General features: G+C 52.0%; 52 protein-coding genes and 1 riboswitch (1 of these 53 only partly in view). Of the genes, 19 read left to right on the top strand and 33 right to left on the bottom strand.

The genetic code is table 11. The features are described 5' to 3' along the window. Positions 1-699 carry the 5' portion of a tRNA uracil 4-sulfurtransferase ThiI gene (gene thiI, locus NDK47_RS08085; RefSeq protein ID WP_251874338.1) on the bottom strand. 501 nt of this gene lie to the left of the window's left edge, so only the first 699 of its 1,200 coding nucleotides appear in the window; it begins with the start codon at positions 697-699; the stop codon falls past the left edge of the window. A 19-nt stretch (positions 700-718) separates the two neighbouring features. Continuing rightward, a complete protein-coding gene (locus NDK47_RS08080; protein WP_251874337.1) occupies positions 719-1,867 on the bottom strand; it encodes a cysteine desulfurase family protein in 1,149 nt (382 codons plus the stop codon). Positions 1,868-2,142: 275 nt separating this feature from the next. Between NDK47_RS08080 and NDK47_RS08075 the strand changes: the two genes are divergently transcribed. Both NDK47_RS08075 and NDK47_RS08070 read left to right on the top strand, forming a co-directional pair. Then, positions 2,143-2,283: a hypothetical protein gene (locus NDK47_RS08075; RefSeq protein WP_251874336.1), complete on the top strand. Its 141-nt coding sequence runs from the start codon at positions 2,143-2,145 to the stop codon at positions 2,281-2,283. Between the two features lie 198 nt (positions 2,284-2,481). Beyond that, on the top strand, positions 2,482-3,357 hold the full coding sequence (locus NDK47_RS08070; protein WP_251874335.1) for a muramidase family protein: 876 nt from the start codon (positions 2,482-2,484) through the stop codon (positions 3,355-3,357). Between the two features lie 68 nt (positions 3,358-3,425). Here NDK47_RS08070 and dapF read toward each other — a convergent pair whose 3' ends face one another. Further along, positions 3,426-4,295: a diaminopimelate epimerase gene (gene dapF / locus NDK47_RS08065; RefSeq protein WP_251874334.1), complete on the bottom strand. Its 870-nt coding sequence runs from the start codon at positions 4,293-4,295 to the stop codon at positions 3,426-3,428. A gap of 112 nt (positions 4,296-4,407) precedes the next feature. On the opposite strand from dapF, the gene NDK47_RS08060 reads away from it, so the two are divergent. Continuing rightward, positions 4,408-4,947 carry a DUF84 family protein gene (locus NDK47_RS08060; protein WP_251874333.1) on the top strand — a complete coding sequence of 180 codons (540 nt, stop codon included), beginning with the start codon at positions 4,408-4,410 and terminating at the stop codon, positions 4,945-4,947. A gap of 40 nt (positions 4,948-4,987) precedes the next feature. Here NDK47_RS08060 and NDK47_RS08055 read toward each other — a convergent pair whose 3' ends face one another. Beyond that, positions 4,988-5,560: a DUF5353 domain-containing protein gene (locus tag NDK47_RS08055; protein ID WP_251874332.1), complete on the bottom strand. Its 573-nt coding sequence runs from the start codon at positions 5,558-5,560 to the stop codon at positions 4,988-4,990. Between the two features lie 91 nt (positions 5,561-5,651). On the opposite strand from NDK47_RS08055, the gene NDK47_RS08050 reads away from it, so the two are divergent. Next, positions 5,652-6,242, top strand: coding sequence for a 5' nucleotidase, NT5C type (locus tag NDK47_RS08050; protein ID WP_251874331.1), 591 nt, complete (start codon positions 5,652-5,654; stop codon positions 6,240-6,242). A gap of 69 nt (positions 6,243-6,311) precedes the next feature. On the opposite strand, the gene NDK47_RS08045 is transcribed toward NDK47_RS08050, so the two are convergent. Next, complete coding sequence (locus tag NDK47_RS08045) at positions 6,312-6,527, bottom strand: DUF1540 domain-containing protein (RefSeq protein ID WP_251874330.1); 216 nt, start codon at positions 6,525-6,527, stop codon at positions 6,312-6,314. Positions 6,528-6,633: 106 nt separating this feature from the next. Between NDK47_RS08045 and NDK47_RS08040 the strand changes: the two genes are divergently transcribed. Further along, the gene (locus NDK47_RS08040) at positions 6,634-7,413 is read left to right on the top strand and encodes an SDR family NAD(P)-dependent oxidoreductase (protein WP_251874329.1); all 780 of its coding nucleotides are present in this window, start codon (positions 6,634-6,636) and stop codon (positions 7,411-7,413) included. Here NDK47_RS08040 and NDK47_RS08035 read toward each other — a convergent pair. Both NDK47_RS08035 and NDK47_RS08030 read right to left on the bottom strand, forming a co-directional pair. Continuing rightward, positions 7,333-8,643 carry an MFS transporter gene (locus tag NDK47_RS08035; protein ID WP_251874328.1) on the bottom strand — a complete coding sequence of 437 codons (1,311 nt, stop codon included), beginning with the start codon at positions 8,641-8,643 and terminating at the stop codon, positions 7,333-7,335. The two genes, NDK47_RS08040 and NDK47_RS08035, sit on opposite strands and share 81 nt — an antisense overlap. Before the next feature lie 138 nt (positions 8,644-8,781). After that, on the bottom strand, positions 8,782-10,014 hold the full coding sequence (locus NDK47_RS08030; protein ID WP_251874327.1) for an MFS transporter: 1,233 nt from the start codon (positions 10,012-10,014) through the stop codon (positions 8,782-8,784). Positions 10,015-10,172: 158 nt separating this feature from the next. Between NDK47_RS08030 and NDK47_RS08025 the strand changes: the two genes are divergently transcribed. Together NDK47_RS08025 and NDK47_RS08020 are read left to right on the top strand one after the other, a co-directional pair. Beyond that, positions 10,173-10,895 carry an ArsR/SmtB family transcription factor gene (locus NDK47_RS08025; protein ID WP_251874326.1) on the top strand — a complete coding sequence of 241 codons (723 nt, stop codon included), beginning with the start codon at positions 10,173-10,175 and terminating at the stop codon, positions 10,893-10,895. Then, entirely contained in the window at positions 10,864-12,213 is a 1,350-nt protein-coding gene (locus tag NDK47_RS08020; RefSeq protein WP_251874325.1) for an MFS transporter, read from the top strand. Before NDK47_RS08025 ends, NDK47_RS08020 begins: the two co-directional genes overlap by 32 nt. Before the next feature lie 38 nt (positions 12,214-12,251). On the opposite strand, the gene codY is transcribed toward NDK47_RS08020, so the two are convergent. From codY to NDK47_RS07975, 9 genes are all read right to left on the bottom strand, one after another. Further along, complete coding sequence (codY, locus tag NDK47_RS08015) at positions 12,252-13,034, bottom strand: GTP-sensing pleiotropic transcriptional regulator CodY (RefSeq protein ID WP_251874324.1); 783 nt, start codon at positions 13,032-13,034, stop codon at positions 12,252-12,254. Between the two features lie 155 nt (positions 13,035-13,189). Then, positions 13,190-13,579 (bottom strand): glycine cleavage system protein GcvH, encoded by a 390-nt coding sequence (gene gcvH, locus NDK47_RS08010; protein ID WP_251874323.1) that lies wholly within the window; start codon positions 13,577-13,579, stop codon positions 13,190-13,192. 15 nt (positions 13,580-13,594) lie between these two features. Next, on the bottom strand, positions 13,595-14,467 hold the full coding sequence (sdaAA, locus tag NDK47_RS08005; protein ID WP_251874322.1) for an L-serine ammonia-lyase, iron-sulfur-dependent, subunit alpha: 873 nt from the start codon (positions 14,465-14,467) through the stop codon (positions 13,595-13,597). Continuing rightward, entirely contained in the window at positions 14,449-14,982 is a 534-nt protein-coding gene (locus tag NDK47_RS08000; RefSeq protein WP_251874321.1) for a serine dehydratase beta chain, read from the bottom strand. The genes sdaAA and NDK47_RS08000 overlap by 19 nt, the downstream gene beginning before the upstream one ends. Before the next feature lie 13 nt (positions 14,983-14,995). After that, complete coding sequence (gene glyA, locus NDK47_RS07995) at positions 14,996-16,237, bottom strand: serine hydroxymethyltransferase (protein WP_251874320.1); 1,242 nt, start codon at positions 16,235-16,237, stop codon at positions 14,996-14,998. Positions 16,238-16,496: 259 nt separating this feature from the next. After that, a riboswitch (glycine riboswitch) is annotated at positions 16,497-16,602 on the bottom strand. 204 nt (positions 16,603-16,806) lie between these two features. Continuing rightward, a complete protein-coding gene (locus NDK47_RS07990) occupies positions 16,807-17,589 on the bottom strand; it encodes a sporulation protein (protein ID WP_251874319.1) in 783 nt (260 codons plus the stop codon). Positions 17,590-17,678: 89 nt separating this feature from the next. Beyond that, positions 17,679-18,158 carry a sporulation membrane protein YtrI gene (locus NDK47_RS07985; protein ID WP_251874318.1) on the bottom strand — a complete coding sequence of 160 codons (480 nt, stop codon included), beginning with the start codon at positions 18,156-18,158 and terminating at the stop codon, positions 17,679-17,681. Continuing rightward, positions 18,155-18,466, bottom strand: coding sequence for a YtrH family sporulation protein (locus NDK47_RS07980; RefSeq protein WP_251874317.1), 312 nt, complete (start codon positions 18,464-18,466; stop codon positions 18,155-18,157). Before NDK47_RS07980 ends, NDK47_RS07985 begins: the two co-directional genes overlap by 4 nt. A gap of 128 nt (positions 18,467-18,594) precedes the next feature. Beyond that, positions 18,595-18,819 carry a hypothetical protein gene (locus tag NDK47_RS07975; RefSeq protein ID WP_251874316.1) on the bottom strand — a complete coding sequence of 75 codons (225 nt, stop codon included), beginning with the start codon at positions 18,817-18,819 and terminating at the stop codon, positions 18,595-18,597. A 311-nt stretch (positions 18,820-19,130) separates the two neighbouring features. Here NDK47_RS07975 and NDK47_RS07970 point away from each other — a divergent pair, with 311 nt between their 5' ends. Then, positions 19,131-20,390: an MFS transporter gene (locus tag NDK47_RS07970; RefSeq protein ID WP_251874315.1), complete on the top strand. Its 1,260-nt coding sequence runs from the start codon at positions 19,131-19,133 to the stop codon at positions 20,388-20,390. Between the two features lie 272 nt (positions 20,391-20,662). Further along, positions 20,663-22,078, top strand: coding sequence for an HD domain-containing phosphohydrolase (locus NDK47_RS07965; RefSeq protein ID WP_251874314.1), 1,416 nt, complete (start codon positions 20,663-20,665; stop codon positions 22,076-22,078). A 55-nt stretch (positions 22,079-22,133) separates the two neighbouring features. Here the strand turns inward: NDK47_RS07965 and NDK47_RS07960 are convergent, their stop codons facing one another. Together NDK47_RS07960 and NDK47_RS07955 are read right to left on the bottom strand one after the other, a co-directional pair. After that, on the bottom strand, positions 22,134-22,643 hold the full coding sequence (locus NDK47_RS07960; RefSeq protein WP_251874313.1) for a hypothetical protein: 510 nt from the start codon (positions 22,641-22,643) through the stop codon (positions 22,134-22,136). A 15-nt stretch (positions 22,644-22,658) separates the two neighbouring features. Beyond that, positions 22,659-23,738: a M42 family metallopeptidase gene (locus tag NDK47_RS07955; RefSeq protein WP_251876053.1), complete on the bottom strand. Its 1,080-nt coding sequence runs from the start codon at positions 23,736-23,738 to the stop codon at positions 22,659-22,661. A gap of 142 nt (positions 23,739-23,880) precedes the next feature. Here NDK47_RS07955 and NDK47_RS07950 point away from each other — a divergent pair, with 142 nt between their 5' ends. Together NDK47_RS07950 and NDK47_RS07945 are read left to right on the top strand one after the other, a co-directional pair. After that, complete coding sequence (locus tag NDK47_RS07950) at positions 23,881-24,735, top strand: GNAT family N-acetyltransferase (protein WP_251874312.1); 855 nt, start codon at positions 23,881-23,883, stop codon at positions 24,733-24,735. A gap of 77 nt (positions 24,736-24,812) precedes the next feature. Then, positions 24,813-26,096, top strand: a complete 1,284-nt coding sequence (locus tag NDK47_RS07945; RefSeq protein ID WP_251874311.1) for a BaiN/RdsA family NAD(P)/FAD-dependent oxidoreductase — start codon at positions 24,813-24,815, stop codon at positions 26,094-26,096. A 158-nt stretch (positions 26,097-26,254) separates the two neighbouring features. On the opposite strand, the gene NDK47_RS07940 is transcribed toward NDK47_RS07945, so the two are convergent. Genes NDK47_RS07940 through refZ form a run of 3 tightly spaced genes read right to left on the bottom strand, consistent with a single transcriptional unit; the run spans position 26,255 to position 29,673 of the window. Next, on the bottom strand, positions 26,255-26,413 hold the full coding sequence (locus tag NDK47_RS07940; protein ID WP_322112085.1) for a hypothetical protein: 159 nt from the start codon (positions 26,411-26,413) through the stop codon (positions 26,255-26,257). Positions 26,414-26,462: 49 nt separating this feature from the next. Continuing rightward, on the bottom strand, positions 26,463-29,009 hold the full coding sequence (locus tag NDK47_RS07935) for a septation ring formation regulator EzrA (RefSeq protein WP_251874309.1): 2,547 nt from the start codon (positions 29,007-29,009) through the stop codon (positions 26,463-26,465). A gap of 49 nt (positions 29,010-29,058) precedes the next feature. After that, positions 29,059-29,673, bottom strand: a complete 615-nt coding sequence (gene refZ, locus NDK47_RS07930; RefSeq protein WP_251874308.1) for a forespore capture DNA-binding protein RefZ — start codon at positions 29,671-29,673, stop codon at positions 29,059-29,061. A gap of 181 nt (positions 29,674-29,854) precedes the next feature. Here refZ and NDK47_RS07925 point away from each other — a divergent pair, with 181 nt between their 5' ends. Further along, entirely contained in the window at positions 29,855-30,775 is a 921-nt protein-coding gene (locus NDK47_RS07925; protein ID WP_251874307.1) for an endonuclease/exonuclease/phosphatase family protein, read from the top strand. Between the two features lie 49 nt (positions 30,776-30,824). On the opposite strand, the gene NDK47_RS07920 is transcribed toward NDK47_RS07925, so the two are convergent. From NDK47_RS07920 to NDK47_RS07905, 4 genes are all read right to left on the bottom strand, one after another. Then, positions 30,825-31,712, bottom strand: coding sequence for a hypothetical protein (locus NDK47_RS07920; RefSeq protein WP_251874306.1), 888 nt, complete (start codon positions 31,710-31,712; stop codon positions 30,825-30,827). A 99-nt stretch (positions 31,713-31,811) separates the two neighbouring features. Then, entirely contained in the window at positions 31,812-32,807 is a 996-nt protein-coding gene (locus tag NDK47_RS07915) for an MBL fold metallo-hydrolase (protein WP_251874305.1), read from the bottom strand. A gap of 45 nt (positions 32,808-32,852) precedes the next feature. Next, the gene (locus NDK47_RS07910; protein WP_251874304.1) at positions 32,853-35,129 is read right to left on the bottom strand and encodes a sensor domain-containing diguanylate cyclase; all 2,277 of its coding nucleotides are present in this window, start codon (positions 35,127-35,129) and stop codon (positions 32,853-32,855) included. 145 nt (positions 35,130-35,274) lie between these two features. Next, positions 35,275-35,859, bottom strand: a complete 585-nt coding sequence (locus NDK47_RS07905) for a histidine phosphatase family protein (RefSeq protein WP_251874303.1) — start codon at positions 35,857-35,859, stop codon at positions 35,275-35,277. A 215-nt stretch (positions 35,860-36,074) separates the two neighbouring features. Here NDK47_RS07905 and NDK47_RS07900 point away from each other — a divergent pair, with 215 nt between their 5' ends. Then, positions 36,075-38,402 (top strand): YcdB/YcdC domain-containing protein, encoded by a 2,328-nt coding sequence (locus NDK47_RS07900; RefSeq protein ID WP_251874302.1) that lies wholly within the window; start codon positions 36,075-36,077, stop codon positions 38,400-38,402. Positions 38,403-38,718: 316 nt separating this feature from the next. Next, complete coding sequence (rpsD, locus tag NDK47_RS07895; protein ID WP_251874301.1) at positions 38,719-39,315, top strand: 30S ribosomal protein S4; 597 nt, start codon at positions 38,719-38,721, stop codon at positions 39,313-39,315. 374 nt (positions 39,316-39,689) lie between these two features. On the opposite strand, the gene NDK47_RS07890 is transcribed toward rpsD, so the two are convergent. Both NDK47_RS07890 and tyrS read right to left on the bottom strand, forming a co-directional pair. Beyond that, positions 39,690-40,232 (bottom strand): hypothetical protein, encoded by a 543-nt coding sequence (locus NDK47_RS07890; RefSeq protein WP_251874300.1) that lies wholly within the window; start codon positions 40,230-40,232, stop codon positions 39,690-39,692. A 153-nt stretch (positions 40,233-40,385) separates the two neighbouring features. Beyond that, positions 40,386-41,657, bottom strand: coding sequence for a tyrosine--tRNA ligase (tyrS, locus tag NDK47_RS07885; protein WP_251874299.1), 1,272 nt, complete (start codon positions 41,655-41,657; stop codon positions 40,386-40,388). Positions 41,658-42,158: 501 nt separating this feature from the next. Between tyrS and NDK47_RS07880 the strand changes: the two genes are divergently transcribed. From NDK47_RS07880 to NDK47_RS07865, 4 genes are all read left to right on the top strand, one after another. Then, positions 42,159-45,284, top strand: coding sequence for a penicillin-binding protein 1A (locus NDK47_RS07880; RefSeq protein WP_251874298.1), 3,126 nt, complete (start codon positions 42,159-42,161; stop codon positions 45,282-45,284). 83 nt (positions 45,285-45,367) lie between these two features. After that, complete coding sequence (locus tag NDK47_RS07875) at positions 45,368-46,000, top strand: N-acetyltransferase (protein WP_251874297.1); 633 nt, start codon at positions 45,368-45,370, stop codon at positions 45,998-46,000. Positions 46,001-46,084: 84 nt separating this feature from the next. Beyond that, positions 46,085-46,732: a CBS and ACT domain-containing protein gene (locus tag NDK47_RS07870; protein ID WP_251874296.1), complete on the top strand. Its 648-nt coding sequence runs from the start codon at positions 46,085-46,087 to the stop codon at positions 46,730-46,732. Then, complete coding sequence (locus tag NDK47_RS07865) at positions 46,729-47,886, top strand: acetoin utilization protein AcuC (RefSeq protein WP_251874295.1); 1,158 nt, start codon at positions 46,729-46,731, stop codon at positions 47,884-47,886. The genes NDK47_RS07870 and NDK47_RS07865 overlap by 4 nt, the downstream gene beginning before the upstream one ends. 156 nt (positions 47,887-48,042) lie before the next feature. Here the strand turns inward: NDK47_RS07865 and NDK47_RS07860 are convergent, their stop codons facing one another. From NDK47_RS07860 to NDK47_RS07845, 4 genes are all read right to left on the bottom strand, one after another. Further along, the gene (locus NDK47_RS07860; RefSeq protein WP_251874294.1) at positions 48,043-48,978 is read right to left on the bottom strand and encodes a 5'-methylthioadenosine/adenosylhomocysteine nucleosidase; all 936 of its coding nucleotides are present in this window, start codon (positions 48,976-48,978) and stop codon (positions 48,043-48,045) included. A 39-nt stretch (positions 48,979-49,017) separates the two neighbouring features. Beyond that, complete coding sequence (ccpA, locus tag NDK47_RS07855; RefSeq protein ID WP_251874293.1) at positions 49,018-50,037, bottom strand: catabolite control protein A; 1,020 nt, start codon at positions 50,035-50,037, stop codon at positions 49,018-49,020. A gap of 114 nt (positions 50,038-50,151) precedes the next feature. Next, a complete protein-coding gene (locus NDK47_RS07850; RefSeq protein ID WP_251874292.1) occupies positions 50,152-50,460 on the bottom strand; it encodes a metal-sensitive transcriptional regulator in 309 nt (102 codons plus the stop codon). Positions 50,461-50,651: 191 nt separating this feature from the next. Next, positions 50,652-51,749: a bifunctional 3-deoxy-7-phosphoheptulonate synthase/chorismate mutase gene (locus tag NDK47_RS07845; protein WP_251874291.1), complete on the bottom strand. Its 1,098-nt coding sequence runs from the start codon at positions 51,747-51,749 to the stop codon at positions 50,652-50,654. A gap of 261 nt (positions 51,750-52,010) precedes the next feature. Here NDK47_RS07845 and NDK47_RS07840 point away from each other — a divergent pair, with 261 nt between their 5' ends. Further along, positions 52,011-54,191 carry a cell division protein FtsA gene (locus tag NDK47_RS07840; protein ID WP_251874290.1) on the top strand — a complete coding sequence of 727 codons (2,181 nt, stop codon included), beginning with the start codon at positions 52,011-52,013 and terminating at the stop codon, positions 54,189-54,191. 56 nt (positions 54,192-54,247) lie between these two features. Here NDK47_RS07840 and ytxJ read toward each other — a convergent pair whose 3' ends face one another. Together ytxJ and NDK47_RS07830 are read right to left on the bottom strand one after the other, a co-directional pair. Further along, complete coding sequence (ytxJ, locus tag NDK47_RS07835) at positions 54,248-54,574, bottom strand: bacillithiol system redox-active protein YtxJ (protein ID WP_251874289.1); 327 nt, start codon at positions 54,572-54,574, stop codon at positions 54,248-54,250. Positions 54,575-54,670: 96 nt separating this feature from the next. After that, the gene (locus NDK47_RS07830; RefSeq protein ID WP_251874288.1) at positions 54,671-55,069 is read right to left on the bottom strand and encodes a hypothetical protein; all 399 of its coding nucleotides are present in this window, start codon (positions 55,067-55,069) and stop codon (positions 54,671-54,673) included. Positions 55,070-55,206 lie beyond the last annotated feature (137 nt).

The raw sequence follows: 55,206 nt of genomic DNA, 5'->3' as shown, positions 1-55,206 counted from the left end.
CCACTTGGTTAACTTATGTGCCAGATCACGGACTTTTTCCAATGAACGCTCACTGGTAAACGGAGGACTGTGGAAGTGAATTGCCTCCAGCGTAACCCCGCGCTTCATCATCATCCAACCAGCCACAGGGCTGTCAATCCCGCCCGAGAGCAGAAGCATGACTTTGCCGCCGGAGCCTACCGGCAAACCGCCCGGTCCCGGAATCGTCTGACAACTGATATACGTACCCTCTGCACGAATTTCGATATGGACAACCGCCTCCGGCTGGTGAACGTCCACTTTGATCGCCGGCAAATTGCGCAGGATATGTGTTCCTACCAATCGGTTCATTTCCATGGAGGGAGTTGGAAAACGCTTGTCAGCCCGTCGCGTTTCCACGCGGAAGGTTTTGGGCTCCGGCTGAATCTGGCGGATCATCTCGAGTGACTTCTCTTTGATCACTTCGGCATCCTGTTCCACCTGAATGGTAGGGCTGAACGAGGAAATGCCAAATACACGCTTCAGCCGCTCCATTACAGCTTCCGCATCTTCCCCGTGCAATTCAACATACATGCGTCCGTAGCTGCGCCGCACTTTGATTTTGAAAAAGGAACGCAGCACACTTTTGACGCTGCGCGCCAGTGCTTCTTCAAACTGATCGCGATTTTTTCCTTTTAAGGCCAGTTCGCCGTATCGAATCAAGATGACATCGTAGTTCATAACAGGCTCCTTTGCATCCTTACACTTTTGCTTTTTTAAATGAAGACATCCCACTTACTTCCGCTACAGCAGCAAGAAACTGTTCCACTTCTTGCTCGGTATTTTCTCTGCTCAGGCTGATCCGGATAGCAGACAACGCACGCTCCTTGTCCATCCCGGTCGCCATCAAGACGCGGCTTGGCTCATCCCGCTTGGAGGAACAGGCTGATTTGGTGGATACGAGATATCCCCGCTCCTCCAATGCATGGAGGATAACCTCTGCCTTCATGCCAGGGAAGGAGATATTGGTAATATGCGGTGCGCTTCCTTCCTCGGGAGAATTGAGCGCAACACCCGGGATCTGCGAAAGTCCGTCCCGGAGCCGCTGCGTCAGCGCAATCATGTTTGCTGCATCCCGTGCTCCCTCTTCTGTCAATATGCGAATGGCTTTGGCCATCCCGGCGATCGCAGGGATATTTTCCGTGCCGGAGCGAAGACCGCCCTCCTGACCACCGCCTGTGAGCAAGGGCTGAATGATCAAGCCCTCCCGCTTGTACAGGATGCCAATGCCCCGGGGACCGTGAAATTTATGAGCAGAGATGCTCGCCAAATCAATTCCCCACTCTTTGAGTCGAATCGGCAGCTTTCCAAAGCTCTGGACAGCATCGACATGAAACAGGGTTTTTGGAAATTGCTTCAGCCACTGACCGATTTCCGCAATCGGCTGGATCGTCCCCAACTCGTTATTCACATGCATGACGGATACTAGAATCGTATCGTCTTTCACTGCCTGTTTAACAGCCTCCACCGAGACGCGCCCTGAGCGATCGACCGGCAAGAAGGTTGTAGAGAAGCCAAAAGACTCCAGTTGTTTGCATACATCGTATACGGCAGGATGCTCTACGCTGGTCGTCACAATATGCTTGCCCCTACCCCGATATTGAAAGGCCACTCCTTTAAGGGCGGCGTTGTTGCTTTCAGTTCCTCCGGAAGTAAACAGGATTTCGGACGGTTTGCAGCCGAGATACTGAGCGGCTACCGCGCGCGCCTGTTTCAATACATTTTCGGCCTCCAGTCCTTTCTGATGGAGCGAAGAGGGATTTCCATAATAGGACTCCATCGCCCGCTTCACCACCTCAATTACCTGAGGATAAGGCCGGGTCGTGGCACTATTATCAAAATAAATCACAGGTCCACACCTTCCACGTGGGCATTGGCCCAAAGTCTACCTTTCATCATAACACGAGTTCTTTCCTTGCACATAGAGCGGAGCTTTCGATTTCCTCTATTTTCTCCCACTTTTGGACGAGTCACTATCTTTTTTCTCACAAGCCTCTAAAACGTTCATCAATCCTTCACAGATACAAACGCTTACATTGCCAAACTGCTCTTTACAACAGTTTGCCCATTCGTTAAAATAGTCTGTAAATTTAGATAAAAGACAACGAAGAGGAGAGAATCACCATGACTGCACAAGCGATGCAAGAGAAAATCCGCAAGATGGAAGCGGAACTGAAACGGCTCCAGGCTGAGCTGAAAAAAATGAATCATACCCAGATCGATAAAGCAGAAACAGCCTATCTAAATGAGGTGTACAACGGTTGATCCATTTTAACCCTTTTGATTAGCGTGGAAGGATGCACACAGGACGTGCTGAATCCCACGCATTTTTTGTTTCCAGGCGCTGGATCCGTTTGCCAATGAAGGAAGCATTTATCCAATGAAAGCAGCTGTTTCCTCCGTTTACAATATTCTTGCGCAGTATGCACAACATGAGTAAACGACCAAGGGGGACAGACATCTATGTTCAACGCATCTTGGAAACGCACGACTGTCAGTACATTGCTCGCTCTTGCCATGCTTCCGCTCGCTCAGGCATCGGCAGAATCCATTTCCGTCCAATCAGGAGACACGCTCGGAAAAATCGCTTACAGGTATGGCGTGACTGTCGAACAACTGAAGGCAGCCAACCAGCTTCAGTCGGACATGCTCTTGATAGGTCAAAACCTCTACATACCGCCAGATTCTCAGGTCTATACTGTTCGCTTGGGGGAGGCTACCCAATCCGTAAAAGCAGACAAGCCCTGGGTGACGATGTCCACGTACACCGTTTCCCAAGGAGATACACCCTGGACCATTTCCATCGCACACGGCATTCCGCAGGAGGAGTTTTTACAGGCAAATAAACTAACGGAAAAGGATTACCTGCAAATTGGACAGACCGTAAAAATTCCGGTGCATCATATCCCGCTCACCTCGACTCCGGGGGCTGCCTATGGCGAGTATCTGGATTGGTTTGAAGCAGCCCAGTACCTCTTCCCGATCAACACGGTTGCAGTCGTAACCGATTTCGAAACAAAACGAAAATTTAAGGTTAAGCGGACGATCGGCTCTTTTCACTCGGACACCGAGCCGCTGACAGCAGCAGATGCGGCGATCATCAAAGATATCTGGGGGGGCAGTTATTCCTGGAAGGTGCGCCCGGTCCTCGTAGAAGTGAACGGCAGAAAACTGGCTGCTTCGATGACGTCTATGCCGCACAGTATCGAGTACATCACCGACAATAGCTTTGACGGACATTTTGACATTCACTTTCCCGGCAGTCTCCGTCACATGGATAATCTGATCGATCCCGATCACCAGGCAGCCATCAAGATCGCCGCAGGACTTTCCAAATAGCGAACAAAAAATCCGCCCCGGCATGGCAAACTGGCCAAAGGGCGGATTTACATTTACATTTCCTTTTCCTACCTCCTGTCGGCCACAGGCAATTCTCCAGCATACACTCCCTGAAAGACCTCCGTGGCCGGCCCGGTCATATAGACGTGATTGTCTGTTTCCCGCCACTCGATCAGCAGGTCACCTCCTGCCAGATGGACAGTAACGGTTCTCTCCGTCTTTCCGCTCAGGCAGGCCGCAACCGCTGCCGCACAAGCCCCGGTTCCACAGGCGAGCGTCACTCCCGAACCTCTCTCCCACACACGAAACAGCAGTTCCTGCCGGTTTAACACCTGGATAAATTCCACATTGGTGCGTTCGGGAAACCACTCATGCCGCTCGATGTGAGGACCGTAAGCGGTGACATCTTCCTCCTCCAGCTTTTCCACAAACAATATGGCGTGGGGGTTGCCCATCGAGACAGCCGTCAGGGGAAAGGTACGCCCCTCCACCGTCAATGGATGCTCCACCACCTGCTCATCCGGCTCGCCCGTCATTGGAATCGCAGAGCGTTTGAATCGGGGCTCGCCCATGTCTATCGTCACCACATCCACTTTTCCATCAGGACCGAGGCTGACTTCCGGAGTGACGATTCCCCCCAGCGTCTCTACCGTAAAAGAGGTTTTCTTCGTCAAGCCATGATCCACCACGTATTTACTGACACAGCGCAGTCCGTTTCCGCAGTTTTTTGCTTCGCTGCCATCATTATTGAAGACTCTCATGCGGAAATCAGCTGAATCGGACGGCATAATCAGAATTAATCCATCTCCGCCTATGCCAAAATGACGATCACTGACTCTTCTCGCCAGCTCCGGCAGATTGACGCCCTCCAGCCGCTCTTCAAAACAGTTGACGTAGACATAATCATTTCCCAACCCATGCATTTTGGTGAATTTCATCGTCGGTTCCTCTCTGTGTTCGGCGTTCTGTTATCCATTATTTTAACACAGAACATCACCTTGGACAGTCGTGGTATACTACCCCTAGCATGCAACAGCGAGGAGGATAGCGATGGATTTCTCCACACTCAAATATGTTCTCGGCACAAAAAATGAAGCAAAAGTAAAAGCTGTTCGGCTGGCAACAGGGGCTGATCCTCTTTGTATGTCCGTCCCCTCCGGTATCTCCGACCAACCCCTCTCGGAAGAGGAGACGATTCGCGGTGCAGTGAATCGGGCCAAGGCCGCCCTCACGGAAGCCGGCGAAGGCTACATTGGACTCGGACTCGAAGGCGGTCTGGCTTACGACGACCTCTTCACCCAGCAATGGTACCTGGTTTCCGTGTGCGCTGCCTGGGATGGGACGCAGTTGTCCCTGGGAAAAGGCCTGGCGTTTCCGATGCCGAATGAAGCAGTTGAGCGGATCAAGCGCGAGGATGTTGAACTGCGGACCGTCATTGATGAATGGAGCGGCACAACAGGGAGCAACCACCGGGGAGGCGCTTATGGCTTGATTACCGGCGGGCGTATCCAGCGAGCAGAGGTTTTCCGGGATGCAGTGATTGCCGCTCTTGCTCCGTTCGTTTCACCCTTTTACCGGGAGACGACCTAAAATGAAAAAAGCCTCCCCTGAAAGGAGAGGCTGATGAGCACTATCGGGCGACGTAGTATGGGTAGATCACCAGTGCGCCAATCAGCGCAACAGCACCTACGATCATTGCCCACGTGCCAAGGGTACGGGCATTTCGACGAAACGCCATGTAACCCAGGATCATTCCGACTGGAGCGATCAGGTACGGCAGCAAAAAGAGGGACAGGATGGACAGGCCAAGCCCTGTCATTCCCAGGCCGCTTGCTCCATTTTCAGGCTCTGACTCTGTCTGGTTGGAACGTCGGACTCCACGGACAGGCTCCGCGATTTCTGCGGCACTCTCTACATCGTAATCCCGCGTACGTTCAGCCGTTGTACGAGAGGGTACCCGTTCCACATCGGCTCCGGCCAGATTACCAAAGGGGGTCTCTGTCGATTCTCCCTCGTAGCGCTCTGTCTGCGTCTGTGGATCGTAGTCGATGATTCGTTTGGTCTTGCTGGTGTCCGGGGTGAATACAGCCCCCATCCAACTGTCAGCAGCAAACTCCGTGTCCCGCTGATCCACCATTTCAGCGAGCCCGTTGTCTGCTTCCTTCTGCTCAGCATTCATACGTTCGTCTTTGTCGTACGCCATGGGATGCTCAGCCCCTTTGCACAAGGATTATGGTGAAGGAAGTAGCCTTATTCTCTGCCTTCGGTGTACAATTTAAACTGGAGGCGAGAGGATGAAACCAGAGAGAACCCTAATAATTGGCATCGATATTGACGGGACGGTCACGGAACCAAGCAGTATCGTGCCGTTGATGAACGAAAGCTTTGGTAAACATTTGCGATACGAAGACTGTTTTGCGTACAATCTGGCGACTGTCTACAATATAACCGAGGAAGCTTTTGCCGATTGGCTGGACAAAAATGGAGAGCGGTTATACGATGAAGCACCGGTGCACGGAACAGCCGACGCGGTTTTACGGAATTGGTACCATCAGCATCGACTCGTCTACATCAGCGCCAGGGAAGCCCGGCACAGGGATGTTACCCTGAACTGGTTCTCCCGCTACCAAATCCCTTATCATGAGCTGGACCTGATCGGTTCCCACGACAAGCTGGCTGCCGCACGGAAATGGCGGGTTGACCTGTTTCTTGAGGATCGATTGGAAAATGCCTTGCAGTTATCAGAAGACCTGGAAATTCCGATCCTGCTCTTCGATACACCCTACAACCAGGGGACGCTTCCCGAGCTCGTTCACAGAGTGTACTCCTGGGAGCAGGTCGATACTTTGGTAAAATCGTGGCCGATCAAGCATATTCTGCGATAAAGAACGCATAGAAGCATGAAAGGAAAAGACGTATCACCACAAACGGGATACGTCTTTTTCCTTACTACCTTACTGCTTTTTTGGTTTGAAGGTGTGACAACAGGTCTGGGAGGAAGAGCCTGCCCGATCCTTGTGGGTAGAGTCGTAGCCGTACTCGCCGGCGAACTCTTCTTTAAAGTTTGCACCTGCATGGGCGTCGATTTCCACCATAATCATGTCGGCATTACAGTTGTTTCCTTCGCCCCAGTACGCACAGTTGGCTACGCTGCACTTTACTTCTGGCATGTTGATTCACCCCCTAGGGGCTATCCTTCACCACATGTGAACGGCTTATACTTTCCATATCCAGCATCAACAATTGCCTAAACCGAAGCAAGAAAGAAGGGTAAGTATGCAAAAACAACAGGTTGTCGTCGTTACCGGGGCTACCGGTGGACTCGGTTCTGCCTTGGTGCGCTTGCATTTGGAGCGAGGGGACACGGTCATTGCTGCGGCGCGCTCGGAATCACGTTTGGAGGCGCTCGCCCAAAGTATGGGAAACCCGGCCCATCTGTTTTGCTTTGCCCTTGAAGTCACCGACGCGGCCAAATGCAAGCAGCTGGCAGAATGGGTCCAGGAACATTTCGGGCAATGCAGCCTGCTTTACAACAACGCCGGAACGGCTTCGTTTGAACCCTTCGCAGAAATGAACCTGACCGACATCAAACAGACGATTGACACCAATGTGAATGGACTTCTCTATATCACCCATGCGTTTCTGCCGATGATGCTCGCGACAAAGACAGGACACATTGTCAATATTGCCTCGCTGGCTGGGCAAGTGGCCACTGCCAAGGCGGCCGTATACGCAGGGAGCAAAGCCGCTGTGATCCGGTTCAGCGAGGGTCTCAGACATGAATTGGCGAAAACAGGCATACAGGTGACGTGCGTCATGCCCGGCCCGATCGACACGCCTTTCCTGGACCATGCCGACCGGACAGGGGCATACAGAGGAAAGGTACAGCGCTATCTGCTTACTCCGGAGAAGACCGCCAGGCGTATACTGCATGCGGTAGAAAAAAAGCAGGACGAGCTTGCCCTGCCTCGCCGCCTACACCTGCTCTCCCTGTTTTACCTGCTCCTGCCCGCTGGCTTGAAGCGTCTCCTGGCTCCCTTGCTCAACCGCAAGTAGCTGCGCTGCGTCCAGTCCGCGAAGAAGCGGAAGCGCGACAAGCCCGATCACCATGCACGCTACGGACGAGGCCAGAAACATTCCTTGCAGCCCGGTCAAAGGAATCAGCAGCCCGGCCAAACCGGCCCCAGCAGGCATTCCGGTGCCCGTAATCGTTCGCACGCTCGTCAGCACACGTCCCAGCAAGTGGGAGGGAATCTGCTTCTGCAAATAGCTTCGGTACAAGATGTTGTAAGGGGTAAAGCTCATCCCTGCAAGTGCCATCGACGCGATCGCCACATCAGTCCTCGTGAAAAAAGCAAAGGGAAGTGTGGTTATGCCCCACAGGATGATGATCGATGACAGTGTGATCCCGGTCGAAACTTTCCAGTTAATCGTGGAAAACAAGAGCGATCCAAGCAATGCTCCTCCCGCGAGCGCGGACCACAGGAAGCCCATGGCGATGGCTTCTCCTCCGAGAAATTCGTTGGCGTACAGCGGCAGAGCGATCTCCAAGGGACCATACGCCATATTAAAAAAGAAGGTGAAAAACAGCAGCCAAAGAAGCTGCGACCGCTTCCAGAGAAAACGATACCCGGTTAAAATATCGCTGCCCAGTGTACGAAAAAAGGCTCCGGCTTGCTGAGCGCTGCCCGGTTCGACAGGCTCCTCCAAGGAAGCTGCCGGAATCCGCACGAAACAATACGCGCATAAGAACATGGCACCGGCATCCACCAATAGGACCATGGCTTCACCGATCAGAGCGATGAGCACACCGGCCAGAGCGGGCCCAAACAAATTCGTAATCTGCCACTGGCTTTCCATTACCCCGTTTGCTTTCACAAGCAGGTTTTTGTCAGGAACCAGACGAGGCAACAGCGCCTGAGCCCCTGCGCTGCTGAGCGGCGAGAGAAGACCTGCCAGTACGATCAGCACATACATGACCCACAGCGGCAGTGCTTCTGTCTGCAAGACGATGACCAGCGCCACGAAGATAATCCCGCGTAAAATGTTGTCCCAGATGATCAGCTTGCGCCTTGGAAAGCGATCGAGAAGGACTCCGACCACTAGACCTGCGGCCACCGCCGAAAGCATAAAGGCGAGAACGACTCCCCCCATGGCGATGGGAGATCCTGTTCGTTTCATGACAAACCAGGACAGTGCGACCCAGCCAAATGAATTCCCCAATGAAGATAAAAACAGTCCGAGCCAGTACCAGCGAAAAGCAGAATGTTTCCAGAGTTGTTTCATATGTGTCTCCCTCTATTTTCCAAGCTTATTTTCATTTTACTCCATATCTTATACATATTCAATCACTATGTTTATTAAATAACCACAAAAAAACACCTTCTTTGCACCCGTTAGTTTGCAAAAAGGTGTTCCTCTTCTTTATGATGCGGCATTTTCTGTTGCAGACTCCACTGTTTTCCCGGCTCGTGCTGCGAACAGCCAAAGCACTCCGGCAATGAAGCCAAAAATAGCCAAGCCGCTGGAAATCACCGCACTTCCTACCTCTTCAGCCCCGTATCCGACGATCAGGCAACCAATTGCAAAGCTGCCCATCGTTCCCATTTCTCTTATCGAGAACACGCGTGCCAGATAATCCGCATCCGTCAAACGCTGCAAGCGGGTCACTGCCATAATGGTAGCGCTGAACGAAGCAAACGCACAAAACAGGGTAGCACCGGCTAATATCATGATCGGCCCGGCATGGAACATCGCGTAAATGGAGAGACCCATCGCGATCAAGACCCAGCCCAACGCGGCATTCACCCGCTTTTCACCGGCCCTGTCCGCCCATTTGCTGACTACGATTCCGGCCAACACGCCTCCCAGCCCAAGCGGAATATCAAGCAATCCGAAAATATGCAGGCCCTCTTTTCGCTCTTGCAAAATATGAAACATGAGCATGATGTAATAGGCACCCAAGATTCGCTCTGCCATCTGGTAGACCAAAACCGACTTGATTTGCGGAGCCTTCCGAATGTATTGGAAGCCCTCACGGAACCGAGTCAGAAAGCTGACACTCGCTTTCTCTCCTGCTGCGCGCATAGACGGCATTTTCAGCAAAATGAACAAGGAGACAAAATAGCAGGCAGCATCCAGTAAAAAGTTGAACCGGTAGGAAAAATAATAGACCAAGAATGCTGCAATCCCCTGGCAGACGATGATCAAAAAAGAAGTCGTTCCCTGGAGCAGTGAATTGGCTTGCAGCCGATCCTCAGACTCCACCGAGGAGACAATCGCTACCTGCATCGCCGGCTGAAAAAACGCACTGCAGACGTTGACCAGGATGAGCAGCAAAAAGGCAACCCACAGATAGGCGGGAGTCGTGATCCAAAAAAAGAGGCTGACCAAAATGCCCCGCAGCAGGTTTACGTTAATCATAACCTTTCGCTTATCCCAGTTTTCCAGCAAAGCGCCAGAGAACAAGCTCGTAATCACGTAGGGAAGCAAACGAAAAACGGTTCCAGCAGCAAAAGATAGACCGGAACCACTCAGGTCATGCAGAAGACCCACGACGGCAATAAACGTAAATTCATTCCCGACGATGTGTATAATGTGAGCCGCGTAGAGACGGCGAAAGACGGGATGCTTGAGAATGGCGGGCATACATACCATGTCCTTTCACCGTTTTTTCCGTATTGTAACACTATTTGCACGAAAAAAGCAGATTTCTCTTGATCAAGATGACGATCTATTGTTACAATACGTTCAAGATTATTTGAACGTTTAAAAAATGTATCGAATCAAATTCTTGTGATCGAGGTGGGTTTATTTTGCGACGGTATATGGTGATCGAAAGCTTGGAACAGCTGAAAGCAATCAGTGATTCTCTGCGAATGGAAATCGTGACCCTTTTGGTCAAGGAAGAACAGACAGGCAAGCAGCTCGCTACCAAGCTGTCTTTGTCTCCCTCAAAGGTTCACTACCACCTCAAGGAACTGGAGCATTATGGTTTTGTCCACGTAGTACGAACGGAAGAAAAAAACGGAATCGTGCAAAAGTTTTTCCGCTCAGTGGCTTATGATTTCAAAGTCAGCGACGTCCTTCTCCCTTCCATCCAGGAGGACACCCTGCTGATGCAGGAGGCCATGATCAATCACCTGCGGACCAGTATCAATCGTCTGTACAATGCACCGCAGGAGTCCTTTCTGTTATTTGCAGAGGAAGCCAAGCGTCCGCCGATGTTTGCCGGAAACGGCGAGATCAAGGCACCGCGTGAGGAGATTAAAGCCTGGCTCGACAAGTATTATGCCTTGTTAGACGAACTGGGTGAGATGGAAGAGCGGCATCTGAAACGGATTGCAGCAGGAGAAGTCGAGGATACAAATGAGGTATTTTATTTTGTAAACGTCGGATTTATGACAGACGAACAGATTTATGTCGCTGAGGATGAATCACTGCCAGAGGGCTATGAATTCATCCGTGATGCGACCGTTAGAAAAATATGCAGGAGGATTAAAAGCGATGACGCAGGCAATGACCCCACCCGCCAATAAAGCTGCACTCTGGAAGAACAGGCAGTTTCTGCGCCTTTGGACGGGAAACCTCATCTCTGCTTTGGCAGACGGAGCCTTTTTTATTGCGCTGTCCTGGTTTATTGTCGATGTCACCGGGTCTGAATCCATCCTGGGAACAACGCTGATGTGCATGTCCATTCCCCGCTTGATCTTTATGCTGGTAGGGGGAGTGGCCGCGGACAAATACAACCGGAAGTGGATCATGTTTGCTTCCATTCTGGCCCGGGGCATCGTGCTGGCCGGATTCGGCTCCCTGCTGTTTCAAGAGACGAATCCCTATTTTACCTACTCTGTGTATGTGACGGCCTTTTTATTTGGAACAGTCGACGCTTTTTTCTGGCCGGCGAGAAGCAGTATACTACCCTCTGTGGTCAGCCGGGAACAGCTTGCACCCGCCAATAGCCTGATGGAAATCGCTCAACAGGTCAGCCTGGTTGGCGGTCCGCTGGTGGCCGCTGTGTTAATGCGAAGCACCAGCTATGGTTTGACCTTTTTGATCATGTCCGCCGCTTTTTTTCTCGGTACCCTGATCATTTGGACACTTCGCTTGCAGCCGACGGAGAAGGAAAGCATCTCCGGCAACCTCTCTGAAAATGCAGCAGCCGAATCCTCCCCTGCTGCAGCGCCCTCCTTCTTCCGACAAGTATTCGAGGGCATTCGCTTCAGCAAAGCGATTCCGATCTTGATGATTATTTTCGGTACCTCTCTGGTTCTCAACATGATGTTTTCCGGTCCCGTCAACATGGGGCTGCCGCTCCTTGTCAAACAGCTCGGCTGGGACAGCAATGCCTATAGCACACTGAACACGGCACTCGGGGTAGGCACGATCTCGGGCGGGATTATTACCGGGCTGTGCAAAGGCTTTCGCGGCCGCTTCCTCCTCATCCCGCTCTTTGTCGGTTTCATGGGCGCAGGGATTGCCGCCGTTTCCTTCATGCACGCCCTCCCCTTCGGTCTGTTGATGATGCTGATCGTCGGGATGATGATGACGATGACCAATATTCCCTTGATTACCTATATCCAGACGATCGTTCCTGTTCACATGCTGGGCCGCGTGATGTCCCTGCTTACCTTTATGTCCGTGGGGCTGGGACCGGTCAGCTATGCCCTTTGTTCATTTTTGCTCAACAAAAAGCTGTTGGCAGCCAGCTCCTTGCTGATGGTAGGGGGAACGGCTGTCGGCTTGATTGGACTGAGTCTGATCCTCTTTCGCCACTTCCGCCAGGCTGAACAGCACCCGCTATGGGCGAGAGACGAACCTCGCCAGGAAGCAGAGCAAACGTCACTTTCTGTATAAAAAGAGAGCCTGATCCTCTGCGGATCAGGCTTTTTCCTTTAAGACGTTTTCCATTTTGCCAGTTCGGACGGAAACTTGTCGTTCAATACCTTGATGTAGGTTCCTTTCATGCCCAGCGAGCGAGATTCCAGAACGCCAGCACTGGCCAGCTTGCGCAGGGCGTTGACGATTACCGAACGGGTCAGGCCGGCTTGATCGGCCAGCTGGCTTGCCACCAGCAACCCTTCTTTCGCATCCAGCTGTTCCATGATTTTTTCAATCGCGATCTGTTCGCTGTAGGACAGAGAGGAAAGAGCGATCTTGGCAAACGTTTTGTCACGCACCTCGTTCTCGATCTGCTCTGTGCGTTGACGGACAATTTTCATGCCGATCACCGTAGCGCCGATCTCCGCCAGGATGAGATCCTCCGTCTCAAAGTTGCCGAAGGCACGGAGCAATACCAGTGTGCCCAGCCGACTCCCGCCTGCATTAATCGGGACAATCGTGGTCATCATCTGCGGGAAGAGCGGCAAGAGCTCCTCCGGCACCATGCTGTACGGGCTTTGAGCTACTTCATTGGCCAAAGACTGGTTAATTTCCAGCAGCTTTTGATTGTAGCCAAACGGCAGCATTCCTGCCCCGTTTCCATCTGGAGCAGCACCAATCCCGTACTCTTCACGTACGCCGTTACCCAGAATGGTTCCATCCGCTGTGACGATATAGACATTGGCGCCGATCACATCTGCAAGCAGACGAGCCAGATCATGGTACCCGACACCGCTCCCTCCCATGGTTTTTTGCAGCATAACGTTGATCCTTCTAGTTTTTTCCAGTAAATTCATTCCATTTTTTCCTCCTTCAGGTTATGTATACTTACAGTATTGTCAGAAAAATCCCTGCTTATACAACCAAATGAGACAATAATAAAAAAAACAGGCCCTTTATGGTGTGTGCCATAAAAGACCTGTCCGTTTCTAATTATCCGCTGGCGGCGCCCTTATTCTTCTGCGACAAACGCCGCGTACTGGGCCGCAGTAAGCAGTTCCTGCATTTCTTCCGGCTTGCTCAGCTCGATGATCACCAGCCAGCCTTCCCCGTATGGATCTTGGTTGATCGTCTCCGGATCGCTTTCCAGATTTCCATTCACTTCGACGATTGTCCCGGAGACCGGAGAAAAAATATCGGAAACAGCCTTCACAGATTCAACGGAACCCAGACTCTCATCCATCGTTACCGTGGCTCCTACTGCAGGCAGATCAACAAAAACCAGGTCCCCCAGCTGCTCCTGGGCAAAACCCGAAATGCCTACACGTACCCGCGTTTCACTCAGTCTTTCCACCCACTCATGCTCCCGGCTGTATACCAATCCCTCACGTACGTCGCTCATTGATTGCTCCCCCTGCTATCCCATAATTCTTTTTTTCATCTCTTGTCCTGTCGGTGTGACAGCCAGTCCGCCAAGCGCAGTCTCGCGCAAGGCACGCGGCATGCTTCTGCCGATCTCGTACATCGTGGTGATGACTTCATCGCAGGGTATCCGGCTCTCAATCCCCGCAAGCGCCATGTCTGCAGCAGCAAATGCAATCGAGGTCCCGATGACATTTCGCTTGATGCAGGGTACCTCCACCAGACCTGCTACCGGATCGCAAACCAGGCCCAGCATCGACTTCAGCGCCATGGCTGCTGCCATAACAGCCTGTTTGGGAGTCCCCTGTCTGATTTCAACAATTCCAGCTGCAGCCATAGCGGTAGCGGAACCGACCTCCGCCTGACATCCTCCCGCCGCACCGGAAATAAAAGAGCGGTTGGCGATCACGTACCCGATGGCACTCGCCGTAAACAGTCCCATGACGAGATGTTCATACGTAAACTTTTCATTTTCATGCAAAGCAAAGAGACAGCCTGGCAGGATTCCCGCTGAACCGGCGGTGGGTGTAGCCACAATTACGCCCATTCGCGCATTGGTTTCCGATGTGGCAAAAGCAAAGCGCATCGCATCTGAAACCAGAGAACCGGTCAACGGCTTCGCTTTTTCTCTGTACCTTTCCATCAGATAGGCATCACCGCCGGAGATGCCGCTTGGAGCCGAGGTGGGATCAGAGCTTCCCTGATCGATGGCCTCTTTCATCTTGATCAGGCGTTCTTTCATCATCCCGATGATCATCTCTTTGCTCCGCTTTGATTTGCGTTCCTCCACCTCGATCATGATCTCGGCAATGCTTTTGTTCTGCTGCTCACACTGCTCGATCAACTCCGTCATCGAACGAAAATCCATGATTCCTCGCTCCTTATCTGGCTGTACTCCCGCTGCTTCAGCTCCCTTTTGATGTGCCCGGCATCATAAGGCTGACTCAAGAGAATATCGACGAACTCTCCATTGATCCATACGATTTTGGATATACCGCCTCCGAGCGAGACACCGCAGACGCGAAATATATCCGTCCCCGTCTCCGCTATTACTTGTAGAGTATTGGGATGATCGTACAACGGGCACTGTTCTTCCAATGAAAAAGAAATCGACACATTTTGGGATTCTGCCAGCCCAAGCGCTTCACGTATCCGCAAATCATCCGTGTCCAGACCGATCAGTCCGCCTACAATCGCTTTGTCGGTCCCATGTCCTTTATAGGTCTGGGCAAAAGAATCATACAAAATGATCTCGGCTCGCTCAGGAGAGGCTCCCAGCAGCTCGTAGACAAACTTTCCGATCGATACCACTCCTGCTGTATGTGAGCTGGACGGTCCAACCATAATCGGCCCGATGATGTCAAAGCAACTGTTGTAGATCATATGGGGGCCTCCGTCAGCGAACCTGCTGCACTCTTTGATAGAGCGGGTAGGCGGAGCAGAGCTGGCTGATCACCGACCGCACGGAAGGATCACCTTTTCCTTTCAGTACAGCGGCAATCGAGCGGCCAATCGTCTTCATCTCGTCTTCCTTCATGCCCCGGGTCGTTGCAGCAGCTGTGCCAATGCGAATGCCACTGGTGACAAATGGACTTTCCGGATCAAACGGGATGGTGTTTTTGTTTGCCGTGATCCCCGCCTCTTCCAAGAGATGCTCCGCTTCCTTGCCCGTCAGGCCAAACACACGGGTATCCAAAAGGATCAGATGATTGTCCGTGCCACCTGACACCAGTCTTGCTCCTTCCTCCAGGAGCGTGTCAGCCAGCGCTTTTGCATTTTTGACCACCTGCTCTGCATACTGGCGGAAGTCAGGCTCCAATGCTTCTCGGAAGGCGACAGCCTTGGCCGCAATGATGTGCATCAGAGGCCCGCCCTGAATCCCGGGGAAGATCGCTTTGTTTACCCCCTTGGCGATCTCTTCGTCGTTGGTCAGGATAATGCCGCCGCGCGGACCGCGCAAGGTTTTGTGCGTCGTACTCGTCACGACATGTGCATGCGGTACCGGGGAGGGATGGACATCGGCTGCTACCAATCCGGCAATATGGGCCATATCCACCATCAGCTTGGCTCCAATCTGATCCGCGATTTCCCGGAAACGCGCAAAGTCAATGGTCCGGGCATACGCGCTGCCGCCAGCAATGATCACCTTTGGCCGCTCGCGCCGTGCAACCGCTTCCACTTCATCGTAATCGATCAAATGATCTTCTTCGCGGACACCGTAGGCAACGACGTTAAACCATTTTCCCGAGAGACTGACTGGACTGCCGTGAGTCAAATGGCCACCGTGGGAAAGGTTCATGCCCATAAAGGTATCTCCCGGCTGCAGGAGCGAGAAAAATACGGCCGTATTCGCCTGTGCGCCTGAATGCGGCTGAACGTTGGCATAGGCGGCACCGAACAGCTTCGTCACCCGGTCGATGGCCAAGCGCTCTACGACATCTACATGTTCACACCCTCCGTAGTACCGCTTACCGGGGTAACCCTCCGCATACTTGTTGGTCAAGACCGATCCCATGGCGTCCAGTACGTCCTGACTGACAAAGTTTTCGGAAGCGATCAGCTCCAGCGTCCCCAACTGACGTTGATGTTCGGCCTCGATAGCTTCGAAGATGTCCCGATCGTGCTCTCGCAAACTCATCCGATAATCCTCCCTTGGCTCCATCTTTCCCGAGTCAAAACAGTCATGACCGTGTCCCCTCTCTTCGAGTGACAAAAGTGATGACTGCGAGGGATCACATCCCTTTTCATGAAAAACATCTGGACGGTTTTCACAAAAAAAAGAACAGGGGAAAGATAGATTGTGATTAATCTACCTTTCCTCTGTCCTTTTTACCTGAGAGTTTAACTCCTGTGAGGGAGTCTTCCCCTTGGGTGGCTGTCCGCTCTCTCCAGAGGTGCGTCCGATTGTGGTACTTTTTACCTGAGAGATTCTTTCCCAAGGATTTTTGGGACTTGCTCCTTCGGTGCCGGCTCATGCGTCACGGTCTCTCCCACAAACGTCATCCGCTGTATGCAATTACTTCGAATCATACGTCAATGTCTTCAGCATTGTCAACAATATTTCGAATAGAACACCAATTATACGTTATTCTAAAAAATTTTGACTCCAATGAAAAAATGGGGCTGGGAGTTTTTACACCGTTTCTACATGCGACCAAAACGATGGGAAAGCCCCCCTGTTGGCGAGGAGCTGGAGGGGGTTTCCAACTAGCGAATGCGCTGGCGGATCAGCTCTTCCATCTGTGCGGCACACTCTTCAACAGAGCAATTCCGCTCTGCTTCTGACAAGCAAAGTCGGGCATAGCGCTCGTCCAGATTCAGCGCTTCGTACAGCCCGAGTCCGCCAAAGTAACCGCGGGCTCGCTTATCCAGCTCCAGCAAGACCTCCAATTCATGCTCTTTCAGGTAAAAAACCAGTTCCAGCTCTTCCACGCGATTCCTGTATTCGTCTGTCGGCCGAAACTGAAACGTCTGAACGAATGGATGGGAGCGGCCAAGTAGACGATTGTATTCACAGTCCACTTTGCACAATTGAAAACCGAGCAATTGCAGAGCTTGGAGCACCTTCTCCATCAAGGGGTGCGGCCGAACCTCGATAAAGTCCGAATCACCGGGATCGACGGCGTTCCTGATATCCAGACCCGTCCGCAAATAAACGGGCTGCCGCCCCATCGTAAGCGGAGTCTCATATGGCAGTTGGAAGGTAAACGGGATCACCTTTTCTTCCCGGGGACAAAGGCCAAACTTTTCTGCGAGCTGGTGCTTGGCTAAAATATATTCTTCTTTTATTGTTTTGTCATTCGTTTCGCGCTCATAGTGCGTCACGACGTACATATAGATGTCATCGATCGTCTGCGAAACGTCACCGCCTTTGATATACACTTCTCCGCTGACAATCTCTCCCGGCAACAATGTGTCCTTCTGCAAACGGGCATCTACCTGCGCAGCTCCTATTCCGACACTTGCCATCAATTTTTTAAACAGCGACATGACGACTCTCCTCACTCCGCATACCCTGCGCCAATAAGCTGGCGCAATGATTTTCGTATCTGTTATACGGAGCGCTCCTCGAAAAAGTTTCACGGTTCCTCCCGCTTTACTTCTGCGGTCACAAACAGATGGAGAATCCGGCTGATCGCTACCGTCTTCACCCGCACCTCCACCATCGTCCCTTCGATAATGTACTCGCGTCTGCGCAGCATCTCATGCAGCATCTCCTGAACCTCCGCTACCTGCTCCACTTTTTTTCCTTTCAGGGAAGCCAGGTCTTTTTCCAGCTGTCGGGCGACCTGCAGCTCGATCGTCTCATGCAGCTTGGTATCTAGTACCGTGACCCGGATCTCTTCGATCAGAACCTCTTGTTTTCTTCTTGCCACTTTTTCCGATTGCTTCAGCCGTTGATTTTCATCCATCAGCTTTTCATTCAATACTTCCAGACTTCGCTTGACCAGCATCATTTGCTCCATTTCCCGGCCGTACATGAACAAAATCGTCGAGCCGCCCAGAATCCCGCCTATTACCAGCAAAGCAATGTAGCGCTTCCACAGCTTGATGCTCATGAACGCACCTGTACCAGCCAATGAATGGAGATCGTCCCCATATGCGCACCCAAAAAGGCAACGACGATCATGACCAGTTGTTTAAAGACAGGTGAAAAATTGCCTGCGAGAATTTTTTCTATCTGTAAAAAAGAATCAAACGTTCCGCCGAGGGCGCCTACCAGGCCCCAAATTTTTAATTGGTCCGCCAATTGGGCGATCGACCACAACGGCGGTTTTTCATTCAGGAAAACGCCCAGTCCCCCGGACAGCGCTCCACCGACAACGATCCCGTACGCAACAAAAAAGGTTAATATGACCTGTCCCATCTCTATCCCTCCGGCTCATTCCACGTATGTTAATCCCTACGCAGAGAAGTGGACAAATATGAGAACAAGAAAAGATCCGGCTTCACGTAGAAAACGGCAAGCCCTTTTGGACCAGCCGCTTTCTAAAATCACTTTCCTTTTTTTCCGGTTCGGCGAAGCCTCCTTTGGATCCGCGACGAGTCCATCACCATCAGGTCCATAAACAAATTGACCATATGGGGATCGCTCAGCATCTGACGGAACACTTCCGGATTTTCACGAAACCATTGTTCATTTGCCATAACCCAGGACCGAAAACCCTCATTGCTCTTGTAATAGCGGTTTAGCCGGCGAATCGGACGGTATGCGCTCACCTTTAATCGATCCCTTCGTCGAAGAAAATGGAGAGGAGAAAGATGATCACCAGGATCCAAATCACTACTTCAAATCCTTCGTGATTTGCAAAAAAACCCCTCATGTTTGTCCCTCCTTGTCGCTTGACGCAACCTTGCACCATGTATGCCCACAACTTTTTTACAGTAATAGGTATATGACAGGGATCAACGGTTGGATTGGACGATTGCCTCCTCCCTGCGAAATTGTGCATCCGCCCAGATCGTGTGCATAGTTTCCCTGCGGCAACAAGCATACTAGGGAGAGATTGCCCAAAGAGAGGAGGCAGCACATGACCGTTGCAACAGAGCAGCTTTGGCGGAACAAGACTTACTCCCTGTTGCTTGTCCTGGTATTTTTCATGCACCTGGCCTCCTATCTGATCATTCCTGTCTTTCCGGTTTTTCTCAAAAAAGCCCGTGCCCTCTCCCTTGGACAGGTAGGGCTTGTACTGGGGATTGGAAGTCTGACCTATCAGGCGGGCAGTCTGTTGGGGGGACCGCTGTCAGACCGTCTCGGCCGCCGCTTTATCATGATCACAGGTGCCTTGCTTCAAGCTGGAGCCATGCTGGGTTATCACTTCAGTGAGAGCTACCCGCTCTTTTTATTTTTCTCCGGACTCAACGGATTGGGTGTGGGGCTGCTCTCCCCCACGATCAAAGCGATGATTGCGGACAAGGTTCGAGCCGACCAGCGAACGGCCGCCTTTTCCTGGCGCGGCATCTTTGCGCATTCGGGTATTATCATCGCCGGGCTGACCATTACCTGGATGACTGCCAGAAACCTGTATCCGTTTTTACTGTCGGCGATGGTCTTTCTACTTTTGGCTACAGCCATTCGTTTCATTTTGCCCAATGACCGCTGCACCGGTGATGACTGCAAGAAAACCCCGCTGTCGGAGTACCGTCACATCCTGCGCCACCGCAGCTTTTTGCTGTTTTCCGCGATCTCTCTGTTGATCTGGGCGTTTTATGCCCAATTCGCTCTCGTCCTGCCGCTGCGCGGGGAATATGTACTGAAATCTGCCCATCTGATTGGACTGATCTGGACAATCAACTCCGTCAGTGTCGTATTGCTGCAAGGGCTGATTTCCCGATACGTGCTGTTCCGCATCAATCCCTATCTCTCGCTGATCGGAGGGATTCTGATGGTGGGAGCCGGTTTGTTCGGCATCGGGTTCGCCGACCGGTTCGCCACGCTGAGCACAGCGGCCGTGCTGTTTATTATCGGAGAAATGCTGCTGATGCCGGTCACAGACAGCCTCGTCGGTCACTTTGCCCGGGAGGAATGGCTAGGAGCCTACTTTGGCATGGCCAATTTTGTCTCGGGGATTGGCACGGCACTGGGGACCAGTATCGGCGGCACCATGCTGGAGCGGCTGGGCGGAGTTGGCAGCACATACCCGTGGATCGTGTACGCTCTTGCAACAGTGGTCCTGGCGATCGTTATGGGACTGTTTGCCATGTATGCCATGCCCCGTCACAAACGTGGCACACCCGCAAGCGCCGTGTACCCAACACAACCCGGGCGGAGAAAAGAACCCGCCAAGTAACAGAGGAAAAGGGAGGGAATCCATTGGACCAGGCAAATCAGAAGACCGCTGCCACTCCAAAAGACCGAACAGAATCAAACCGTCAACCCCGCTCGGTGCAAAATGATGCCCCGGGGTATGGCGATAAAAAACTGGAGGGACCCAACCGTCCTTCCACCTAAAGAGAAGGGATGGCCATGCCGTCCCTTTTTAGCGATTTTTCGACAGAATCCTTTGATTTTATTGATGCAATTTGCTATTTATCCTATTATGAAGAAAAGAAGAATTCCAAAATGCGGAAAGGACGTAGCGTCTTGCCTCTCCTATTACAGAAGAAGACGATCAAAACCCGCCTTTTTCCAGTGTTCCTCCTATTGCTTCCTATCATCTTTTCCATCATCGTGTTCTTCGGTTATTCGCAGGCCAAGCAATTTTATTACCAGAATGAAATCGAGAAGATGAATCGACAATTAAATTCCACCTTCCAGATTTTGACACTCTACGATGAAAGGGTAAAGGAGGATTCCCTTTCACTGTCCGAGGCTGAATATGAAGCGAGGAATTTGCTGGCCGGCCCCAAACGCCCTGACGGAACGCGCAACTCAGATGCTGTGGATCTAACCATGCAATCGGGAGAATCATTTTTAGTCTTTAATTCACAAGGTATTCTCGTCGTTCACCCGCAGTTGGAGGGACGAAATTTATTTCACCTCTCGGCTTCAGAGGGACAGACCCTCGCCCAGGAGGTGCTTCGCGAGGGAAAATCCGTCATCACCTATCCTTCGCTGGTCCCGGGTTCTCAGAAAAGTGAAAACAAAATCGCAATCGTCCGGTATTTTCCTCAATGGGACTGGTATGTAAGCCTCATCACCACAGAAACGTATTTCTACAAACAACTGTCCGATCTCAAAACACTGCTGGTCATTCTGGTTTTTGGCAGCTATCTCATTACCGCAGTACTCCTGTACAACACCCAGAGGAAAGAAAAGGCCTTACTCAGCTCAAAGCTTCGCGGCGAACAACTGATCGAAACCAACCAGAGTATTTTAAAGACCTTGGCCGTTGCATTGGAAGAGCGGGATTCCTACACCTCGGGTCACTCCCAACGCGTAGCCTTTTACATGCGAATCATGGGAAAGAACATGAACTTTGACAACAAGACGCTGGAGACGATGTATACCGGCGGACTGCTCCATGATATTGGAAAAATCGGGATTGAAGACAGCATCCTGCTCAAACCTGGACGCCTGACAGACGAAGAATATGAGATTATCAGGTCCCATCCCATCCGGGGCGAAGCCTTGCTGAAACGGCTGTACGCGGAATCGGGCAGACATGATTCTGATGAGATACAAAAAATCATGGTGATTACTCGTCATCACCACGAACGCTTTGATGGCAGAGGGTATCCAGACCAGTTGGTAGGAGAAGAGATACCTCTACTGGCACGGGTGACTGCTGTGGCGGATGCTTTTGACGCCATGACGTCTTCCCGGGCCTATCGCAAGGGGCTTTCCTATTCGAAAGCCTGTGATGAGCTGGTTCGAAACTCGGGAACCCAATTTTGTCCCACTGTCGTAGATGTCTTTTTCCAATGCGTCACGGAAGAAGTCTTTCTGCAAGCCCATCATATTTCACGTGCCAATGAACTGTTGGACCGGTTCCAGGAAAAAAACGAGGTCAGCCTTACCCATCCGATCAGCAGTTAGAAAAAAGAGCCATTTTCCGCATGCTTGTGCGGCCAAATGACTCTTTTTTTCTTATTCAGGAACGCAGCTCCACGATTTTATAGGGAAGTTGAAACCCATCCAGACGGGCAAGGAACCGCTCAGCCTCTTTCAAAGGGGCGAGCAGCTGCAAATAGCGGGAGAAATAAAAGACAATCCGCTCCTGCTCCTCTTCTTGCAGGCGGTAATGGGGAAACACCGAGATATCCTGCAGGTTGTAAAAGAACGCATAACGCTCCTGTGTCAAGGGCGCACGAAACGTCCGGCTGACGACAATGTCGCCGCTCCGGTTGTCCCGCCTGTTCTCCTTTGCCGCCCCCAGGAACACCAGCCATTCTGCTGAGCGCTTCGCCCCCCATTTATCGGCGAGCATCTGGTCATTGTACTCTACTTCCAGATGGGACAGGCGCCCGTGAACACTTTCCAGCATCGCCATCAGCACTTTTCGAACCGCGAGATTGCTCGGAGAAAATTGATTGTCAAAGATATTGTATTCAAAAGAGACGTCTTCTCCCGACTGTCTCCTGTACAGCGTGATAGCCTGCATGTGGCAGTATTCCTCCTATCGCGGCAAGATGCTTTCAAAGGTCGCCCGATCCAGCTTTCGGGTAGCTGCAAACAACAGTCGTTTGGCTGCCTCGTAATCATCTCGATCCATGATTGCCGCATGACTGTGAATGTAGCGCGACGGAATCCCGATCACAGCAGACGGCACCCCTGCCCCGTGGTATTGGACCACGCCGGCGTCCGTGCCACCCTTGGCCACGTATATCTGATACGGGATGTTTTCTTCTTCACAGATTCCAATCAGGAAATCGCGAAGCTGGGTTGGCATCATGTACATGGGGTCGTACAAGCGCATCAAGACGCCGCCCCCCAGCTTGCCTCCGCCACCCTGAACACCCGGAATATCTCCGGCGGGACTGGCGTCAAGAGCAAAGAACAGATCGGGGTCAATCAGGCCGGCAGCCGTTTTTGCACCGCGAGTCCCGGCAACCTCCTCCTGTACGGTGGCTCCTACATAGACCACGTTGGGATGATTCGGGCGCTCCTTCAGTTCTTTTGCCAATTCAATCGCAAGACTGCATCCATAGCGGTTATCCCAGGCTTTGGCCATCAATCTGCGCGGATTGACCAGCGGTGTAAGCGGACAGACCGGTACGATCTGCTGTCCCGGACGGATGCCGGCTTGCTCCACCTCATGACGTGAATCCGCGCCGATATCAATGTACATATTGCGCACATCCATCGGTCGATTGCGCTGATCATCACTGAGAACATGCGGCGGAATGGAACTGATGACGCCTTCCACAGCACCTGCTGGCGTGATGACATGAACCCGCTGTGCAAGCAGAACCTGTCCCCACCATCCCCCTACAGTCTGGAAGGATAAAAAGCCTTTCTCGGAAACCCCGGTCACCATGAAACCGACTTCATCCATATGACCGGCAACCATGATCCGCGGTCCCGCTTCATCTCCGCGCATGACTCCAAACATGCTGCCCAATCGATCGTAAACGATTTCATCGGTGTATTTCTCTATATAGTCCCGCATGATCGTACGTACGGGTCCTTCAAAGCCAGATACTCCTGGCGCTTCAGTCAAGCGCTTCCACAAATCCCATTGAAATTGATTCTCCATCACGAAAATCCCTCCTCTTTCCATCCTCTTTATTATTGATCAGGGCGGGACCTTATGCAACCAGCAGGCAGGAATCTGATTTTCTCGTAACGAATGGTTATGGGCAGAATGCATGTTACGGCAAGAAAGGAAGGAAACAGCGATGACGATCACTTTCCGTAAATTGGTAGAAAAGAGTGAGTTAGAAAAACTGGAGGAACTGGAGGGAGCCGTCTGGAGTGAATCCTCCATCGTTCCCCTACATATGACGTTGACCATCGCCAAGTTTGGCGGATTGTTTCTCGGTGCCTTCGACGGTGACCGGATGATCGGTTTTCTCTACAGCTTTCCCGGCTATACGGATCAGGAGCTGCATCTCTGCTCTCACATGCTTGGATTTTTGCCCGAGTACCGGAAGCAGGGATTGGGTGTCCAGATGAAGTGGATGCAGCGCACGGAGGCACTGGCTGCCGGTTACAAGCGGATCACCTGGACGTACGACCCGCTGGAGACTGTCAATGCCTATCTGAATATCGCCAAACTGGGCGGCGTGGTGCATCGCTACATCCCCAACTGTTACGGGGAACTGGTTGACGAGATGAACAAAGGGCTGCCGACCGATCGCTTTTTGCTTGATTGGCATATTGCCAGCCAGCGGGTGAACCGATACCAGCCTGGCACGACCCATCCTCCCGCTGAGAACGTTTGGAGCGACAAAGGGCTGCCAGCGGTACTGACCTGGAACGAAAAAGACGGACTTGTACGGCCACAGGATATCGACCTGGGGCGATCAGACGAGCGCTTTTTACTCCCGGTCCCTGCCCATTTTCAGCAGGTGAAAACGGCGGATATGGAGGCGGCACGCACCTGGAGAGAAGCGACTCGCCAACTGTTTACACATTACTTTGCACAAGGCTATATCGTCACCAGTCTGGAGCGCCAGTCGTCCATTGTTTCCTATATCTTGGAGAAACGCTCCCTCCACGATGTCCTCGGCGGCTCGCTGACCGGGGAGTAAAATAGGAACCCTTTTCCGTCTGTGGTACAATGTGTAGGCAAACCACATGCCATTTTGTAAAAAGGGACGAAGAACGAATGAAGGCAACTCACTATGATGTCATTGTCATCGGCGGCGGTCCTGCCGGACTGATGACTTCGATTGCAGCTTCGGCTGAAGGCGCGCGCGTCTGTCTGTTGGAGAAAGGCTCCAAGCTGGGACGCAAGCTGATTATTTCCGGTGGCGGACGCTGTAATGTGACCAATGCCAAGGAACAGGATGAGCTAATTAAGCAGATGCCTGGAAACGGCCGTTTTCTGTTTAGCGTTTTTTCTCAATTTAACAATCGGGACATTATTCACTTTTTTGAAGAGCTGGGTGTTGCTCTTAAGGAAGAAGACCGGGGACGGATGTTTCCGGTTACGGACAAGGCGGTAACCGTCGCCAATGCCCTGATCAATCGCATGAAGCGACAAGGGGTTGAGGTGCGTCTGACCAGCCCGGTCGAGCAGATTCTCTATGAAGAGGGGCATACAGCAGGAGTACTTTTGAAAACGGGTGAGCGGCTGAGTGCCCCCTGTGTGGTCATCGCCGTAGGCGGGTGCTCTGTTCCCCAGACAGGCTCTACCGGGGACGGCTACGCATGGGCAAAAGCCGCAGGGCACACGATAACCGATCTGTATCCCACGGAAGTTCCGCTGACAGCCAATGATTCTTTTATTCGTGACAAGTCACTGCAAGGCTTGTCCCTGCGCGACGTGGAGCTGACCTTGTACGACCCGAAAGGGAAAAAGGTAAGCACCCAGGAAGGCGACATGATTTTTACCCATTTTGGCCTCTCCGGTCCAGCCGTCCTCAGACAGGGCCACTATGTCTCGGTCACGCAAAAAAAGCATGGGCCAACCCCGCTTTCCTTGACCATCGATCTGATGCCGCAAAAGCATCTGGACGAGGTGATGGCAGAGAGCTGGCAGCTCCTGGAGGAGAATCCCAAAAAAGCGGTCAAAAATGTGATCAAGGGCTATTTGCCTGATCGGCTGATCCCGATTTTGCTGTCCAAAGCAGACATTTCCGAGGAGACCACGCTCAGTCACATGCGCAAGCAGCAATGGAGAAAATTCGCTCAATTGATCAAAGCCTTTCCGCTCACGATCACTGGCACGCTTTCCTTGGAAGAAGCCTTTATTACCGGCGGCGGAGTCAGTGTCAAGGAGATTGATCCCAAAACGATGCAATCCAAGCTGATGCCTGGCCTCTTTTTTGCAGGAGAAGTGATGGATGTCCACGCTCACACCGGCGGGTATAACATCACGATCGCTTTTACGACCGGCTTCGTCGCGGGAACCCACAGCGCGCAGCTCGCCATGGCCACTCTGCAATAGAGAACGAAAAAATCGTAAAAAAACCTCTCCTTATCGGATGGAGAGGTTTACGCTTCGTTTCAACGGGAAATATAGAAAGTGGGGTTCTCTAACACACCCCAACTCCCTATATCTTCCTATATACAGGAACGTCGATCCAACAGTCGACGTTCATTTTTTTACATTGCCGTCAACCGGTACAAATAAGCAAGTCCCGCCATGATAAACGCGAAGCCTAGCAAAAAAAACGTATTCGCCCGCTGTTTGACTTTTTGCTCATCCCCTTTGAAATGGGTAAGCAAACGCTCCCTCCAGCGTTTGGTACGAGGCTGAGCCATCAGCAGACCCCCGACAGCGAGTAGAAAGAGAGGGAGGAACATTGGGTCCTCACCCCTTTTTCTTGCGCCGCAAGAGCCAACCCGTCTCTGGTTCTTCTGGGGCGTCCTCGATCATCAACCGCGCTTCCTCTGCCAACTGGTAAGCCTCGGAAAACATCAGTTGGCGGAAAGATTGTTCCGCACGAGTCAGCAATTCGTTCACCTGACGGTTCTGCCTGCGATAGCGATTCGTATACTGGATGGCACCTTCAGCAAGCTGGCAAGCTGAAATGGTCCTCTCCGCCAGTTGCTCTGTCTCGATTAACAGATCGTTGGCATCATTGATCAGCATGGCAACCTCTTCGATGTCATACCGATAAGATTCCATGACAGCTTTGATTTGTCCCAGCGTTTGGACGATATCTTCAAACAAATATTTCAGTTGATCAGGCAAACCGGGCAGATAGCTTCGCTTGATTTGCTGGCGAACCCGCACCAAGGTCTGAGAAATGCGCTCCAGCTCGTCCAAAGCTTCATCTTCGGTACGAATGTCCAGCCGCTCTGCTTGCTGTATTTCTTCCTCTTCCGGCTCTTCCTGACCCCGATTGATTTTGGGAATGACCAGCTCGTATTCGTCATCCTCCTCTGCCTCCTGGTCATATGCAGAGGCAGGAACAGGGGCTGGACTTTCCGCCACTGTCTTCGCCTTCCCATTCGTTTGCAAAAGCTCCTCGCGCTCCTGAAGGCTGATGCTGCTGTCTCGCTTCCATCCGGCTGCCGCCATCACATCTTCTTCCTGGAGAGAAGAAGCGACCACTGTCGCCGTGGTCATAGCACCCGGCGCTTCCATCCGCGCGAGTCCCAGCCTTTCTGTTCTGAGTCTTTCGGCTTCGCGTCTTTCTGTTTCGAATACTCCGGTTTCGAGTCTTTCTGTTTCCAGCTTCTCTGCGTCATCTGCCTCGATGCCGGTCGGATGCGCGGCTGCACTCTCTTCAGACAGCCCTTGCATCGGAGCATCGTCAACCGTTTCCATTCGCTCGAGCGCCCCCGTAGAAAACGACTCTACCGAATCCGTCTCGGAGCCTGTGGTCTTATCTGGAGATTCGTTTACTGCCGTCGCCGGTTCGGCAGACCCAGCCGCCTCCCGCTGAGCCAGGACCATCTCTTCCATGCTTTGATAGGTAGAATCGATCAGTACCTCGAAAGCCTGGACATGGGTTTCCAGCATCTTCAGATTGCCTTCCTCCAGCGCAGCCTTGGCTGCAAGCATCAGCTGTTTGGCCTGCAAAAGAGCATTTGACCAGGTGTGCTGATCCCGATCGTACCCGTCACCCACAACCTGGGAAATTCCTTCCTCCAACTGACGGAGCTCCTCCGGGATTTCCTTCAGGACGCGGTCCCGCCATTGCGGGGTTTTTTCGATGGCCATTGAAATATCGCCTAGAATCTTTTGCGCCTTCAGGGTCATATCGTAAGCCGTGTTATCGTCTCCTGCTGCCCGCAATTCCTTGATTTTGCTGCGCATCACTTCGACCTCATCCAGACCCGCTTTCAACTCATGAAAGGTCAGACCGTATTCGAGGCGAAGATCAGAGAGTCTGCGTTCCACCTGTTCCAATTGTTTCCCAATTTCTGGTATGGCCAGCTTACTCTCTTTTTTCTTGGCAACGACTTTGGTGGTATCTGATTTTAACTCATGCAGCTCCTGTTCAATCGCCGTCAGACTTTCCCTGGCCTCCTCAAGCAAGCCCAGTGCCAGTTTGAATCGGAAGCGGTCGCACGCCTCTTCTGCATCCAAAATCATCATGTCCACGTCAGGCATGCGATTACGCAGCAAATTCTCTTTGCGGTCGGCCAGCATCAGGTAATTTTCCTCTGTTTTGCCGGTGGAGCGTCGAAGCTGTTTATCGACTTCGATCACATTGATCTTTTCGATTAGCTCGTCTTTCCAATCTTCCACATCATCCACTTGGTGAAAAATCGCGCGGCGGCGAATCATCGCGTAGATCAAAGCTCCCGCAAGCGCCGCAAACCCAGCGCCAGCAGCATACAGCCACCAGGGTAGCTGAGGCAAGCCAGAGGTTGATTGCAATTCCTCCTTGGCAGGATCTTCCGCTTTTGGCGTATCTGCCGGCTTGCCTGAAGTCTGCTTCCTGTGGAGCTCTGCTTCCACCTCTCCCAGGAAGGTTTGAATCCCGGCCAAATACTCTCTTTGATTTTTGAACGGGTCAAAATAAGCGGTTATTTTATCATGGAGCATCGTCAAATCGGCTCCTTGAGACTGGAGCTCAGGTCCTGGATAGACACCGAGCTGCTCACGCGTGATGTCGAGTACGACCATCAAGTACTCATCAGGCAGGTTGTAATTGTCAAAGAGCCTTTGGGCGTATTCGTCGGGACTTTCCGCCTCTGGCTGCGTGCTTTCCACAACAATAATTTTGTAAGAGCCAGGCAATTGCTTGAGAGCTTCTGTGATCTTTTGACGATCATTTTTTTGCGTATAATTGCCTGTATCCTGAATCACTTCATCGGTTTTGTCCGGAAAAGGCGTAGCCATCGCCGGTTGGCTATATAACATCATTCCTGCAAGGCAGAGCAGGACCCATTTTTTCTTCACGGTTAGGACATCCCCTTAGCGTAAAATTCCCTATAGGTGAGTTTTTTGATCAATCCTGATTGTAAGGCAAACAAAGCCTGTTATGCAAAGAACGCATGACTTCAGTGAACAGCCAATCGGCAAATTCGGCTGAAGCGGGTTCCTGATAGTACACTTCCCGCACAGATTGCGGATGTAAAAAAGGATATATCAACTGACTGGCGGTCATCAATAGGACATGATCGACGGATACCGGAAGAAAATCACCGCTGGCGATTCCTTCCTCGATCGGCCTTGCGATCCCGTGTTTCCACCGACTCATATACAGCGTCATCACTTCGCGGGCCAGAATGGATTCCACGCTAAGTTCCCGTTGAATCAATCTGGTGGTAGAGGCGTGTTCACATTGAAAGGTGAGATACAATCGGATGACTTCTTCCAGCCGCTCCAGGGGTGGACGAGCTGCCATGTGTTGCTCCAATTCCCCCAGCTGCTCAAACAAAGTCTCAAAGTAGGAGGAAATCAGTCTCTCCAGCACACCCTGCTTCCCTTTGAAATAATAAGAGATCAGGGCAACATTGACATCAGCCTGTTCGGCAATTTGCCTGACACTGGTGCCGTGAAATCCATTTCTGTCAAAAAGAATGGCGGCAGCGGACAAAATGCGCTGTTTGGTCTGGTCCATCCGTCCTACTCCTTTCCTCATTTTCGCCTTTTCTCGATGAGCCGGCTGAGGAAGTATCGTCCTTCATTTTACAGACCATATCGCATGAAAAGATAGTCCTGTATGTAGTTCGACAAAGTTTTCCAGTATTCCTCCTAAACTCGTACAAGGTATGATAAAAGTACGATGGAGGGGGAACTGCATGAAGCGAGCATGGATATGTCTGACGATTCTCATTGTTTTGTTTTCCCTGTCCCCAAGCGGCATCGAAGTATCCAATCGCTACGGGAATGCGGGAAGTCTCTTCCATAGGAATAACGATCAACTCCTGCGAATCGTTACATATAATATCCGCGGTTGTCGAAATGACGCCGGTTTTGCTGATCCTGCTGCCGTGGCCAGCGAGCTGGCAAGCCTGCAGGCCGATGTGATCACGCTGCAGGAGGTGGACAACGGCTTGCCTCGATCCCGTTTTCAAAATCAGGTGGAACGAATTGCCCAAATCCTCGGCATGAACTATGCCTATGGTCCATCCCTTCACCTGCTGGTAGGCACCTATGGAAATGCCGTGCTCAGCGTCTTTCCGATTCAATCAGCCGATTTACTGCCGCTTCCTTCGGGCCTCGAGTCAAGAAGCGTCCTGAAGGTAACACTCAACATAAATGGTTCTCCCTTCGATGTGTATACCACGCACCTTGGGCTAGGTGCAGCCGAAAGAGGCAGACAAAGCCTGTTTTTATCGGCCTACTTGCGCAAAAATTCAGGTAACCCTGCCGTACTTGCCGGAGACTTTAACGCCTCATCTCATGACAAGATTTTCAAAGATATTCGCACGCTTTTTCATGATCCTCTCTATGAGCAAAAACTGGAGCTGATCACACTGCCTGGAAAAACAGGCAAGGGAAGAGGGATTGATCATATCCTGCTCTCGCCCCGTCTCCTTTTTCAAACTGCCGAGGCGCCACGAATCGGACATTCTGATCATTATCCCGTACTGTTTACAACGCTGCTCGCCCCTGCCGATGCCAAGCAGAATGAAGAGAAAACCGCTCTTCCCAATACTGTACCCGGTTTTATTCAAGAAAAAACGTTCACTCATACTTTACACGAGAGTGAACGTTAGTAGATGGCTCCAGCTATATCGGGCGACTCCTTCCTGCTCCCGCACCGCTCTATGGCTGCGGTAATGTCATCGGCTGCCCGTAATTTTGCAGAACCGTTTCCACCTGCGAATACTCGCGAATCCGCTGATCATTGGCAGTGTATACCGAGCGGATTGACATCGTCATATTGGCAGGAAGCATCGTATGCCTGTTGTAGTAAATTGTGTACTCCGCTTCTAGCTCCATCTGATTGATCAGCTCATCCACACGCGGGTCTGCTTGCTGGATCATCGCGCCTTTTCTCGACCGATTCCAGGTTCCCTCTGAAAGGGAGAGCGCATATTTCACACGAGGCTGGTGGATCGCCTCACCCTGCTGCATCACGCCCATGCCCTCTGATTGCGCGGTGGCACTGGTCTGTTCCTTCATCTGCTCGGCCAGCCAGCTTTTCAATTTCGCCGAATCCAGAACGACTCGAACGGCAGTCAGATCATTATTGGCATGGCGATTATTTAGCGGGATTACGCTTTTTTTCATTTCATTCATTTGCTCCATGGCAAATACCGGGTCCCAGTTGTTCAGTTCCTGGCGAAAAACCGCATCCCTTCCCGCAGCGCTCTGCCAGCCCTGCGTACCTTCAGTCATGACGTATAATTGCTGATCCTTCTTTAACAGTGACAGGCTCTTCGCCTGATTTTGCTCCGGCACAGAGAAATCCACCTTCATCGCGATATCGGCCCCCTGTTTTTGTCCGGTAAAATTGACGAGATTGCCGTTCGCTGATTGTCCGGCCATCAGCTTGGTCCTGCCATGGAAGGAAAACGTCTGCTGTTCCATAAAACGGTCGCGTACCTGTTCAAAAGCGGATTCCGGATTTTGTTTCACACCCATCTGGTTGCAACCGGCAAGAGCTGTACACCACAGGCTAAAAAGCACGATGCTCCATGCTTTGCGCATTTTCGTCCCTCCTCTTCATCACGATTAGGGTTTCCGAGGAAGAATAGGCTTATTCTGTGTTAGAAGATGCGCGGCCATGAAAGGGATTTGAACGGCTATTTACAAGGAGTAATAAAGGACGCCTTCGACCTCTCTGGATTCCAGTTGATGCAGGATTTTCAACAAATCGATATGACCCAGCGTTTCCGAAAGAGTCAAAGGCAATTCCTGTTCATACAACAAGGGGAACAGCAGCGCATTCAGTTCATACGCCGTCTTTTCCCCATCCTGAAGCAGCTGTCTGAGACGATCTGTCCGCTCCCAATTTTTCTGCAGACGCTGCAAAATCAGCTCGCGATGACCGACGACCGGCTCTCCATGGCCGGACAAAGCCAAATCAATCTCCATGTCTGCACACATCTGCAGCGCAGTGCGGTATTGGACGAGCGTCAGTGGACGTGCTTGCGACTGATCACGCGGCGGCTCGATGAAGGCGTTGGACGAGATCCGCTTGATAATGTGGTCGCCGGCGATCATGACGCGGTCTTTCTCTCTGTACAGGGACAAATGGCTTTGCGAATGTCCCGGCGTGTAAAGAACTTTCCATTCCGCAAGTCCGGGAATCGTCTGATCATGCTTGAGCGTCACATCAATCTGGCTGCGCTCGGCAAAGGTGGTGATCAGCTTGTGGTATTTTTCGATGATGATCAGTTTCTCATCGGGCACTCCGCTTTCCCTGTACAATTCATAGAAAAAGCGATCATGGAAGTCCAGAAAATCCTGATCGATTTCGACGTACGGAACTGCCAGAGGATGTGCAAAAGTGGTTGCACCGGAGATGCGGCGGATTCGCTCCAATTGGCCGCAATGATCGACATGATGATGAGTCAGCACAATCTGCTCAATCTCTTCAGGGCGGATCTGAATGGACTCCAGACCAGCCATCAGCGCGCTCCACGCTCCTTCTGTCAACGGACCAGCATCGACCAGTGTAAGCTTTTCCCCTTGCAACAGATAGAGATTGACCGGGCCGACGGAAAAAGGCGTCGGGATTTCGATCTGGTAGATTCCTGGCGCCACTTCCACTGCTTTTTTGAACGGTTGTTGTTTCGACATTTGTTATCCTCCCACTTTTGAAAAAGAAAAGAGCCAACACGGCTCCTACGCTAAGATAACTTGGTTTCTGCCTTTATTCTTCGCTTCGTACAAAGCGATATCCGCATGGTAAAACAGGGATTCGACACTGATATCTCCGGTCAGTTCCCGGTTCCATTTGGCAAGACCGCACGAGATCGTAACAGATGGAGACGTCTCTTTTTCTACATAGCTGCGTATCCGCTCCGCGATTCCATGAGCCGTAGCCTTGTCTACTCGCGGCAGGTATACGGCCAGCTCCTCTCCGCCCCAGCGTGCCGGAATATCCGTTTCCCGAATATGACGCTTGATCGAATTGGCGACTTGTATCAGCACCTCGTCCCCTACCTGATGTCCGTAGGTGTCGTTTACTTTTTTAAAGTAGTCGATGTCGATCAGGATCAAGGAACCAAAGCTGTCCTTTTCCAGGGAAGCCTGCACACGCTCATTCAGGTACCGTCTCGTATACAGACCCGTCAGATTATCTGTGATAACCATACGTTCCACTTCGTTATGAAGCATGGCATTGGTCATCGCCAAGCTGGCGTGCTGCCCGAAAATCTCCAAAAGCTTATAATCATCAAAACTGAAAAAATGATGGCGTGAATCTCCAACGATCAAGACACCCCCCAGTTCCCCCTCTACGACCAGAGGAACCCCCATCAAGGAAGAAAACGACATTTGGGAGACACATGGAAACAGGGAAAAGGAAATCGGCTCTGAGCCAGGCGGCACAAGCAACAAGGCCTGTTTGCTCGATAATATCTCTGCGACTGGACTATCCTCTGCCCGGATCATCCGCCCCTGACACTCAGGCAACGAAGAGGAAATGACCCGAAATGTCTCCTGTCCAGGCTGCTTTTGCAAAATGGCGCAATACTCGGTAGAGAAGGTCTCCAGCAGCATGTCGATGACAAAATCGAGAATCTCTTGCAGATTCAGGCTTCGATTCAATTGTCTGGCCATCTCGTTGATCAGTCGCAGCTCCCTGATGAGATTGCGCGATTGTTGATACAGCTGAGCATTTTCAAAAGCTTTTCCTGCTGTCTCTGCCAGGATGGAAATATATTCGGTTTCATGCGGGCTGAGAAAGACCGTCCGATCCGTTATCAACTGCAATACTCCGTATATGCCTTGTTTGCCGAGAAGCGGAGCCGCAAGTACGGCGACAGTCGCTCCGTCCCTCTCTTCATAGTCCATCACAAGATTGCCTTCCAGATAAGCCCTCGTACTTGTCGAAGCGTCATCATCGTGGAAGGAAAGCGGCTTGACCGGTATTGTGGCATTCGTTTCCACTGTGAGAAACAAGTCTACCGATGCGTGCGGATACAAAAACCGGATGCTGTTGATAATCTCTTGCAACACGTCATTGACGTCAATCGATGCCTGGATCTTGGTCATCAGCTGGTAGAGCAGGTCTTTCTTGCTTGCATCCCTTCGTAAATCGTCTGCGACTATGGTCCGCAAAAGAGCATAGCTTGCTTTTTCACCAACCTCCTGCAGAAAAGCAACATCCCGCTCATCATAGCGATGGGCATCCTCTGCAGACAAGTGCAGAAACAGGACGTAGAGGGGCTTTCCTTCGCAGGTAATCGGCAGAATGACAGTGCGATAATCATCTTCTACAGACGGCGTTAACGGCTCACCAGCAAAACGGGCTGCCAACCGAGTGATCTCATATGGGCGCTCGGGATCTTCTGCTTTTTCTGTCGTGTGATACTCTGGTAGAATCAGCATCCCTTGCTCACTCAGCTTAATAGCGGAACAATATCCCTTTTGAATGATGTCGGCGATTTGGTGAATCAAGCTGTTCAGCAGATCTTTGGTGTTGTCATGACGGTTCAGCTTCATGATGATCTCTGTGGTCGCGTGCTGGATATAGGCGTCATATCCCATACGGATCAGCGAATCAAGTCCCCGTATGTAGGACGCCAGATCAAATGCGATCTCCTTTTGCGGCGCGGCCATCCCGATGACAGCCCGAATGCGTCCGTCATGCTCTTTGAGCGGGAATGCCCCAAAAACCACATCTCCGTCCTGGGATGTATGGACAGCAATCTCCCCCGTACGCAGCGCCTGGAAGACGGAAGAGTGGGTATCCGTACAAAGTTGACGACCGGTCTGGAAGTCAAGTCTGTTGGGATTCCAAGATTGGCCAACTTGCATTTCCATGATCGTAACCACTTTGCCGGCTGAATCTGTCAAGAAAAGAATGCCCGGGCGCTTTTCCGGCCAGGATAGCAGCATGAAGTGGGCCATGTAGGAAAAGACCGTCTCTAACTTTCCCAACATTTTACTTGACACACAATACTCCCTCTCTCAGCTTTTTTTAACTTTCGGCATGATTGGGTTAGCTATTATGAATAGGTTGTAAGTCCAAGTGCAACGAAGGCTTCGCCAATGTCTATGCGAAGCCGTGTTGTTTCGTGCGAAGCCGTGTTGTTTCGAATCAGCCTTCCAAATGCGCAGTATCGTTGATGGCAACGACTTCCCACTGTTCCTCAGTGTAATGGAGCCGGTTGATTCCTGTATTATCTATTCTGGTAATTCCCGTTCCCTGCTCACCTTTGGTCACATCCAACAGAAAGCTGTTGATCAGGCCCCCGTGGGAAACCACGACAACGGATTGACCCGCGTGCTTGACAGCGATCTCGGTCAGCGCTTCTGATGCGCGCTTTTGCATTTCCCCCATGGTCTCGATGCCGCAAGCCGTCTCGTCCATATCTTTGAAACGGGCCCGAATTTCCTCATAAGTGAGGCCTTCCCAATCCCCGTAGCATCGTTCGCGCAGGGTGGGCAAGGTGAAAACAGTATCGGAACCGATTGCTTCCGCGATGCACTCTGCAGTCTTCTTGGCACGGATCAAATCGCTGGCATACACCGCCGAAATAGGCTCCCCTTGAAAACGGGCAGCCACTTTTTGTGCCTGGCTGACGCCCTCTTGATTTAATTCGATATCACTATGGCCTTGAATCCGGCGAGCCAGATTCCAATCGGTTTCTCCATGGCGAATGAGGTAGATGACCGTATGCAAATATGTTTCCTCCTCAGCCGTGATTCTTTGGTGAACTCACATTTATTATATAAGATGAATGTTCCCAATTCCATAACGATTCGGTATAAACCGGGACAAAATCCCCATTTTCCTCCTCTGTTATCTTTCTTCTTCCAAAATGACTGAAACGTTACTTTCCCTGCCAGCGTCAGATGTGATGAAAGCAAGTTACCAGACATCTTGGAGGGATATCTATGAAAAAGCTATTGATCCGCTCTGGATCGATTGTTTTGACTGCCAGTCTGCTGGCTCCCGGCGCCTTGGCGTACGGTGATGCGATGGCTGCTTCTTTCCCTGCCGCCTCATCCTCGGCTGATTCTTCTACTTCTTCGTCACCTAGCACACCGGCCTCTTCGGCAAGACCTGCCGGCAACAGTTCTTCACCGGCTGTCGGCAAAGTAAAGCTTTCCAAGGAAGCTGCTTTAAAAATCGCCAGTTCCTTTGTGTCAACAGACAATCTGGAGCTAAGCAATGTTTCCTTCCGCTCCGCCGATGACTGGCGAGCATTTCCGGAATGGACGTTTTTCTGGGTGAGCAGAGGAAAGAATCAAAAGGAGATTGAGCGTTCCTATACCGTTGGCATTCATGCGGATACGGGTGAACTGACGGCTTTCTCCTCCTACGATCAGAAAGCTTCCTCCCCTGATTATGCCAATCGCATCTCCTATCAGGATGCACAAGCGAAAGCCGAGCAGTTCTTCGCTGCCAATGTCCCAGGAAAGCGAAAGCAGACACGTCTGTACACACAGGACATGCCCGTACAAAAAACACCTTTGAATGCCGATGCGTCTTATACGTTTCACTTTGTTCGCCTGGTGGATGACATTCCCTTCCCTGACAACGGCGTTGAAATTACGATCAATCCTTCCGGAGCGGTAAGCAATTTCTCCGTTTCCTGGAATGACTCTGTAATTTTTGACAAAGAGCAGAAAGGGCTGACCCTCGAGGAGGCCGAACAGCGCTTTCGCGAAGAAGTAAAGCCTGACATGGCCTATACCCTCCCGTGGGAGTCGATGGGCGATAACAGGGAAAAGCCGCTTCTCGTCTATGCCAATCCCTTTTCTTTCTATCTGGATGGAAAAGATGGATCTGTCCTGACGCCTTCCCTGAAACCTCAAAAGAAGCTCGCAGAACCAGTCCCTGTGAGCAAGACATCGCTTGCGCCGCGCCATCGCGGGGGAGCACTTAGCCAGGATGAGGCTGTCTCTGCCGTTCAGAAGATGTTTGACCTCTCGGGCTACACCCTGCGCTCTGCCAACTATAGTGACAAGGATTATCGCGGCGGAAAAGCCGTCTGGTACCTCGACTTTGAAAATGGCGCAAAGAAACAAAATACTTCCGTTGCCGTAGATGCCTTGAACGGAGATATTTACAACTACAACAGCTACCGAATTGATCCTTCGGAAAAAGAAACCGTCAAAGCGATCGACAGGAAAGCTTTTCAAAAGCGCGCCGTTGAAGATTTGAAGAAATACGCTCCGACTCTGGCCGACAAGCTTTATCTGCTTGATTCTGCGCAAGAAGAGGATGAGCAAACAGGGAAAGAGGTGACGGTCAGCTTCATCCGCTTGGAAAACGGCGTCCGTGCTGCAACCGGCTCAGCACACCTCACGTATAACACGGTCAGCAACGAGTTGCTCTCTTTTAACGTTGATATCGGACGGGAAAGCTATCCGTCTCAACTGCCCGCCCATTTGTCAGCAGAAAAAGCAACAGAGGCCTGGCTGAAGGAAGCAAAGCCGGAAGCCGTCTATATGCTGGAGCGGCTGCCCGCAAGACCGCTGGAGCGGGAAAGCCAAGGCGAGATTGCTGTAATGCCCCTGACCAAACGAGAGGCGAAGCTGGTTTACCGGATGTCGATCACTCCCTACGAGGCTCCATATGTGCTTGATGCTGTCACCGGTGAATGGCGGAGTCAGGCAAACGGAAAGACTGTCGAGTTGCACCGTACACCGCCCGCTGATCTGGAGGGACACAAAGCAGAGAAGGAACTGCTGCTGATGTACGAATACGATGCTCTGTCACTGACAGACGGCAAGATCATGCCAAATAAAGAGATTACCCGCGGAGAAATGATTGAGATGCTGATGCTCAGCCTGAACCAGGGCCGTCTTTATCCGGTTGCAGGAGAGCGCAAGGCGAGCTTTGCCGATGTGGCCAACACCTCCCGCTTCTTCGCTGCCGTGGAAGCAGCGGTAGACCGGGGACTTTTGGACCGGAATGCTGCCTCGCTGAAGCCTGACGAAAAGATCACCCGTGAAGAACTGGCTGACATGCTGGTTCGCGCACTCGGCTACCGGAAGCTGGCCGAATACTCGGAGATGTTCCAATCGGATTTGACTGATATTTCCGGAGCCAAGCATCGCGGCGCGATCATCATCGTAAATGGGCTGGGCATCATGCCTGCCAACAAGGAATTCCAGCCTGACGAAAGCGTTACACGGGCAGACGCCGCCGTCGCATTTGTCCGATTCTTGGAGAAGCGCAGCCAACTGGAAGCACCGCCTTCCCTACAGTTTTAACGGATAAGAAAGCTCGTAGCTGATAGAGAAACAAGAGAGCTTAAGCCGCGTGCTGCCAAGTATGCTGCTCCCCATTTTTTCTTGACATTCTCCTTGCAAAACCTATAATATTGATTGTATGTGTACAGGGTAGCATTGATTGTAGGTAAAAACGGGAGGTTAGCCCTCTTAGTTTCGTCCCTTTGCAGGCAGCGGCTGAACTCCTGCCCAGGAGCACGATGCGGAAACGCTACCGTCCGAAGTTCGTGTAGATAAAGATGAAACTAGCCTCACGGAAGTAAACACCTGCGAATCCAACTTAAAGGAGAATGAATACATGCGTTACACAGGACCTCGTCACAAACTGGCCCGTCGTCTGGGTATCTCCCTGGACGGTACAGGCAAAGACATTAAACGTAATTTCCCGCCAGGCCAACACGGTCACAACAACCGTCGCAAGCTGAGCGAATACGGTCTCCAGTTGCAAGAAAAACAAAAGCTGCGCCACATGTTCGGTGTAAACGAGAAGCAATTCCGTCGCACATTCGATCAAGCTGGCAAAATGGCTGGCGTTTTGGGTGAAAACTTCATGAAGCTGCTGGAATCCCGTTTGGATAACGTAGTATACCGCATGGGCTTCGCACCTACTCGCCCTGCAGCTCGTCAGCTTGTAAACCACGGTCATTTCCTGGTAAACGGTAAAAAAGTGAACATTCCTTCCTACCGCGTACAACCAGGTGACGTGATCTCCGTTCGTGAAAAATCCAGCAGCCTGCAAATCATCAAGGATGCTGTGGAAGCACGCAACTTCCTGCCGAACTACATCACGTTCAACGACAGCAAACTGGAAGGTACATTCAACCGCCTCCCAGACCGCGAAGAAATGCCTGCTGAAATCAACGAAGTTCTGATCGTTGAGTTCTACAGCCGTTAATCTCTCGGTTTATAAAAAAGAGCAGCGCCGTTCATCGGCCTGCTCTTTTTTGCTGTTATGAACCAGATGAATTTCTTACGCCGCCTTCCACAAACACTGAGCAATCAAAAAGGCCCCCTTCTGAAAAGTGGAGGCCCATCACTTGGGAAAAGGCAGGAGACGGAGCAGGATTGTATCATCAAAAGTCCGTGAGAGGTAAGCTCGTCAAGAGTCAGTTGTCAGTCGTGATCCGTTTGACTTTCATCACCAGTTCTCTTTTGTAAAAAAGTGCTTCAATACGCCTGAAGCTGCGGCGCTCACACTCTCCTGCTTTGCTGGACAAGCCAGCTTTCGAAAGAAAAGTCCCCTTTTCTCCCCAAAGCCGGACTGTCCGGCTATTCTCCCATGTAGCTGGCAGCGTCAAAATCAAGTGTCAGAGAATGGTTTGCCGTCTCAATCTTACTGGACAAGAGGTTGGCTCGACGCTCCAGCTTCTTTCCTGATTCTCGATATGTATCGGGATCGTAGGTAGCGACGCTGATCAGATCGCTCCCCCCTTCATGAAAGCGGGGCCGTCCGTGGTAAGGGGAGGAAGAAGCGCGTTCAATCTTTTTGCGTACCCCCAGACTTTTAAACTCCCCTGCTTCTTGCCTCATTTGTTTGGCGAGCTCAATCGCTTCGATCAAGGAGATGAAACGGCCATCCCACTCTACGACCTCTTTCAAATTAGCCTCTGCGATCAATCTGTTCAAACGAAGATAATCGGTGCGCGCCTGATTCAGTTCCGCTGTAATCATCTCAACTGTGCGCTCAGGGAATTCCGGTGTTTCACCTTTTGCAATGATGACCGCAGAAAACTCCATCCGCTCTTCCCTCAGCTCATCGATTTGTCGTTCAATCGACCTGCGTAAAGGAATGGCTTGGGCCAGTGTTATCATCTGCTTCCACTCCGTTTCTATATGAGCCTTCCTACAATTTGACTCAACAGAGCTGGAAAAGTTTCGAAAACAGGAAAAAAGGCCCAGCGCTAAGCTGTATCCTAGCGCTGGAGCCTCTGCTGTGGTTCCTGTTTTTTACTGTTTCCGTGCGATTTATCCCAGCTTCAGTTTGGCAAACTTGCGCTTGCCCACCTGAACCACCATCTCGTCAGCAAGTGCTACCTGCTGGTTAATGTCACTTACTTTTTCCTCATTGATTTTGACCGCTCCCTGCTGCACCATCCGGCGCGCCTCGCCTTTTGAGTCTGCCAGCTTCAGGTCAAATACCAGGTTGACAATATTGGCTTCTCCGTTTTCGTAGGCGGAGAGATCCACCGCGACCTCAGGAATATCCGTTGGCAATGCACGTTGCTGGAAGACGGTTTTAAAGTAGTTCTCGGCCGCTTCAGCTGCTTCTTCGCCGTGGTACATCCGTACGAAGGTTTTCGCCAGATTCATTTTGGCATCACGCGGGTGGATGCTGCCATCCGCAAGTCCCGCGCGGAGTGCTTCCAGCTCTTCATTGGAAATATCGGTAGCCAGTTCCCAGTAGCGAACCATCAGCTCATCTGGGACGGACATGGCTTTGCCGTAAATTTCATTCGCCGGCTCATTGACGCCGATATAGTTGCCCAGGCTTTTGGACATCTTCTGCACGCCATCGAGACCTTCCAACAGCGGCATGGTAATAATCACCTGCTGCTCCTGCCCGTATTCCTTTTGCAAGTTGCGCCCCATCAACAGGTTGAACTTCTGGTCTGTTCCCCCCAGCTCCACATCACACTGCAGAGCGACGGAATCGTAGCCTTGCATCAAAGGGTAGAAAAACTCATGCAGGGAGATAGGCTGCTCACTTTTGTAGCGCTTCTCGAAATCGTCACGCTCCAGCATGCGCGCCACCGTCGTCTTGGCGGCCAGTTCCACGATATCGGCGAAGGTCAAGGGAGAGAGCCACGCAGAGTTGTAATGGATTTCGATACGGCTCGCATCCAATACCTTTCCAAATTGTTCCACATAGCTTTTTGCATTTTCTTTGACTTGCTCTTCCGTCAACGGCTTGCGCGTCTCTGATTTTCCGGTGGGGTCCCCGATCCGTCCGGTAAAATCACCAATCAGCAGCTGCACAGTATGTCCCAGCTCCTGAAATTGGCGCATTTTTTGCAGCACAACCGTATGGCCGACGTGAATATCCGGGGCGGATGGGTCCAGACCCAGTTTCACCTTCAGCGGCTGGCCGGTGACGACGAATCTCTCCAGCTTGCGGCGCAAGTCCTCTTCTGGAATAATCTCCATCACACCGCGGCGAATGATCGCCAGTTGACGTTCAACCTCCTGCTTTTGCGCTTCGTTCAGTGTGAATGTTTGCGTGTTTTGTTCCGTGCTCATGGCTCTGCCAACTCCTCTTTTTCTTCAGAATACAAATGGTGCTTTCCTCGCCTTTTCTACGTTAGCCGTGAAAGGGTAGCGAAACTTTTGGAAAACATAAAAAATCTCGCCCCTCTGTAGGGACGAGATTGAACCCGCGGTACCACCCTAGTTGAAAAAATGACAGGCATTTTTTCCACTCGAATACAGGATAACGGCCTGCACCGTCCGGATATCCGGCTAGCTCCCGACGTGTACTTCGCGATGTGGAAGGGGCTGATTCTCACCAACCATCAGCTCTCTGCAAGACGATTTTCGCGCTCCTCCTCAAAACCAGGGAGGATTTGTCGAAATCGCAGTTCCGCTTGTCACATGCTACTGTCGCCGTTCAACGCTCCTTTGCGTATGTGCGAATCAAGCAATATAGAGCTATTGTTGCACAACAGTCACATGCTGTCAACACGTCTGCTATGAACGCGGTTTTTCCTATGGTATAATCAGGATGCTAGGGGGTCTTAGATCATGTCGAACAACCAAACTTCTTCCTCTGAGTCGACAAAGAAAAAGCGCCGTCGAGGCCGCAGACGCCTGTTTACGCTGATTGCCTCGGGCCTTCTTGTTTTGGGGCTGATGGGCGGCTTTTTGGCAGGAGGAATTCTGGCAGGTTACGTGGCCGCCCTCGTAAAGGACGAGCCTATTCGTAGCAAGGAAGAGCTGGCAGAGAAGATCTTTACTAACTACCTGACCGGCTTTGCCTACTACAACGACGGCACGCTGATCGGTCCACTTCGCGCAGCCGAGGGTGACCGGCGACTGGTGAAAAAATCAGAGGTATCACCTTATCTAATCAATGCCATCATCGCGACGGAAGACAAAAATTTCTTACAACACAAAGGAGTGGTCTTGCAGTCCACACTGCGGGGAGCTTACCAGGATTTCACCAATCAGCCAGTTGTAACGGGCGGAAGCACTTTGACCCAGCAGTTGGTCAAAAACACGATCCTGTCCCAGGAAGTAAGCCACTCTCGTAAAGTGCGGGAAATCTTTAACGCCATCCGAATCGAGCGCATTTTCTCCAAGGATCAAATCCTGGAAGCGTATCTCAACGAAATTTATCTCGGAAAAAACATAAACGGTTCGGTGGTCTACGGTGTACAAGCCGCTGCCAAAGGGATTTTCGGCAAAGATGTAAAAGACCTTGATTTGGCAGAAGCCTCCTATCTGGCAGGGATGATTCAGAATCCGGGCATGTATGCACCTTTTTCGTCGGAAGGGTATCAACGGGGAAAAGATCGGCAAAAAATGGTTCTCGATCGCATGCAGGAGAACGGCTACATAAACCAGACCCAATACGATGAAGCGTTCGCAGCTGATTTACAGCCTCGCTTGGCCAAACCGACTCAGCAGGCGTACAGAGAAGTACCTTTCCTGATGATGGAAATCGAAGAACGTGCAGCTCGGGCTCTCGTCGATACGGAACTAAAGGCAAAAGGACGCGAAAAGGAAACAGTCGGCCGCAATGAATACCGTCAACTGATTGAAGAAAAGCGACGCGAAATTCTGACGCGAGGCTACAAAGTACACACTACAGTTCATCAGAATATCTACAAGTTCATGCAGGAGATCGCAGCAGACCCGGCAAACTTCGGGAAAAATGCGACTTATACCATTCGCCGTTCGAATGGAAAGACAGAAAAAATTGAGAATGCACTGGAAGAAGTCGGTGCGATGCTCATCCAAAACAAAACCGGCGCCATCCTGGGGATGATCGGCGGACGTGACTTCACTGTAGAACAGACCAATCACGCCACCGTACCACGACAACCAGGTTCTGCTATGAAGCCGCTGGCAGCCTACGCTCCCGCATTTGAGCTGGGCATTTTGCAGCCGGGATCTCCAATTGATGACTCACCACTGGTGCTGGCGGACGGACGCAACGGGTCGCATACGCCGATGAACTGGAACAACAAATTCCAGGGGATCGTCAGTGCCCGCGAAGCTTTGCGGCAATCGTGGAATATCCCCGCGATTAAAACCTACCTCAAGGTCGGGATCCCAACCGCGTTGGAATACGTCAAGAAAACGGGCGTAACTACCCTTGTGGACAATGATAATTACGCTGCCACAGGAGTTATCGGCGGTCTCAGCTACGGCCTGACCGTCGAAGAGATTACGAATGCCTATGCGACATTTGCCAACCATGGTTCATTTGTCGATGCCTACCTGATCGACCGGATTGAAGACAGTCAGGGCAAAGTGGTCTTCCGCCACGAAGCGCAGCCGGTACAGGTCTACAGCGAGGAAACGGCCTACCTGATCACCGATACACTCCGCGACGTCGTCAACGCCGGAACGGGTAACCATGTTCGAAAATACGTTCCGCGCAAAGTGGACGTCGCCGGCAAGACAGGTACGACGAACAGCTCCAATGACCTGTGGTTCGTCGGGTATACGCCTGAGGTGTCCATGGGCGTCTGGGTCGGCTATGACGAGCCTTATCCCATGCCCGACAAGGACAAATACGTTCCGATGATCGTATGGGGCAAGGTGATGAAAGAGATTGGGGAAAAATATCCGGAAATCTCTGCACCTGATGCTGCCTTTAAAAAGCCGGCCGGTGTCATCAGCGCTACAGTAGACAGCAAATCAGGCATGCTGCCAAGCGAGCTTTCCAAGGAAGCGGGTCATCTGATCACAGACATCTTCAATCGCCGCTTTGTACCGACAAAAGTGGACGATGCCCATGCGCGGGCACGCATCGTCATCTACAACAATGAACGTTATTTGGCCAAGGATGGAACACCTGACGACTTCGTAACCGAGGGGATCTTCTACCGTTCGCCAGATCCAGCACCCGACGGAAAGCAGGTGCTGGAAGTCACCGAACAAAACAAGAAGGCCTCTGTCAAGCCGCCAGACTGGGAGCAGCGTTTGCCCAATAAAGAGGACCCTCGGACTTCTGTAGAAGGAACTCCCTCTGCTCCGAGCAACGTGAAGGTCTCTAATTCCGGCAACCAGACGGTGATTAGCTGGCAATCCGGTGGAGAAGCGGATTTGCTCGGGTATCGCGTGTATCGCACCGATCCGTACGCTGGTTTCCTCCAGATCGCGACCGTCAAGGACCCCTCTGTCCTCACACATACAGAGACCGGAGGAAGCGGTGCCAACAGCGGCTATTACGTAACCGCCGTCGACATCGACGGTCATGAATCAGCACCTTCCCCTGTTGCCTCTGCCGGCTCTTCGGCAGGGACCTGGGAGCTGCCGCCTTACCCGGATAACAGCGGCGGCCTGCCTGATCCGCTTCCAGACCCATGGGTGCCGATCGGAGAAGGTTCTGGTGGCAATACGAGCGGCGGCGGAGCAGAACAACCGTCCGCTACACCGCCAACTGCTCCTCAATCACTAAAGGTATCCAGCGCATCCGGCGGATTTAAGCTGGAGTGGAAAGCGGGCCGAAGCTCTGATCAAGTGCTTGCGTACAACATCTACTTTAGTCCTGATCCCGCAAGCGGCTACCTCCTGCTCGACACGGTTACAGCAACCAGCTATATTCACAAGGTAAGCGATGTGGCTGGCACGTATTACGTCACCGCCGTGAATAATTACGGAGAATCGCCACAATCCAACAGTGTAAAAGCAAACTAAATTGAATACTGCTAGATAGAGGTATACAACAGAGATGGTAACGAGCTTGCCATCTCTGTTTTTCTACCAAGGGAGGTGACCGTATGGAACACATCAAAAGGTACCACTCCAAGCAGATGGTTGTGAACGGAAGAAAATTGCTGCTGGAAGGTCCCGTGCCTGCAGAGCGTCTGGCTGCCATGCGATTTGACGAAGGGTTGAAGGCATTTCGGATTCCGGAGGAACAGCAGAAGGCCCTGGTGGAAATCGCTGCACTGCCTGAAGGCCGCATCATTCTTGCGCGCGAAGATGATCTCGTCCTGGGGTACGTCACACTCCTGTACCCGGACCCTATGGAGCGCTGGTCACAGGCACAGCTTCCCGATCTGTTGGAGCTGGGCGCTATCGAGATCAGCCACAGCATCCGGGCTGGCGGAGTCGCCAAAGGACTCTTGGAAGTCTCTTTCTCCGACGATGCCATGGAGGATTACATTGTCATCACGACAGAGTATTACTGGCATTGGGATTTGAAAGGAACCGGACTAGACGTCTGGGAGTATCGCAAAGTCATGGAGAAGGTCATGGGAAGTGCCGACATGATGTGGATGGCTACTGATGATCCTGAAATTTGTTCGCACCCGGCAAACTGTCTCATGGCAAGAATCGGCAAACGGGTGCCTCCAGACAGTATTGTCGCCTTTGATGCAATGCGTTTTCAAAACCGCTATTTATTCTAGTGGCTCATAGACTGAAAACAACCGGGTCGCTGGCAATTCTCATAGGCACGTCTATAGCCCTCTACAAATCGGGAGGTATTATTCATGCGAATCGAAAATATCATGCGCAAGCGGGTCGTCACCGCGACTCCCTCCACCACCATCGGTGAGGCTTTGCAACTATTAAAGGAAAACCGGATACGTCATCTGCCCGTTGTCGAGCAGGAACGGCTTGTGGGCATTATCTCTGATCGTGATCTGGGCGAAGCCCTTCCCTCTGTCCTGCTGCCGCGTGAAGACGACGGCCTTGCGATTTTGAACCAGCCGGTTTCCGCCATCATGAAGCGGCAGGTCCTGACGGCTCACCCCCTTGACTTCATCGAAGACGCCGCCATGCAGATCTATGAACATAAAGTCGGCTCTCTTCCCGTGGTCGAAGGAAATCGGCTGGTCGGCATCATCACCGAATCGGACTTGTTTACCAGTTTGATCGAGCTATTTGGGGTCAACAAGCCAAGCTGTCATATCGAAGTCGAAGTGGATGATCGCGTGGGAATGCTGGCAGAAGTCAGCCAAGTATTTCGCGAGGCCCAAGTCAACGTATCCAGCATTGTCGTCTTCCCTGGTTCACAGCCGGCCAAAAAATGCCTGGTTTTCCGAGCGCAAACCATCGATCCCCGCCCACTTGTCCAGAAGCTTCGCACACAGGGCTTCACTGTCATAGCCCCCGGTGAAGGAGGGATGCACCCTTGAGCCGCAACGCTCGTCTGATCTACTCGCCGGACTACACCCAGTATTATTTTCACGATGAACACCCTTTCAACCAACGCCGCCTGCTGTTGACCCATGATCTGATGAGCGCCTACGGGCTTTTGACAGAAGCCGATCTCCTGCCGCCGCGGATGGCGACGGATGATGAATTGGCGCTCGTTCACGACCCGCGCTACATCGAATTTGTCCGCCAACAAGGACATAGCAGCCAGGAGCTTCCTGCAGCAGCCAGTTACGGCCTGGGAACAGAGGATGTGCCCTGCTTTCCCCAGATGCATGAAGCGGCAGCCTTGATTGTCGGCGGTACCTTGCAGGCCGTCGACGCGGTCATGAAGGGACAAGCGGCCCACGCCTTTAACCCTGCTGGCGGCCTGCATCACGCTTTCCGCGGACGCGCCTCCGGTTTTTGCATCTATAATGACTGTTCTGTGGCGATCGCCTACATGCGCAAGCAATGGAATGCCCGCGTCCTTTACATCGATACGGATGCTCACCACGGCGACGGGGTGCAATGGGCTTTTTATGACGATCCCGAGGTCTTGACGGTCTCCCTCCATGAGACGGGAAAATACCTGTTCCCCGGGACCGGCAATTTAACAGAACGCGGTGATGGAAGCGGTTACGGCTATTCGGTTAACGTTCCTCTGGATCCTTTTACGGAGGATGATTCCTTTTTGCACATCTACCAGGAGCTGCTTCCCAAATTGGCACGGGGCTTCAAGCCGGACGTGATCTTGACCCAAAACGGCTGTGATGCGCACACCTTTGATCCGCTTACCCATCTTTCTTGCTCCATGAAAATCTACCAGGAGATTCCTCGGCTAGCGCATCAGTTGGCCCATCAGTACTGCGGTGGAAAATGGATTGCGGTGGGAGGCGGAGGCTACGATATCTGGCGGGTTGTCCCTCGAGCCTGGACGTTGCTCTGGAGTGAGATGAGTGATCAACCGCTGACAGATGGCCCTCTGCCCGAACAATGGCTGACGCAGTGGCAGCCGCTCAGTGAAGAAAAGCTTCCTGACCGTCTGTTTGATACCGCCTTTCCGCCGATGCCTCGACGTATTGAAATCTCGGAGAAAAATCGCATCACCCTGGAGCGGGCCATGATGCATGCCCCGGTTGCAGAGGAGAGCTGAGGACGAACAGCGAATGGGGCACATTCGGTGCTCTTTACTTGATTGAATCACCAGAATCTTCTGGCTGGCAACCGCAAAGCTTTCCTAACAAAAAGGCTCCGCCAATCCAACTGGCGGAGCTTATCTGTCTTGTTTTTTGGTTGTTTATTCGGCTGTTTATTTAGTGCCAAGCCCGGCAACCAGCTGTTCCAATTCGACAGGCTGGAAGCCCTTGACGGCCTTTTCACCGACAACCGTCACGGGAACCCCCATGAAACCAAAGCGTTCGACCTCTTCCTGATACGCCCGGCTGGTCATCACATCTCGGACTTCAAAACGAAGTCCCTTGGCAGTCAGCCAGTTCTTGACCATGTCACAATCGATGCAATTCTTCGTCGAGTAGACGATGACCGCCGGGGTCATCGCTCTCAGCATCTGTCTGACGATGGCGTAGGAGCGTTCGGAAGCCAGCTTGGTGAACTCGGCGAAGTTGACATGAGCGGACCCGTCTGCCTTGTCAGACATGGAGCGAACGACGACAAACGGCGTCTGGTTCATAGCGCAGACTTGTCCGACAGCCGCCCCTTCCATCTCGATGCAATGAGCTGCAAACTGCTCGTGCAGCTTTTGAACCTTTTCTCTGTCGGCAACGAACTGATCCCCGGAGAGAATGCGTCCGGTCGTGACCTGAACCCCTGCCTCCAGCTCCCGGCCTGCATGTACGGCAAGCTGGATCAGTCCCGGGTCTGCCTCCCAGACCGATTTTTCCGTGAACGGGATCTGACCGGGCGCAAAGCCGAGCGGCGTCACATCGATATCATGCTGGAGACAGTCTGTAGAGACGACGATATCCCCGATGTTCAGCGTCGGATGCACGGCACCGGCCACGCCTGTGAAGATCACGCTGTCCACTTTAAACTGATCAATCAGGATTTGTGTGGTAACTGCGGCGTTTACTTTGCCGACGCCTGATTTGCACAGGACGACGGATGTTCCTTCCCATTTGCCTTCATAATACGTAATCCCGGCCTTTTCCACGGTGACCGTTTCTGCCAGATTGTCTACATACAGGGCGATCTCTTCATCCATGGCCCCGATTATTCCGATTTTCATTGCTGTCCTCCTCTTGCCGCAGCATGTGCAGCACTCTCCCTAGCTGGATGTCGTCTCGCGCGGACGAGTGCTTTCCCGATACTCAATACGATGCGGCAGGAGCACGACATGTTCATCCACCTGTTCGTTGTTCATGTACTTGGTCAACAACCGCATGGCAACGGCACCGATATCATACATCGGCTGTACGACAGAGGTAAGACGCGGCCGCACCATCTCGACCAGACGGATATTGTCGTGACCGATCACTTCCAGATCGCGCGGAACATGAAGCCCTGCATCCTGCGCGGCATGAATGGCACCGATCGCCATCTCGTCACTTGCCGAAAACACCGCCGTAGGCCGCTCTTGCAAGGCGAGGAATCCGGCAGTCGCCTGCAGACCGGACTCGTAGAACAGATTGCCGTGAGCAACCAAAGACTCGTCCAGCGGCAAACCGGAATCAGACAGGGCCCGCTTGTAGCCTTCGTAACGCATCAAACCGCCGAGCGGGTCATTCATCGGCCCGGTAATCATGGCGATACGTTTGTGTCCGTGATCAATCAGTTCTTTGGTCGCATCATACGCCGCCTGGAAATGATCAATGGTAACAGACGGAAGCGTGTTGTCCGCATCGCGGGTCGCAGCCAGAACGGTCGGGACCGAAGCTGTTTTGAGCGCTTGCAGATGATCTTCCTTAATCTCTGCCCCCATGAACAAAAGCCCGTCCACCTGTTTTTCCAAAAGCGTATTGATGAGCTGCAGCTCTTTCTCCAGACGCTGGTCCGAATTGCAAAGAATGATGTTGTATTTGTACATGGTGGCAATATCCTCAATGCCCCGAGCCAATTCAGAAAAAAACAAACTGGAAATATCCGGAATGATGACACCGACCGTTGTTGTCTTTTTGCTGGCCAAACCGCGTGCGACTGCATTGGGCCGATACCCCAGGCGTTCAATGGCACTTAACACCTTTTTTCTCGTCAGCGGTTTTACGTTCGGGTTCCCGTTTACCACCCGGGAAACGGTCGCCATCGAAACTCCTGCTTCCCGTGCCACATCATAGATTGTTACCGGCATCACACACCCTCGCTTTCCCTATTTTATGGTTTTCATAGTATTTTCATAAATGTATGCACCTATGATACGACAAGGTGTGTCCGGTTGCAATTGTTTTCCGGACACCCTCCCCGCTCATTTCATCAATTTATTCATGGTCTTCAACAGCTCGTCAATCACTTCGTTGTCACCCTGCTGAATCCGCTCCATGACACAGCTTTTCATGTGTCCCTCGAGAAGCATTTTGCCCACGGCATTCAGCGCAGATTGGACGGCAGCGATCTGGTTCAGGATGTCGTCGCAGTACACATCTTTCTCTACCATCCCTCGGATGCCGCGAACCTGACCTTCTACCCGATTCAATCGAGCAATCATGTTTGCCTTGATTTTCTCTGTCCGCGGCGTCGTCCGCTCAGGCGAACAGCAGTGATCCTGCTCACTCATAGGTTGTGCTCCCTTCTCCGAGAAATCCCCTTGTTACTGTTAGCTTACTGTTTGCACCGTTTTTCGTCAAATCATAGACCGTAGAAAAAAAGCTTTCCCAACCGCGTGGGAAAGCCTTTTACGATCGCAAACTTCTTGAAACTCAAACCAGACAGACGCCGGCAATGAAAAAGCGCTCGTGCAGGGGCAGCCTATTTCTCGACAGCGACCTTCGCTTCCTTATACAGGCCGGAAGCAAGCAGTTCATCCACAATTTCGTTGAATTGCGGGATGTTTACCTGCTGTTTGGCATCTGAAAGTGCTACATCCGGGTCCGGGTGAACTTCCAGCATCACTCCGTCTGCGCCAACAGCAAGACCGGCTTTGGCAGTCGGCAGGAGCAGATCGCGGCGTCCGGTAGAGTGGGTAACGTCCACGAATACCGGCAAATGCGTTTCCTGCTTCAACAGCGGCACAGCAGAGATATCCAGCGTGTTGCGTGTTGCTTTTTCATAGGTGCGGATACCGCGCTCACACAGCATCACTTGCGTATTTCCCTCGGACAAAATGTACTCGGCAGCGTAGATGAACTCTTCGATCGTCGCCGACAGACCGCGTTTCAACAGAACGGGATGATTGAGGCGTCCCGCGGCTTTCAGCAGTTCAAAGTTCTGCATGTTGCGAGCACCGATTTGGATCACATCGATGTATTGGGTCGCCAACTCCAGATCAGACGGTGTCACAATTTCACTGATGGTTACGAGGTTGAATTCATCACCGATGCGCTTCAGAATTTTCAGCCCTTCTTCACCCAAGCCCTGGAAGTCATATGGCGAAGTACGTGGCTTGAAGGCACCGCCGCGCAGCACGCGAAGTCCGCGCTTCACGTGGTTCTCCGCTACTGCACGCACCTGCTCGTAGCTTTCTACCGAACATGGACCGGCGATCAGAATCGGTTCACCGCCGCCAAATTCAACACCCTTAATGGAGAGAACAGTATCCTCCGGCTGTTTTTTGCGGCTTACCAGCAATACTTTCTTGTTCTCGCTCTTTTGCAAATCCAGAGATGCCTGAAAAATCTGTTTGAAGAGATGACGAATGGTATTATCGGTAAAAGGACCGTTATTGTTTTCCACCAAAAGGTTGAGCATTTCGCGCTCACGCTCTGGATCAAAACGATTGATGCCCTGCTTCAGCTTTTCCTTGCCCAGGTCTTGAACAAGAGCAGCCCGCTTGTTGATTAAGGCGAGAATCTCCAGATTGATCTCGTCAATTTGTTTCCGCATGGTTTCGACTGGATCATGTGCCATTCGTCTCCACTCTCCTCTTCTCATCTAGTTTTGTTTGTCTTTTCGATAAATTAGGGTTATTATAATCGATCGAAACTCCCTTGTCAGCAGTTTAGCGCCAAAAAGCGCGAAAGTAAATATAAAGTATTTTTTATCGTTTTCTAAATTTTCGCGAAGAGTGAAGAAGATTCCTTGTTTCGACAGGATTCTTCAGTCTTCGAGTCGAATTAGGTGACAGAATGATTTCCCGGAATTACCACCGGTACGAGGAGTGACCCCCCATTGTCAGACCATGAACATGCAGCCTCTGATGAGCTGATATTTGCTTTGGACATCGGTACGCGCACAGTGGTTGGACTGATCGTAGAACCGGCTGGCGAGCAGTTTCGCGTGATCGATTGCACCGTTCACGAGCATAGCGAGCGCTCCATGCTGGACGGTCAGATCCACGATGTGATGGCCGTGTCCCGCGTTATTGGAAAAATCAAAGAGGAGCTGGAAGCCAAGCACGGACTGCTTACCAAGGTAGCTGTAGCCGCTGCAGGCCGCTCGCTTCGCACCAAGCGCGTGCGGATGGATATTCAGCTCTCCCGGCACGCAGCCGTTACCCGTGACGACGTGCTCACCCTGGAATTTTCTGCTGTCCAGGAAGCCCAATCCCTGCTCGCGCAGGAGCTGAACGAACAGGACGTCACCCGCTATTACTGTGTCGGGTACAGTGTAGTCAATTATTTCCTCGATGAAGAATTGATCGGCAATCTGATCGATCAGCGCGGAGAGAAGGCCAGCGTGGATGTCATCGCAACCTTTTTGCCGCGCGTCGTCGTAGACTCGCTGCTCGCTGCATTGAACCGCTGCGGGCTGGATATGCAGGCGCTCACACTGGAGCCGATTGCCGCAATTAACGTCCTGATCCCGGTGACCATGCGCAGACTGAATATCGCGCTGGTGGATATTGGTGCCGGAACCTCCGACGTCGCGCTGACCGAGGAAGGCGCCATCACCGCGTACGGCATGGTGCCAGTCGCAGGCGATGAGATTACCGATGCCCTGATGAATGCGTTTCTGCTGGACTTTCCGATGGCAGAGGAAGTGAAGCGCGCTCTCACCTCCTCCGACGAGATTACGTTCACCGATATCCTCGGACTGGAGCAAACGCTTTCCACCGAGGAAGTCGTGAAGGCCATTATGCCGGAGATTACCAATCTCGCCGGGAAGATCGCTGTGAAAATCCTGGAGCTAAACGGCAAGGCACCGCAAGCGGTCATGCTGATCGGAGGCGGCAGTCTGACGCCCAAGCTGACCGAACGTGTGGCAGAGGCGCTCGGGTTGCCTGCTGCACGTGTGGCTGTCCGAGGCGCAGATGCAATTCGCCAGTTTGTCGGGGAACATCCGCTGCTCAATGGCCCTGAATTTGTTACACCGGTGGGGATTGCCGTGGCAGCCCGGCGCCATCCGGTGAAATATGTAACAGTAACGGTAAATGACCATTCGATTCGCATCTTTGATCTGCGAAAAATGACTGTCGGCGACGCTTTGATCGCTTCCGGACTGGATATTCGCCGCCTGCACGGAAGGCCGGGAATGGCCATTACCTTGACAGTGAATGGACGGATGAAAATGATCCCCGGCGGTCATGGCACACCGCCTGTCATCGAAAAAAATGGGGAAGCCTGCGGACTGGATACACCGATTGCAGAGGGTGACCGCATTGTCGCCGTCGCAGGGCAAGATGGTGAAAATGCCACGGTGCAGGTGATTGATCTGATGGACAAGCTGGACACGCTGGAGCTGTTCATCAACGAACAGCCTGTCTCGCTTGGCCCTGTCGCACTCGTGGACGGCGTTCCCCTCCCTCTGGACGCAAGCCTTACTGACCGCAGCGAGATCGTGATCCGTTTGCCGCGAACGGTTGAAGAAGTGCTGCGCGAATCCGGGGTGTGGTCCGCTGATGGAGCTGACGAGCCTGTGGAGGTATTCCACTTTCAGGTAAACGGTCACGAAACAACGCTCCCGGCGCTGCAAAAAATCGTGCAGGTGAACGGCAAGGATGCCGCTTTCAGCGACTTTGTGCGACCCGGCGACCAGTTGACCTTCCGTGAAGAGCCCTTTCAGGCACCGGAAATCAGGGATGTCATCCCTCCGGAAGAATGGGTACAGGAGACGATCTCCGTCCATTTCAACGGGCAGCCGGTCACCATTACGCTTGCCTCCCTCAGCATCACCATGAACGGCAGAGCGGCAGAGCAGCATGAAATTGTCGAAAACGGTGCCGTGATCAGCGTAAAAGCATCGACGCCGACCGCCCCTGTGTTTAGCGACGTTTTCCGATACGTCGACGTCTCTTTGGAAAAACCGGTAACAGAAGGTATCAGCCGGTTGGTGATGCTGGTAAACGGGGAGCCTGCCTCCTTTCATACCGAGCTGAACGCAGGCGACAAGCTGGAGCTGTACTGGGAATAATAATGTGTTCGCTCGTAAGCAAAAAAGAGGTTGGCTCCACTAGCCAACCTCTTTTATTAGCCTTGAATGGCTTCGGCAATCGCTGCTTTGGTGATTTTCCAATGCGACGTGTGCCATTTTACCTGTCCGTCCTCCAGCAGAAAAATCTGCGGGGACTCGTGTTTGATGGAATAGCGCTCAGCAACTTCATTGGACACGGGACGATCCTCCCGAACCAGAATCACCGCCGCCGGTACATCTTGTTCCTGTAGAAAGGATAAAAATTCCTCATGAGCCGTCGTGCTGATTGGACAAATGGTGCTGTGCTTGAACAACAGCCGTTTTCCCGCCTGTGAGACGAATTGATCCAACTCCTCCAGGGAGTGCAATTGACCTGCTGACACCTGTACTTCACTCCTCTCGATACGCGTATGTGGCTTTAGTATACGGAAAAGCAGAGCGGAAGTCCATGTAGCAGGTGCCAACGTGACCGCAAGTTTTTAGATCATGATTTTGGTCAGGCGCTGACGCAGCTCCCGCATCCATTCCTCGTCTCCTAGCGATTGGGCCAGCAAGAACAGATCCAGCAGCTCGTTTACTTTCCCTTCCAAAGCTTCTCGAACCGCCCCGTCCTCTTCCTGATTCGCCATCAATACCAGCAGGTGAGAAAGCTCGGATACTTCATCAAATTCGATGTTTTGCCGCTGTGGATTGTGGCCCAGATTTTCCATCAGTTGTTTCAAATCTTCCTTGACCACATCGACAACCTGCAAGTGAGAGCAGTGATCATTCTGACAAACCTGTACCGGAACATTCATAATTTTTACCTTTTTTCGGTACATGACGTTGCGCAGAATCACCTCCATGTCATCACCACAGCGGCTGCATTTCTTGTGCATGAGTTCACCTCTATCCTGCTTATGTATGCTCCCCTATCTATTCGATTTCACCAGATTCAATCCTGCTAAACGAGGGGTGGTACTTGGTGGATAGAGTGGCAGACACAAGCAAAAACGATGCCCCCATGTGACATCGT

Origin of the sequence: Brevibacillus ruminantium (assembly GCF_023746555.1) — a bacterium.
GTDB classification, from domain to species: domain Bacteria; phylum Bacillota; class Bacilli; order Brevibacillales; family Brevibacillaceae; genus Brevibacillus; species Brevibacillus ruminantium.
The sequence above is the reverse complement of the archived record's forward strand: the minus strand, read 5'-3'. Positions and strand labels throughout refer to the sequence as shown.

Bases quoted from the DNA above. Each gene is read 5' to 3' on its own strand.
- NDK47_RS07965 (WP_251874314.1), top strand. From the start codon at position 20,663: ATGCGGAAAGGACGTAGCGTCTTGCCTCTCCTATTACAGAAGAAGACG.
- rpsD (WP_251874301.1), top strand. From the start codon at position 38,719: ATGCGTTACACAGGACCTCGTCACAAACTGGCCCGTCGTCTGGGTATC.
- NDK47_RS07970 (WP_251874315.1), top strand. From the start codon at position 19,131: ATGACCGTTGCAACAGAGCAGCTTTGGCGGAACAAGACTTACTCCCTG.
- NDK47_RS08060 (WP_251874333.1), top strand. From the start codon at position 4,408: ATGGATTTCTCCACACTCAAATATGTTCTCGGCACAAAAAATGAAGCA.
- NDK47_RS08055 (WP_251874332.1), bottom strand. From the start codon at position 5,560: ATGGCGTACGACAAAGACGAACGTATGAATGCTGAGCAGAAGGAAGCA.
- NDK47_RS07940 (WP_322112085.1), bottom strand. From the start codon at position 26,413: ATGGCTCAGCCTCGTACCAAACGCTGGAGGGAGCGTTTGCTTACCCAT.
- NDK47_RS08050 (WP_251874331.1), top strand. From the start codon at position 5,652: ATGAAACCAGAGAGAACCCTAATAATTGGCATCGATATTGACGGGACG.
- NDK47_RS07950 (WP_251874312.1), top strand. From the start codon at position 23,881: ATGACGATCACTTTCCGTAAATTGGTAGAAAAGAGTGAGTTAGAAAAA.
- NDK47_RS07945 (WP_251874311.1), top strand. From the start codon at position 24,813: ATGAAGGCAACTCACTATGATGTCATTGTCATCGGCGGCGGTCCTGCC.
- NDK47_RS07875 (WP_251874297.1), top strand. From the start codon at position 45,368: ATGGAACACATCAAAAGGTACCACTCCAAGCAGATGGTTGTGAACGGA.
- NDK47_RS07980 (WP_251874317.1), bottom strand. From the start codon at position 18,466: ATGGGACAGGTCATATTAACCTTTTTTGTTGCGTACGGGATCGTTGTC.
- NDK47_RS07890 (WP_251874300.1), bottom strand. From the start codon at position 40,232: ATGATAACACTGGCCCAAGCCATTCCTTTACGCAGGTCGATTGAACGA.
- NDK47_RS07920 (WP_251874306.1), bottom strand. From the start codon at position 31,712: ATGCGCAAAGCATGGAGCATCGTGCTTTTTAGCCTGTGGTGTACAGCT.
- sdaAA (WP_251874322.1), bottom strand. From the start codon at position 14,467: ATGGATTTTCGTTCGATGACGGAGTTGATCGAGCAGTGTGAGCAGCAG.
- NDK47_RS08030 (WP_251874327.1), bottom strand. From the start codon at position 10,014: ATGGTATGTATGCCCGCCATTCTCAAGCATCCCGTCTTTCGCCGTCTC.
- NDK47_RS07990 (WP_251874319.1), bottom strand. From the start codon at position 17,589: ATGTCGCTGTTTAAAAAATTGATGGCAAGTGTCGGAATAGGAGCTGCG.
- NDK47_RS07845 (WP_251874291.1), bottom strand. From the start codon at position 51,749: ATGGCACATGATCCAGTCGAAACCATGCGGAAACAAATTGACGAGATC.
- NDK47_RS08075 (WP_251874336.1), top strand. From the start codon at position 2,143: ATGACTGCACAAGCGATGCAAGAGAAAATCCGCAAGATGGAAGCGGAA.
- NDK47_RS07960 (WP_251874313.1), bottom strand. From the start codon at position 22,643: ATGCAGGCTATCACGCTGTACAGGAGACAGTCGGGAGAAGACGTCTCT.
- NDK47_RS07915 (WP_251874305.1), bottom strand. From the start codon at position 32,807: ATGTCGAAACAACAACCGTTCAAAAAAGCAGTGGAAGTGGCGCCAGGA.
- tyrS (WP_251874299.1), bottom strand. From the start codon at position 41,657: ATGAGCACGGAACAAAACACGCAAACATTCACACTGAACGAAGCGCAA.
- NDK47_RS08045 (WP_251874330.1), bottom strand. From the start codon at position 6,527: ATGCCAGAAGTAAAGTGCAGCGTAGCCAACTGTGCGTACTGGGGCGAA.
- NDK47_RS07925 (WP_251874307.1), top strand. From the start codon at position 29,855: ATGAAGCGAGCATGGATATGTCTGACGATTCTCATTGTTTTGTTTTCC.
- dapF (WP_251874334.1), bottom strand. From the start codon at position 4,295: ATGAAATTCACCAAAATGCATGGGTTGGGAAATGATTATGTCTACGTC.
- NDK47_RS08070 (WP_251874335.1), top strand. From the start codon at position 2,482: ATGTTCAACGCATCTTGGAAACGCACGACTGTCAGTACATTGCTCGCT.
- codY (WP_251874324.1), bottom strand. From the start codon at position 13,034: ATGAATTTACTGGAAAAAACTAGAAGGATCAACGTTATGCTGCAAAAA.
- glyA (WP_251874320.1), bottom strand. From the start codon at position 16,237: ATGAGTTTGCGAGAGCACGATCGGGACATCTTCGAAGCTATCGAGGCC.
- NDK47_RS07830 (WP_251874288.1), bottom strand. From the start codon at position 55,069: ATGCACAAGAAATGCAGCCGCTGTGGTGATGACATGGAGGTGATTCTG.
- ccpA (WP_251874293.1), bottom strand. From the start codon at position 50,037: ATGCCGGTAACAATCTATGATGTGGCACGGGAAGCAGGAGTTTCGATG.
- NDK47_RS07985 (WP_251874318.1), bottom strand. From the start codon at position 18,158: ATGAGCATCAAGCTGTGGAAGCGCTACATTGCTTTGCTGGTAATAGGC.
- NDK47_RS08020 (WP_251874325.1), top strand. From the start codon at position 10,864: ATGACGCAGGCAATGACCCCACCCGCCAATAAAGCTGCACTCTGGAAG.
- NDK47_RS07880 (WP_251874298.1), top strand. From the start codon at position 42,159: ATGTCGAACAACCAAACTTCTTCCTCTGAGTCGACAAAGAAAAAGCGC.
- NDK47_RS07870 (WP_251874296.1), top strand. From the start codon at position 46,085: ATGCGAATCGAAAATATCATGCGCAAGCGGGTCGTCACCGCGACTCCC.
- NDK47_RS07900 (WP_251874302.1), top strand. From the start codon at position 36,075: ATGAAAAAGCTATTGATCCGCTCTGGATCGATTGTTTTGACTGCCAGT.
- NDK47_RS08040 (WP_251874329.1), top strand. From the start codon at position 6,634: ATGCAAAAACAACAGGTTGTCGTCGTTACCGGGGCTACCGGTGGACTC.
- NDK47_RS07860 (WP_251874294.1), bottom strand. From the start codon at position 48,978: ATGAAAATCGGAATAATCGGGGCCATGGATGAAGAGATCGCCCTGTAT.
- NDK47_RS08035 (WP_251874328.1), bottom strand. From the start codon at position 8,643: ATGAAACAACTCTGGAAACATTCTGCTTTTCGCTGGTACTGGCTCGGA.
- NDK47_RS07955 (WP_251876053.1), bottom strand. From the start codon at position 23,738: ATGGAGAATCAATTTCAATGGGATTTGTGGAAGCGCTTGACTGAAGCG.
- refZ (WP_251874308.1), bottom strand. From the start codon at position 29,673: ATGGACCAGACCAAACAGCGCATTTTGTCCGCTGCCGCCATTCTTTTT.
- NDK47_RS08000 (WP_251874321.1), bottom strand. From the start codon at position 14,982: ATGATCTACAACAGTTGCTTTGACATCATCGGGCCGATTATGGTTGGA.
- NDK47_RS07850 (WP_251874292.1), bottom strand. From the start codon at position 50,460: ATGAGTGAGCAGGATCACTGCTGTTCGCCTGAGCGGACGACGCCGCGG.
- gcvH (WP_251874323.1), bottom strand. From the start codon at position 13,579: ATGAGCGACGTACGTGAGGGATTGGTATACAGCCGGGAGCATGAGTGG.